The sequence below is a fragment of the Streptomyces sp. NPDC012835 genome (assembly GCF_042900885.1).
In the GTDB taxonomy this organism is placed as follows: domain Bacteria; phylum Actinomycetota; class Actinomycetes; order Streptomycetales; family Streptomycetaceae; genus Streptomyces.
Window position 1 is genome coordinate 928,404 of record NZ_JBIBBW010000002.1, and the last position, 57,671, is coordinate 986,074.

Below are 57,671 nucleotides of genomic sequence, written 5' to 3' on the forward strand. Positions count from 1 at the left end.
CATCGCGGGCCGCGGCCGGCCACGGGGCCGGCTGCCGGTCCCGGTGCAGCGCGCGGACGATCCGGCCCGGGTGCTGTTCCCGATCGGGCACGGGCTGACGTACTGAGACCCGGCCCCGAGCCGCCGTGCTGAAGCGGTGAGCGCGCTGAACGGTGCCGAACGTGCCCACCGCACCGGCCAGGACATGGCGGTGCCCGCCGTCCGCCGGCTCAGGTCGAGCGGCGGACGACGGGCACCCTCACCCACCGGTCACGGCCGCAGCGTGTGCCGCCGGTCCAGCTTCTGCTTGTCCAGATCGGCGTCGAACTTCGCCAGCGGCTCCGCCTTCGCCTCGTCCTTCAGCACAGCGGCGGGAGCGACCCCCGCCCACTCCAGGATGCGGGCCGTCGCCTTCGCCTGCTGCTCGGGGACCAGACCCGCGACATTGGCACCGTGGTTGGCGCCCGGCGCGACATACACATAGCTGTCGCGCGCGCCACGGCCCAGCCGGAAGGGCTCGGCGCCCCACGGGTCGTTCTGGCCGTACACGAACAGCATCTGGTTCGCCCGGTGGCGGACCCAGTTGTCGATGTCCGGCATCACCCACGGGTCGAACTTCATCGGGATCTCGCGCGGTACGTAGTTGCGCGGCGACAGGTAGCCGTACCGGCTCAGCTTGCCCAGGTGCGGCAGCTTGATCGTGGGAGAGCCGAGCTGCGTACCGGCCTGGTAGTAGTACGGGGTGTAGGTGGCCAGGCTCTCGTCCGTCGGCGCGGAGAAGCCGGAGACCGCGTCCACGACGTCGTAGATCTCCTGGTCGGAGGCGGTGGCGGCGACCGGGATGGTGTCGCAGTCGGAGGCCAGGCCGTACTGCCAGAACGCCCAGACGAAGTCCAGCACCACGGCCTCGTACGCCTTGTCGAGCGTGCCGATGGTGCGGAAGGTGGCGCCCTCCGCCTCCGCCCACTCCTGGTACTTCTTCTCCAGCGGCACGCGCCGGACCAGCGCCTCGCGCTGCACGGCGTTGAGCCTGTCGCGGCACTCCTTGGTGCCGACCTGCTCGAAGAAGCGGTCGTACGCCGAGTCCTCGTTGTTCACCACGTCGTTGGGCGCGACGTACGCCACCACGCCGTCCATGTCACGTGGGTAGAAACGCTCGTAGTAGGTGGCCGTCATGCCGCCCTTGGAGCCGCCTGTGGCGAGCCAGTTCTTCGGGTAGATCTTCTTCAACGCCGTGAAGATCCGGTGCTGGTCGCTGGCCGCCTGCCAGATGTCCAGCTTGGACCAGTCGGCGGGCTGGGGACGGGACGGAGTGAAGAAGCGGTACTCCATCGACACCTGGTTGCCGTCGACGATCCTGGTCGGTTCACTGCGGCTGGGGTTGGTGGAGACGTTGTAGCCGCTGGTGAAGAAGACCGTGGGGCGGCTGGTGTCCTTGTGCAGCAGCGTGATGCGCTGCTGGAAGGTGCCCTTGGAGGGGCGCCGGTGATCGACCGGCTGCGTGTAGTTGAGAACGAAGTAGCGGTAGCCGTCGTACGGCTTCTCCTGAATCAGGCTCATCCCCGGGATCGCGAGGATTCGGTCCTTGATATCGACGGTGTCGGTGGCGGTCCGCCGGTCCGCACTCCGATCGGCGGCGGTGGCCGCACCTGCGGTGGCCACCGTGCCTATGATCAGCACGAGCGACAGCACCCATCTCAGCGCCTTGCGCATTCACGCTCCCTGTGTTCATGACAGACGCCGTGAACCTAACCGGGCGACCGTGGGGTCCGCCAGCCCCCAGGGCCGTTGGAGCGCGTATCTCAGCAGAGTATCCAGCCGGTCGAGGCGGACTTCCCCGACACCGAACCGGTCGCCCGCACACACCGGTTCAGGGCGTGCACCGTGACCGGACCGGCCTGCCGCGTGTACTGGCCTCGGTCCGTCACCGGGCTGCCGCCACGCGGCTGGAGGCTGATCGACATGGCGCGCTTCTTGCCCGGTTTCTTGGCGACGGCGATCGCGCAGGCGTAGTCACGGCTCTTGTAGACCCGCACCTCACCGGTGGCGAACGGCACGGTCCGCAGCGGTCGCCCCGAACAGGCGGAGGCCGCACTCGCCGCCGGAGCCCCGGGGTCCGCCACCAGGGCACCCGCGGCGATCAGGATCGCGAGACCGTACGCCGGCACGCCCCTGCCCGCGGCCACCACCCCAGCCAACCCGAACAAAGGTCCCCCTATTGGTGTTCTTTGTGTACATGCGTACGACGCGTGGGACCCGAGGATGGTTGCGGTGTCTCCACGCCCGCCCCGCCCCGCCCGCCACGTGTCCGGCGTCCGCACGCCGCCGCCTCACAGCACCGCGGCCGCCTCACAGCACAGCCGCCGCCTCACAGCACCACGGCAGCCTCTTCTTCCTCACCCTCACCGATGAAGCTGCGCCAGAGCGCCGCATAACGGCCGTTCAGCGCGAGCAGGTCCTCGTGCGCGCCGTCCTCGACGACCCGCCCGTGGTCCATCACGACCACCCGGTCCGCGCGCGCGGCGGTCGTCAGCCGGTGCGCGACGACCAGGGTGGTGCGGCGACCGGCCAGCCGTTCGGTGGCCTGGTTGACCAGCGCCTCGGTGGCCAGGTCGAGCGCCGCAGTCGCCTCGTCCAGCAGCAGTATGTCCGGATCGACCAGCTCGGCGCGGGCGAGGGCGATCAACTGGCGTTGTCCCGCCGAGAGGTTGCGGCCGCGTTCGGCGACCTCGTGCAGATAGCCGCCGTCGAGCGTGGCGATCATGTCGTGCGCGCCGACCGCCCGCGCCGCCGCCTCCACCCGGGCGTCGCTCGCCTCGGGCCGTCCGTACGCTATGGCGTCGCGGACCGTACCGGCGAAGAGGTACGGCTCCTGCGGTACGACACCGAGCCGGTGCCGGTACGCCGTGAGGTCCAGCTCGCGCAGGTCCGTACCGTCCGCCCGCACCCGGCCCCCGGTCGGGTCGTAGTACCGCGCGACCAGTTTGACGAGGGTGGACTTGCCGGCGCCGGTCTCGCCCACGAAGGCGACGGTCTGCCCGGCCTCGATCCGCAGGTCTATCCCGGCGAGCGCCACCTGCTGCGAGCGCTCGGGCTTCTCCGACCGCTCGGTCTTCGCCGACCGCTCGGGTTTCTCCGACCGCTCGGCACCCGTCGGCTTCTCGGCACTCTTCGGCTTCTCCGGCCTCCGCGACCGGTCCGGACGCTCGCCCTGTCCCGCGGCCGCGCCCTCTCGGCCCCCGTCGCCCCCGTCGCTGCCCGCGCCCTCGTCGCTTCCGTACGCGAAGTGCACGTCCTCGAAGACGATCTCGCCGCGCAGCGAGCGCACGTCCAGCGGCTCCTTCGCCGCACGGGTCGAGGTCGGCTCGCGCAGCAGCTCCTGGACGCGGCCGAGCGAGACGGTCGCCTGCTGGTAGCCGTCGAAGACCTGGGAGAGCTGCTGCACGGGCGCGAAGAACAGGTCGATGTAGAGGAGGTAAGCGACCAGCGCGCCGGTTGTCAGCGTGCCGGCCTCCACCCGTCCCGCGCCGACGATCAGCACGGCTGCGGCGGCCACCGACGACAGCAGCTGGACGAAGGGGAAGTACACCGAGATCAGCCACTGCCCGCGCACCCGGGCCGTGCGGTAGTGGTTGCTGCGTGCCACGAACCGCTCGTAGCCGTCCCGCTCACGGCGGAACGCCTGGACGATCCGCAGCCCGGAGACGGACTCCTGGAGATCGGCGTTGACCGCGCCGACGCGCTCACGGGCCAGCTCGTACGCCTGGACGCTCTTGCGGCGGAAGAAGACCGTGCCGACGATCAGCACGGGCAGGGTCGCGAAGACGACCAGGGCCAGTTGTACGTCGATGACGACCAGCACGACCAGGATGCCCGCGAAGGTCACGACGGAGACGAAAGCGGTGACGAGACCGGTCTGGAGGAAGGTCGACAGCGCGTCGATGTCGGTCGTCATCCGCGTCATGATGCGGCCGGTCAGCTCGCGCTCGTAGTAGTCGAGTCCGAGCCGCTGGAGCTGCGCGAATATCTTGAGCCGCAGCGCGTAGAGGACGCGCTCACCGGTACGGCCGGTCTTGCGCGTCTCACCGATCTGCGCGGCCCACTGGACGAGCACGACGAGCAGCCCCAGCGCCGAAGCGGCCCACACCGCGCCGAGCGCGAGACGCTCCACACCCTCGTCGATCCCGTGCCGGATGAGGACCGGCAGCAGCAGGCCCATGCCCGCGTCGACGGCGACGAGCGACAGGCTGAGCAGCAGCGGCGGCCCGAACCCGCGCAGCAGCCTGCGCAGGCCGTACGACTCCTCGGCGGCGACCGCGCGGCGCTCGTCGACATCGGGGGTATCGGTGGCCGGTGGCAGCGCCTCGACCAGGGCGAGCATGTCGGGGGCGGCACCGGAGGCGGCGGCACCGGAAGCGGCGGACCCGGAGGCGGCGGACCCGGAAGCAGCGGACCCGGAAGCAGCGGCCCCGGAAGCAGCGGCCCCGGAAGCGGCGCCGCGCACGGCGGAGTCGTCGCGACATCGCTCGCCGCGTACCCACAGGGCCGGGGTCACCCCGCGCTCCGCGTCGAACTCGGCGTCGATCTCCTGCTGGAGCGCGCGGGCCTGCGCCACCGACTCGTCCGAGTCGTCGGCCAGTGACCCGGCGGCGACCGGGGGGTGGCCGGGCGAGACGCCGCGCAGCTCGTCCGGTTCGGTCAGCAGCCGCCGGTAGAGGGCGGACCGCTCCTGGAGCTCGTCGTGCGTCCCGATGTCGGCGAGCCGCCCGTCGTCCAGTACGGCGATACGGTCGGCCAGGCCCAGGGTGGAGCGGCGATGGGCGATGAGCAGGGTCGTCCGCCCGGCCATCACCGCGCGCAGCGCGCCGTGGATCTCGTGCTCCACCCGGGAGTCGACGGCCGAGGTCGCGTCGTCCAGCACGAGCAGCCGGGGGTCGGTGAGGATCGCCCGCGCCAGGGCGATGCGCTGGCGCTGCCCGCCGGAGAGGGTGAGGCCGTGCTCACCGACCGGCGTGTCGTAGCCCTCGGGCAGGTCGGTGATGAAGTCGTGCGCCCGGGCCGCGCGGGTGGCGCCGAGGATCTCCTCCTCGGTCGCGTCGGGCTTTCCGTAGGCGATGTTGGCGCGGATGGTGTCGGAGAAGAGGAAGCTGTCCTCGGGTACGAGCCCGATGGCGGAGCGCAGCGAGTGGAGGGTCAGCTCCCGCACGTCATGGCCGCCGACGAGGACCGCGCCGCGCGCGACGTCGTAGAAGCGGGGCAACAGGAGGGAGACGGTCGATTTGCCGCTGCCCGAGGCGCCGACGACGGCGACGGTCTCACCGGGGCTCATCCGCAGCGAGAAGCCGTCGAGCACGGGCCGGCCGTCCTCGTACGCGAACGACACGTCGTCGAACTCGACCGACGCCTCGGCGTCCGCCGGCAGCTCCTTCGTACCGTCCTGGAGGGTGGGCTCGGTGTCGATCAGCTCCAGCACCCGTTCCACGCCGGCGCGCGCCTGCTGGCCGACGGTCAGGACCATGGCGAGCATCCGGACCGGGCCGACGAGCTGCGCCAGATAGGTGGAGAAGGCGACGAAGGTACCGAGCGTGATCTGGCCCCGGGTCGCCAGCCAGCCGCCGAGCGCCAGCATCGCGACCTGCCCGAGCGCCGGTACGGCCTGGAGGGCGGGGGTGTAGCGGGAGTTGAGCCTGATGGTGCGCAGCCGGGCGGCGAAGAGTTCCCGGCCGGTCGCACGGAGTTTGCCGGTCTCCTGCTCCTCCTGGCCGAAGCCCTTGACGACGCGGACTCCGGAGACGGCTCCGTCCACGACCCCGGCGACGGTGGCGGCCTGCGCCTGCGCGTACCAGGTGGCGGGGTGCAGCTTGGCGCGGCTGCGGCGGGCTATGAACCAGACGGCGGGGGCGACGGCCAGGGCGATCAGGGTCAGCGGCGGTGAGAGCCACGCCATGATCCCCAGGGAGATCAGGAACAGCAGGACGTTGCCGATGGTCATCGGCAACATAAAAAGCAGGCTCTGGATGAGCTGGAGATCGCTGGTGGCGCGGCCGATGACCTGGCCGGTGGACAGCGTGTCCTGGCGGCGGCCGTCGAGGCGGCCGATCGTCTCGTACATCTCCGTGCGGAGGTCGTGCTGTACGTCGAGGGCGAGCCGGCCGCCGTAGTAGCGGCGGACGTAGGTCGCCGCGTAGACGGCGAGCGCGGCGACGACCAGCAGGCCGGTCCAGACGAGGAGGGAGCGGCTGCCGTCCCCGATCACGTCGTCGATGACGACCTTGGTGATCAGCGGTACGAGGGCCATCACCGCCATGCCCACGAGCGAGGAGCCGAGGGCGAGCACCGCATTGCGCCGGTATCGCCACGCGTATCCGGTCAGCCGCCGTGCCCAGCCCTGTTCGCCCGCCGCCACTGGTGCCTCCTGATCGTCCGGACCGATCGCCCTGATCTGCCGGAGGCACCAACGCGGGTCGCGGCGGATTTCATCCCTCCGCAACAAATGCCGTCCTGCGGTCCTGGGACCGCAGGACCCGAGGGCCGGGCGCCGGGGGGCTTACCGAGCGGGCCGCTCCGGGGTGGCCGGCATGGACTCGTACGTGGCCGACGGCGCGACGGGGACCGTGGCGGTGGTCTTGGCGGCGGTCGGGTTGAGGTCCTTGTGGATCGCCTTGGCGACGGCCTGGATGGTGTTGACGCCGTCGTTCATCGTCTTGTTGTCATGGGTGAGCACGGAGAGCGTGTAGTCGTGGCCCTTGCCGGTGAACGCGCCGATGCTGTGCACGCGCCAGCCGTGGGTGGAGCGCTGGAGCCAGCCGTTCTTGAGGTGGACCTTGGCGCTCGTGGGGGCGCCGGCCGGGACGCCCCAGCGCTGGGCGGCGACGACCTTGTTCATCCGGTCCAGCATGTACGCGCGCGACGCGTCGGTCAGGACGGCGTTCTTGGCGGTCACCAGGTCGAGCAGCCGCTTCTCGTCGTCGGCGGTGATCTGGGTCAGCCCCCAGTAGCCGTCGGCACCGGGGACGGTCCGGGTCATCTTCGCGGCCTTGAGGAAGCCCTTGACCTTGGTGAGACCCAGCTGCTTCCAGAGCGCCGTGGTCGAGTCGTTGTCCGACTTGGTGATCATCGCCGTGACCAGCCTCTTCTCACGTGCCGTGAGAGCGCGCTTCGTCTTCTGCGCGTCCCAGAGCAGCGTCCCGAGGACGGTGACCTTGACCACACTCGCCGAGTCGTAGCGCTGGGTGGCGCGCAGCGTGCAGCGCGTGCCGGTCGTGCGGTCGTGGAGGGAGAGCGCGGTGGTGCTCTTCCGGCCCTTGAGCGCGGCGGTGACGTCCTTGGACAGCTTGGCGGCCAGTCCCGCCTTGTCCGAGGTGCAGACCACGGCCGGGGCCGCCGCCGAGGCCGGTGCCGCCGCCGCGAACAGCGGTACGAGGACGGCGCCGGTGAGGGCAGCCGAGAGGACGCCCCGGGCACGCCGGGGTATTCGGTGGTGAGTCATGAAGAAGTCCCGCCCCTGCTACGTCTGCCGCTACGGGCACGGCTGTGCGCTCCTGGCGGCGCACTCGCCAGACATGATGCATGGGGAGGGGTGAAAGGTTGTATGGCGCCGGACACAGAGCCGGACAGGTAAAAAAACCCGGCACCCGCACGCCGCCCGGCACCGCTCGGGCCGGCGCCGGGCAGGGGCGGCCCCGGTCAGGTGTATCGGAGCAGACGTGTCGGCCGTTTCGGAGCAGACGTATCCGCCGTGCCGGAGCAGACGTGTCGGCCGTTTCGGAGCAGACGTGTCAGCCGTGCCGGAGCAGATGTGTCGGAGCGAACATCTTGAGCAGGGCCGGCAGCACCACGACCGAGGGTCCTGGCTCCGCCAGCGCCCTGGCGAGGTCCTCGCGCAGGCCCTCCGGTGTCGTACGGACCGCCGGGACGCCGAAGGACTCGGCGAGGGCCACGAAGTCCGGACGGGCCAGCTCGGTGGCCTCGGCGGCGGAGGACTCGCCGAAGGCGTCGGTCATGTACTCGCGCAGGATGCCGTAACCGCCGTCGTCCACGATCAGCCAGGTGACCGGCAGGGCGTACTGACGGGCGGTGGCCAGCTCCGCGATCGAGTACATCGCCCCGCCGTCGCCCGAGACGGCGAGTACGGGCCTGGTCCGGTCGGCGGCGGCGGCGCCGAGCGCCGCCGGGAAGGCGTAGCCGAGGCCACCGGCGCCCTGGCCGGAGTGCATCGGACCCGGCCAGGCCGACCAGGCCCAGTAGGCGAGGATCGTCATGTCCCAGAAGCTGGGGGACGCGGCGGGCAGCGCCTCGCGGACCGAGGCGAGCACCCGCTGCTCCAGCGCGAGGTCCTGGGCCGCGATCCGCTCCCGTACCTTCGCCAGCACCGTACGGACGGCCGCCGCGGCGGCCGGGTCGTGCCGCTCCTCGACCGCCTCCAGCAGCGCGGACAGCGCGTTCCTGGCGTCGGCGTGGATACCGAGCGCGGGATGGTTGGACTCCAGCTTGCCGAGGTCCGCCTCGATCTGGATCACCCGGCCGCGCGGGCGGAAGGTGTGGTAGTTCGAGGAGAGTTCACCCAGACCGGAGCCGACCACCAGCAGGACGTCGGCGTCCTCCAGGAAGTCGGTGGTGTGCCGGTCCTCCAGCCAGGACCGGAGCGACAGCGGGTGGTCCCAGGGGAAGGCGCCCTTGCCACCGAAGGTGGTGACGACCGGCGCGTCCAGCTTCTCGGCGAGCGCGCGGAGCTTGCCGGCCGCGTCGGACCGTACGACCCCGCCGCCCGCGATGATCACCGGACGCCCGGCGTGCGACAGGGCGTGCGCGGCGACGGCGGTCAGCTCGGGCCGGGGCCGCAGGTCACGCGGGGTGGCGTCCATCGCGGTGACGGGCGGCAGCGAGGTCTCGGCGAGCAGCACGTCCTGCGGGATCTCCACCCAGACCGGGCCGTGCGGGGCGGTGAGCGCGGACTCCCAGGCGGCGGCGATCGCGGACGGGATCTGCGAGGCGGTACGGACCGGGTGGACGGACTTGACGATGTCGCGGAAGGACGCCTGCTGGTCGCGGAGTTCGTGCAGGTAGCCGTGGCGTCCGCCGCCGAGCCCGGCCGACGGCACCTGGCTGGAGACGGCGAGGACGGGGGCCGAGGCCGCCGCCGACTCCTGGAGCGCGGCGAGCGCGGTGAGCGCGCCGGGGCCGGTGGAGAGCAGCAGCGGGGCGACCTCGCCGGTGACCCGGCCGTACGCGTCGGCGGCGAAGCCCGCGTTGTTCTCGACGCGCAGACCGACGTAGTCGAGGGACGAGCGGCGCAGCGCGTCGAACATGCCGAGCGCGTGCTGTCCCGGCAGCCCGAAGACGGTGGTGGCGCCGAGGCCGTAGAGCGTCTCGACGACGAGGTCCCCGCCGGTCCGGCCGGGCGGAGGGTTGAGGGCGGCCGCGGTCTGTTCGGGGGTGAAGGGCGGAGTCTCGTGGTCGTGCATTACGCCCCTGTCCTTCCGGCGCCGCCCTCGCGGCCGGCCGCGATCTGACGGGACATGATCGTCGTCAGCTCGTACGCCGTGTGGGAGGCGGCGACCGAGGTGATCTCCGCGTGGTCGTAGGCGGGCGCGACCTCCACGAGGTCGGCCGAGACGAGGTGGCAGGAGGCCAGCCCCCGAAGGATCTCCAGCAGCTCGCGCGAGGTCAGCCCGCCGGCCTCGGGGGTGCCGGTGCCGGGCGCGTGCGCCGGGTCCAGCACGTCGATGTCGATGGAGATGTACAGCGGACGGTCCCCGATGCGCTGCCGCAGCTGGTCGGCCACCTCGTCCACTCCCCGGCGCATGACGTCCGCCGAGGTGACGATGCCGAAGCCCATCTTCGCGTCGTCGTCCAGGTCCCGCTTCCCGTAGAGCGGGCCGCGTGTGCCCACGTGGGACAGGGCCTCCGTGTCGAGGATGCCCTCCTCGACGGCTCGGCGGAACGGGGTGCCATGGGTGTACTCGGCGCCGAAGTAGGTGTCCCAGGTGTCCAGATGGGCGTCGAAGTGGAGCAGCGCGACCGGTCCGTGCCGTTTCGCGACCGAACGCAGCAGCGGAAGCGCGATGGTGTGGTCGCCGCCGAGGGTCATCAGCCGGGCGCCGGTCCCGAGCAGCTCGTCGGCCGCCGCCTCGATGGTGTCGACGGCCTCGTCGATGTGGAACGGGTTCGCCGCTATGTCGCCCGCGTCCGCGACCTGCGCGAGCGCGAAGGGCGAGGCGTCCTGAGCCGGGTTGTACGGGCGCAGCAGCCGCGACGCCTCACGGATCGCGTTCCCGCCGAAGCGGGCGCCGGGGCGGTAGGAGACCCCGGAGTCGAAGGGGACGCCGACGACGGCGACATCGGCGCGGCCCACCTCGTCGAGCCGGGGCAGCCGGGCGAACGTGGCGGGCCCCGCGTACCTGGGGACACGGGAGGAGTCGACGGGGCCGCGCGGGCGGCTGTCCGTGGTGTCGTGTCCGTTGCTGCTCATCGTCGGGCCTCTCCGGGTATCGCCTGTGCGGCTCCGCACCGCGCTGTGGTCCTGCACTGTTTTGTGGATGTCCACGCCGTTCCGCATGGATTGGGGTCGCTCTGTCAAGAATGGACCAGCCCACTGACAACGGGCGGGCCACCCTCCCCCTTGCCGCCCTTCCCTTCGTCGCCCTCCCCCTTGTCGCCCGCGTCCTCGTCGCCCGCGTCCTCGTCGTGCCCCTCCCCGGCCAGCCGACGGCGCCACTCGGCGAGCACGGCCTCGTCCGTGGGCTTCGTCGCCAGGCTCACGATCAGATAGGCGGCCAGGGAGGACAGCAGCCCGTAGTAGATGGGCTGGTTGGCGAGAATCCCGTAACCGGCCATCAGCGCGACGACCGTCACCCCGCCGACGACCACCGCGCAGAGCGCGCCGTACACCGTGCCGCGCCTCCAGAGCAGCCCGCCGAGGATCGGTACGAGCAGCCCGCCGACCAGGAGGTTGTACGCGACGGTCAGCGCCTCGACGACGTTGTTCAGCGCGATGGCGATGACGACGACCCCGATGCCCATGACGAGGATGAAGACGCGGTTGCCCCGAACCTCGTCACGGGCGTCGTCACGGGCGTCGTCCTCTCCTGTCGCGCCTTCGCCCGCTGTCCCCGTCCCGCCTCCGCCCGCTGTCCCCGTCCCGCCTCCGCCCGCTGTCCCCGTCGCGCCTCCGCCCGCTGTCCCCGTCGCGCCTCCGCCTCCCCTCTTCCGCCCCGCTCCCCGCAGCCGCGACCAGATGTCGTTGTTGGCGACGGTCGCGCAGGCGATCAGCGCGCCGGACGAGGTCGACATCACCGCCGCCAGGGCGGCGGCCAGCACCAGCCCCCGGACGCCCATGGGCAGTTCGTCCTTGACGATGGTCGCGAACGCGTCGTCCTGGCTGGCCAGATTCGGGTAGAGCACCTTCGCGGCCGTCCCGATCACCGCTCCGGCCAGCGCGTACACCAGACAGTACGTACCGGCGACGGTGCCGCCCCAGCGCGCGACCTTGTCCCCGCGCGCGGTGAACACCCGCTGCCAGATGTCCTGTCCGATCAGCATCCCGAAGGTGTAGATGAGCACATAGGTAAAGATGGTCTCGCCGCCGATGCCGAACGGCGCGAAGTACTCCGTCGGGAGCTTGGCCCGCATCTCACCAAAGCCGCCCGCCTTGACCACCGCGATAGGCAGCAGGAGCAGCAGTACGCCGATGGTCTTGACGACGAACTGGACCATGTCCGTGAGCGTGATCGACCACATGCCGCCGAGCGTCGAGTAGGCGACGACGATCGCGCCGCCCAGGACGATCGCGACGGTCCGGTTCAGGTCGAACAGCACGTCGAAGATCGTGGCGTACGCGATGGTCGAGGTCACCGCGAGCATCAGCGTGTACGCCCACATGACCACGCCCGAGATGACGCCTGCCCGGCCGCCGTAGCGCAGGTCGAGCATCTCGGAGACGGTGTACACCTTCAGCCGGGCGATCCGCGCGGAGAAGAAGACCGAGAGGGCGAGCAGTCCGAGGCCGATGGTGAAGACCATCCAGGCGCCGGAGAGGCCGTACTTGTAGCCGAGCCCCACCCCGCCGATGGTGGAGGCGCCGCCCAGGACGATCGCCGCCATGGTGCCGGAGTACATTCCGGGCCCGAGGCGGCGGCCCGCGACGAGGAACTCGCTCTTGGACTTGGCCCGGCGCATGCCCCACCAGCCCATGGCCAGCATGCCCGCCAGGTAGACGACGATCACCGCGTAATCGACAGCCATGGGCTTCCTCCGTCTCCGCTCGCCCCCACTGATGTGTGGGACATGACGGTAGGTGGCCGGAAAGCGGCGCTGAAGTGTACGTTTCCTCCAAACTTCCCGCCGTCGATGGATGGAATATCCATGCCGGAGCCTCTCGCCTCCCCGCCCACCCCGCCGGTCCCGCTGGCCGCCCTCCTCGCCGACCGCGAGCTGGGACTGCGCCGGATCGCCGGTCCGGACGACGCCGGATCGCGGGCCGTGCACTGGGTGCACACCTCGGAGATGACCGACCCGTATCCGTATCTGCTCGGCGGCGAGCTGCTGCTCACGGCCGGTGTGCAGCTCACCGACGGCTACGCGGACGCGTACACGGCGCGGGTGGTCGAGGCGGGCGCCGCCGCGCTGGGCTTCGGGGTGACGCCGGTGTACGACACGGTGCCGGCGGCGCTGATCGAGGCGTGCGACCGGCACGGCCTGCCGCTGCTGGAGGTGCCGCCCCGCACGCGGTTCACGGCGGTCGCGCGCGGGGTGTGGCGGCTGATGGCGGAGGCGCGCCACCGTGAGCTGCGCCGGGTGACGGACGCCCAGCAGGGCCTGGCGTCGGCCGCCGCCCGCCCCGATCCCGTACCGGCTGTTCTGCGGCAGCTGGCGGTACGGCTGAACGGCAGGGCGGTCTTGTTCGCCCCGGACGGCGCGGAGCTGCACGCGACGGGCCGCGTCCCGTCGCCCGGCGCCCGCACGGCGCTCGCCCGGCTGGCCCGGGTGGTGCGCACGAGCCCCGGCCGCGCCGCCCACACCGGCTCGCCGCCGGCCGCCGGGCCCGTCCCGGAGGTGGGGCTCGCCTCCGGGACGGGCCCCACCTCCGCGAGCGGCCCCACTTCCGCGACCGACACCGCCGACCGCGCGCACCTGACCGCCTACGCGCTCGGGGGCGGCCAGGGGCTGGTCCTCGGGGTGGCCGCCGAGGCCCGGCAGGCCGGCGACCACACCATCACCGGCGTCGCCGTCGTCCTGCTGTCCCTGCTCACCGCACCCCACCAGAGCGCGGCGGAGGCCGGCCGCTCGGCGGCGCTCGTACGGCTGCTGCTGGGCGACTCGCCCGCCGAGGCCGCGCCCCTGCTCGGCCCCGGCCCCTGGACGGTCGTCCACGCGCGCGGCGGTGACACCCCCTTCGCGGCGGGGGCGCTGGCGGCGTCGCTGGGGAGCGCGCTGGTCGACAACGACGGCGATACGGTCCGGATTCTCACCGACCGCGAGGTCACCGCCAGGACGGGCTGGACCCTCGGCGTCAGCGATCCGGTCGACGCGGCCGACCCGGCCGGCCTCGCCACCGCCGACACCCGCGCGCGGCGTGCGCTCGGCCGCGCCGAGGCGACCCGTACCCCGCTCGTACGCCATCAAGAGGCGGGCTTCGCGGGCCTGTTCGCCCCCGACGAGGCCGCCGCGCACGCCCGCGCGCGCCTGGCCCCGCTCACCGGCCCCGGCGGCTCCCCCGCGCTGGTCGAGACCCTGCGGACGTGGCTCTCCCTGCACGGCGGCTGGGACCGTACGGCCGTGGCCCTGTCCGTCCACCGCAACACGGTCCGCCAGCGCGTCGCCCGCTGCGCCGCCCTGCTGGACGCGGATCTGGACGACGCGGACGTACGGATGGAGCTGTGGTTCGCGCTGCGGCAGTCGTGACGGTCGGTGCGAGCGACTCGGTGACAGCCCCTCCTCCGCCCTGCGGGCACCACCAGTAGCCTGATCCCTCGTTGTTCAGCGACGGGGGGCCTCATGTCCGACGACTCGATGCGTGCCGGATCAACGCGGGACGGATCAACGCCTGACGGATCGATGCGGGGCGGATCAATACATGATGGATCAACGTCCGGCGGGTCGGCGTCTGCCGGAACGGCGCTTGCCGCGCGGATAGCCGAGCGCCGGGCCGGCTGGGGTGATCCGCGTGCGCTGGTGGGTGAGTTGCGGCGGGCGCTGGTGCTGGTGCCGCTCGACGGCGGCGGGCTGCGGACGGGCGAGTCGGGCGGGGTCCGGTGGGTCTTCGGGTTCACGGACGAGGCCGCGCTCGCCAGGTTCGCGAGGGCACGGGACACCGGGGACGGGCGCGACACCGGCAGAGCCTGGGAGTTCGCGGAGCTGCGCGGGGCACGGCTGCTGGACGAGATCGTGCCGGCGATGGGGGTGCCGGGCGGGGTGGCGATCAATGTCGCGGACGCGGACGGATCGATGTTGTTCCCGCCCGTGGTGGGGATCGTGCCCGACGCGGTCGCCGTGGACGCGGTGGACGTAGCGACTGCCCGTACGGTCGTACCGCGACAGGAGCGTGCCTGATGACCGGCGGTGGCGCGGAGGACCTGAACGTCGGCGCGGAGAGCGTCCAGCTGATCACCAGCGGACTGCGGGCGATCGTGGCCGAGCTGGGCGAGGTCGGCACCGGGACCGGTTCGGTGCTGGGCAAGGGGTTCTCGGGCCTGTCGATCACGGGGATGGAGGCCGGACACCACGGTCTGTCCGTCGACTTCGAGGACTACTGCGAGCGCTGGGAGTGGGGCGTACGGGCCCTGGTGCAGGACGCCAACACCATCGCGGAGAAGCTGGGGCTGGCCGCCGGGATCATCTGGGAGGAGGACCGGTACGTCCAGGGCACGATGAAGGTCGCGGTGAACGCGGCCGTCGGCAACCCGTACGCCTCCGAGGACGAGGTCACGGAGCAGAGCTGGGGCGACGTCTTCACCCCTGACTACCTGAACCCCGACTACAGCGAGGAATCGTTCGAGCGGACGGCGGACGAGGCGGGACAAACCTGGAAGGACACCGGGCGGGCGCTCGCGACCGAGGGCACCGTCGGTCAGCCTGCCAGTGTGATCAGCAGCCTGATCGGTGTGGACGAGGCGGACTACGACCGGGCCGTGGACAGCACGTTCGGTCCGTCACCGGAGGAACGCTCCCGGCAGCAGGAACAGCAGCCGGGCGACGGCAGCGGGGGGAACTGAATCCATGGGCATCGGCGACTTCCTGCACGACATCACCCCCGATGTCGTCGAGGACGCGGTGGAGGGCGCGACCGAGTGGGCCGGCGACCGGGTCGAGGGCGTCGGGAACTGGACCGCCGACCGGATGAAGGACGTCGGCTGGGACTCCGGCTCCGACTGGATGCGGGAGCGGTCCCGTTCCGTCGCCAACCGGATGGGCGCCGAGGTCGAGGAGATGGACCTCGGCCAGACGGAGGACAGGACCAAACTCGTCTACGGAAGCGCCGCCACGCTCCGCGCGACCGCGACCCGGCTGAAGGACTTCCAGAAAGCCCTCGACGATGTCGGCCGCGGTCTGAAGGGGCTGGACTCGTCCGCCGTCAAGGGGCAGGCGGCGGACGCGTTCCGCGAGACGGTGTCGATCGAGCCGCCGAAGTGGTTCAAGGGCGCGGACGCCTGCGAGAAGGCCGCCGGCGCGCTGGAGGAGTTCGCCGGGACCGTCGAGTGGGCCCAGGGCCAGGCGCAGACCGCGATCGACACGTACAAGGCAGGGGTGAAGGCGTCCGAGGAGGCGCGGACCACCTACAACCAGAAGGCGGACACGTACCGGAAGGCGGCCGAACGCTACAACGCGCTCCCCGCCGATCAGCAGGACCCGGCCACCCTGCCGCCCTACCCGGGCGAGTTCAAGGACCCCGGCAAGGCCCAGGTGGAGGAGGCGCGGGACATCCTCAAGGAGGCCCGGCGCCAGCGCGACACCGCCGCCGAGACGGCCCGCGGCGCGGTACGGGCCGCCCGGGACGCGGCGCCGCCGAAGCCCTCGTACGCGGAGCAGGCGTCGGACGGTATGACCGAGTACGAGGTGATGAAGACCCACTTCGGCGGCGGCATCGTCAAGGGCACCGCCGGGCTGCTCACCTTCGCCCGCGGCGTCAACCCCATGGACCCGTACAACCTCACCCACCCCGCGGAGTTCGCCCTCAACCTGAACAACACCGCCGCCGGGCTGCTCCAGGTCGCCAACGACCCGTACGGCGCGGGCAAGCAGATGGTCACCGACTTCATGAAGGACCCCGCCGAGGGGTTCGGCCGTATGGTCCCCGACCTCGTCATGACCGCCGCCACCGGAGGCGCGGGCGCGGGCGTCAAGGGCGCCCGGGTCGCGAAGGAGGCCGCGGAGCTGGCCACCGACGCGAGAAGGGCCCGCAAACTGGCCGACGAGTCACCGAAGGGCACCCACGAGCGCCCGGACCCGAAGCGCACCAGCCAGGGCACCGACCCGGTGGACCTGGCCTCAGGACGGATGTACCTGCCGCAGACCGATGTGGCGCTGCCCGGCGTGCTGCCGCTGGTCTTCACCCGGCGTACGGAATCCGGCTGCGCCGTGGGCCGGTTCTTCGGACCGTCGTGGACCTCCACCGTCGACGAGCGGCTGGAGATCGACCCGGTCGGGATCGTCCACGTCACCGACGACGGCCTGCTGCTCACGTATCCGCACCCCGTCCCCGGCGCACCGACCCGCGCGCTCGGCGGCACCTCGCGGAACCTGCTGGCCCGCGAGGAGAACGGCGACTACAGCGTCACCGACCCCGACACGGGCCTGATACGCCACTTCGCCGCCCCGCCCGGCACCGAACCCGGCGACGACGGGGACGCCTGGCTCGTCCAGACCGGCGACCGCAACGGCCACATCATCACCGTCGACCGCTCCGACGACGGCACGCCCCGGGCCCTCGTCCACTCGGCCGGTCACCACCTGCGCGTATCCACGGCCGAGGGGCGCGTCACGGAACTCGCGCTCACGGGGAGGGCGGCCGACGACCCGCCCACGCCGCTCATGACGTACGGCTACACGGACGGCGACCTGACGGCCGTCACCAAACCCTCCGGCGCCACCCTCACCTTCGCTTACGACGAGCGCCGCCGCGTCACCGGCTGGACCGACTCCAACAACAGCCGCTACGACTACGCGTACGACGACCGGGACCGGGTCGTCGCCGAAGGCGGCGAGGCGGGCCACTTCCAGCTCACCCTGGCCTACAGCGAGCCCGAGCCCACCACCGGCCATCGCGTCACCACCCTCACCACCGCGGCCGGCCACGTCACCCACCACCTGATCGACGACAGGTGCCAGGTCCTGGCCACCACCGACCCGCTCGGCCACACCACCCGCTTCACCTACGACGCGCACGGCAATCAGCTGAGCCGCACCGACCCGCTCGGCCGCACCACCGCCCTCACGTACGACGGGGACGGCAGGCTCGCCGGCGTCACCCACCCCGACGGCAGCGAACTGCGCGCCGTACGCGACCCATGGGGCCGGGTGACCCGGCTCACCGGACCGGACGGAACCCACCACCAGGAGTACGACGAGCGCGGCAACCGGACCGCGCACACCGACCAGGCCGGTCATACCACCCGGTACGCGTACGACTCGGGCGGCCGGATCACCTCGGTCACCGACGCGCTGGGGAACGTGACGAGGGTGCGCTGCGACCCGGCCGGGCTCCCGCTGGACATCACCGATCCCCTCGGCGGCACCACCCGCTACGAGCGCGACGCCGCGGGCCGTCCCGTACGCGTGACGGACCCGCTGGGGGCCGTCACCACCCTGGAGTGGAGCGCCGACGGTGAACTCGCCCGGCGCACCGGCCCCGACGGCGCGGCCGAGTCCTGGACCTACGACGGCGAGGGCAACCGCCTCACCCACACCGATCCCATCGGCGGCACCACCCGTTTCGCATACACCCACTTCGATCTGCTCACGTCCCGCACCGGCCCGGACGGCGCCCGCTACGAGTTCACGCACGACGCGGAACTGCGCCTGAAGCGGGTCACCGCCCCGGGGGGCCTGACCTGGTCGTACACCTACGACGCGGCCGGCCGGCTGATCTCCGAGACCGACTTCGACCGGCGGACGGTCGGCTACACCGTCGACCCGGCCGGGCAGCTCACGGCCCAGGTCACCCCGCTCGGGGAGACCGTCGCCTACGCGCACGACCCGCGCGGCCGGGTGATCCGCAAGGACGCGGCGGGCCGGGTGACCACGTACTCCTACGACCGGGCCGGGCGGATGGTCCAGGCCACCGGCCCGGACGGCGAGCTGACCTACCAGTACGACCGGCGCGGCCACGTCAAAACGGAACTCGCCGACGGACGCGCCACCACCTACGCGTACGACGCGCTGGGCCGCCGCACCCGCCGCACCACCCCCACCGGCCGGCACACCGCCTACGTCTACGACGCGGCCGGCCGGCCCACCCACCTGACCAGCGGCGACCATCGCGTCGCCTTCACCCACGACGCCGCCGGCCGCGAACTGGAACGCGCTTTCGGCGACACCCTGACCCTCACGTCGGCGTGGGACGAGGCGGGCCGGCTGTCGACGCAGCGCGCGGTCACCGGTGGCGAGGTGATCAGCGCCCGTTCCTACGCCTATCGCGCCGACGGCCATCTCACCGCCCTGGACGACACCCTGCGCGGCGCGCACCGCTTCGGCCTGGACGAGGCAGGCCGGGTCACCACCGTCACCGCGGCCGACTGGACGGAGACGTACGCGTACGACGCGGCCGGAAACCAGACCTCGGCGTCCTGGCCCTCCTCCCACCCGGGCCACGAGGCGACCGGCCCCCGCGCCTACACCGGCACCACCATCACCCGCGCCGGCGCGGTCCGTTACGAACACGACGCCGCCGGCCGCATCACCCTGCGCCAGAAGACCCGGCTCTCCCGCAAACCCGACACCTGGCGCTACGAATGGGACGCCGAGGACCGCCTCACCGCCGTCACCACCCCCGACGGCACGCGATGGCAGTACCGCTACGACCCCCTCGGCCGCCGCACCGCCAAACAACGCCTGGCCGACGACGGCCGGACCGTCGTGGAGGAAACCCGCTTCACCTGGGACGGCACCACCCTCTGCGAACAGACCACCACCTCTGCCGCCCTCCCCCACCCCATCGCCCTCACCTGGGACCACCAGGGACTACGCCCCCTCACCCAGACGGAACGCATCCTCGCCCCGGACGCCTCACAGGACGCGATCGACGAACGCTTCTTCGCCATCGCCACCGACCTCATCGGCACCCCCACCGAACTCATCGACGAAGCCGGCACCCTCGCCTGGCACACCCGCGCCACTCTCTGGGGCACCACCACCTGGGCCAGAACGAGCAGCGCGTACACCCCGCTCCGCTTCCCCGGCCAGTACTACGATCCCGAGACCGGCCTCCACTACAACCACCACCGCCACTACGACCCCGAAACGGCCCGCTACCTCACCCCGGACCCCCTGGGCCTCGCCCCGGCCCCGAACCCGGCCGCGTACGTCCACAACCCGCTGACGTGGTGCGACCCGCTGGGCCTCTCTCCCTACCGTGGCTTGGGCCTCAGCGACGAAGCACTGAATGCGATCAACAAGCTGGAGAACATCAAGGCGGATCCGATCGGGCGCATCAACTCCGACCCGAACCACAATCACTACTCCGCTGCCAGACGAGAGTCGGCGGGCGAGGTAGTGGCGCGCAGGGCCGACGGGACGCCCTACGACCACGTCGCGGACCTGACCCAGGCGAAGCAAGGGCTCGAAAAGACGCGTCGAATATTGTGGAAGGAAATGGAACGTCTTCCAGACGGAATATCAGAACGAGGTCTTGAAGTTCTCTTGAAGAAACACGATGAGACCGTCTATCACCTGGACCGCGTCAAGGGATTCCTTCATCAGATCGGCCAACGTTGAGAAAGCCCAAGCGAACCTCTAGTCAGGCAGAAATGGACCCGTACACGCGATGACTACCTCGCCGGAAGAACACGACCACGCCACGGAACTGCGCAATCGGTGGAACCGGCCGGAGAATGCATCCGTTCTCGCGGCAATCCGTGAAGCCCTGGAAGACGGTGGAAACTGGCGCGGCATATTGCGGGAATGGTCAGCCCCCTGGGGCACCGAGAACGATCTGGGGGGAATCTCGCTGCCTGGGGCCGATCTCAGAGGGGTGCAGCTGAAAGGCGCATACCTGAGCTACGCGGATCTGAGTGGATGCCTCTTGAGCGAGTCCGACCTGTCCGACGCCTCGCTGACGGGCGCGGACCTGAGTGGGGCGAAACTCGTGGGTGCGTTTCTGACGCGGGCGAGCGCGGGCCTGGCCGTCTTCACGGCGAGCGATCTCAGCGGTGCCCAGGCCGACGACTGCGTACTGTCACGCGCACGCCTTGACCGGGCGATCCTCCGCGGCGCTTCGCTCCGCCGCGCCCGGCTGATCGCTGCCGATCTCACAGACGCCGATCTGTCGAACTCAGATCTGCGCTCTGCCGTGCTGATTTCAGCGAAGACCGAAGGGACCGTGATGACCGGCACCCGCCTGGACGGGGCACGCGGAGGCTCTCTTCCGAGCCATGACTGAGCCGAGACGGCTGTTGCCGGAGTTTCTGTGGTAGCGGACGAATATTTCCCAAATAACAAGGAAGCCAAAGAAACCGGTCGCCGAATCAAATCCACTCGGCGACATCCGAAACCCATTTCCACTACATGAGGACGAGTCCGAGTTACCTGGACTCGCATCTCCTCTCCTGTTACTCCTGAAGGAATTCTAAAAACATGCGAAGATTCATGATTACAACGGCCCCAATGGGGCCGCACGCCCGGAGTTCGAAATCCCCTTGGAGAAGCTTAGCCGATTCAACGAGCTAACCAAAAATCGCAGCTGGATTTCCATATTCGGAGGACCTTAATGCCGTTCCAAAATCATCAGGAAGTCGACGTTATCGTGGTCGCGGTCGCCCCGGTGGGGGCACGGGTGGAAGCCGACGGCGAGACCGGATTCATCGACCAGGTGAAGCATCCCTCCTGGTGGGACGAGAGCATCTCGCCACCTCTGGTCGGAGACCGGTTGCACGCAGTCGTGCTCGACGCAAGCCGGGAGCCACCTCGGCTCAGCGGACTACAGAAGGACGTTGATATGGCACGAAAGCTTCGGGGATCCGAGGCATGAGATGAGAGATGAAATGCGAGCGCGATTCACGCGCCCGAGAACTTCTGACCCAAAGATCGTGCAGGGCGCGAGTGATCCTGACCTCGCGCGGAAATCCCGAATCCTTCCCTGGCTCAGAACAGTAGATCGAGATGGATAGATTTTGAGTGGTTCCCGCTGGACCTCCGGCGGGTTCGCAATCGGAGATCAACGGGCAGAATCGCGGGGATCGACCCACCGCTCCCGCAGGCTCACTGTAGCTCTTGGCAGACGTGGAGCCGAAATGGAACACCCAGCTTGAGATGAAGGTTGCTTAATCGATCCAGAATTCAAAGAGCCAGGCGACCTTTCAAGGGCGAGCGGAGGAAAGAATCATCAGCAGAATGCCGTTCGCCGGTGGCCGGTTCGCCACGACGGCAGACAGTCCGCCGCACATCACCCCCCGCGTCGACGGTAACTGCGATACTCCCCGACCCCGACCCGCCGGCCCTTGCCACGCGCCGGCCGCTCACCGAGAGCCCGGACCTGACCGCCCGACCGGTGATCTACGAGGTGGAGGACGGGGAGCCCGGCGCCCTGGCCCGTCTGCGCGGGCACTCGACGCAGCCCTGCGCGACCAGCGCCGGGACCGGCACCGGGCCGACGTGCCGCTCCCGCTCATCTCCCACCTGGTCGAGGACCACGGGAACCGGTGACGTTGGGTCCGGCCGCACGGCATGCTGGTCGGCGCGCGCTGTGACGCGTACGACCGCCCAGCGCCCTGCGGACCCTGGACACTCGGCCGAACCCCTGGGTAACTTTGACTGAGCAAGCGCTTAGATCCGCAACCTCAGCCATCAACTGAGCAACCCCGACGGCGAGCAACCACCTACGCGAGAGCGGCGGCGGGTTAGCCGCAAAGGAGGCCCTTCCAGTGCGCCGTACCGTGTACAACGAGGATCATGAGGCGTTCCGCGAGACCATCCGCGCCTTCATCGAGGCGAAGGTCGTCCCCGTCTACGACGAGTGGTACGCGGCGGGCCAGGCGCCCCGTGACTTCTATCTGACCCTTGGTGAGCTGGGCGTCTTCGGTATCGAGGTGCCCGAGGAGTACGGCGGCGCCGGCGAGGAGTCCTTCAAGTTCCAGGCGATCATCTCCGAGGAGACCGCACGCGCGGGCGTCTCCTTCGGTGGCTCGGGCGTCCATGTCGCGCTCTGCCTGCCCTATCTGAAGGCGTACGCCACCGAGGCGCAGAAGAAGCGCTGGCTGCCGGACTTCGTCAGTGGCCGCACGATGTACGCGATCGCCATGACCGAGCCGGGCACCGGGTCGGATCTGGCCGGGATGAAGACCACCGCCAAGCTCTCCGAGGACGGTACGCACTACGTGCTGAACGGCGCGAAGACGTTCATCACCGGCGGTGTCCACGCGGACCGCGTGATCGTCTGTGCCCGTACCGCAGCGCCGACCCCCGAGGACCGCCGCTTCGGCATATCCCTGCTGGTCGTGGACACGAAGGCGGAGGGGTACGCGGTCGGGCGCAAGCTCGACAAGCTGGGGCTGCGGACCTCCGACACCGCCGAGCTGTCCTTCACCGATGTCAAGGTCCCGGTCGGGGACCTGCTCGGTGAGGAGAACAAGGGCTTCTCGTACCTGGGCCAGAACCTGCCGCAGGAACGCCTCGGCATCGCCATGGGCGCGTACGCGCAGGCCGCGGCGGCGGTCAGGTTCGCGCAGGCGTATGTGACGGAGCGGACCGTCTTCGGGCAGAGCGTCGCGTCCTTCCAGAACACCAAGTTCGAACTGGCCGCCTGCAAGGCCGAGGTGGACGCGGCGGAGGCCGTCGTGGACCGCGCGCTGGAGGCGCACGACCTGGGCGAGCTGACGGCCGCCGAGGCCGCCTCCACGAAGCTGTTCACCACCGAGGTCGCGCACCGCGTCATCGACAAGTGCCTCCAGCTGCACGGCGGCTACGGCTACATGAACGAGTACCCGATCGCCCGGCTGTACGCGGACAACCGGGTCAACCGGATCTACGGCGGCACCAGCGAGGTCATGAAGATGATCATCGCCAAGTCGATGGGACTGTAAGCACCGGTCATGTCCCCCGACGACAGACCGGACGCCCTTGAGGACCTCCTCGATCTGCTCGACCTGGAGCGGATCGAGGAGGACATCTTCCGCGGCCTGAGCCGCCTCGCGGTCATACCGCGCGTCTTCGGCGGCCAGGTCGCCGCCCAGGCGCTGGTGGCGGCGGGCCGTACGGTCCCGGCCGACCGTACGGCGCACTCCCTGCACGCGTACTTCCTCAGAACGGGCGACGTCGGCGCGCCGATCGTCTACACGGTGGACCGGATCAGGGACGGCCGTTCCTTCAGCTCGCGCCGGGTCGTCGCGATCCAGCACGGGCAGCCCATTTTCCATCTCTCGGCGTCGTTCCACACGTACGAGGAGGGTCTGGAGCACCAGTCGCCGATGCCGCCGGCGCCGGACCCGGAGACGCTGCCGACGGCCGCGGAGACGCTGCTGCCGTCCCATGCCGCCGGGTTCATGGACCAGGAGGCCGCGGACCGGCTGCTGGAGGCGCGGGCGGCGGTCGATCTGCGGTACGTGGACAGCCCGCCGTACGGAAGCGTGGGAACGCCGCGCGAGCCGCGTTCGCAGGTGTGGTTCCGCACGGCCGGGAAGCTGACCGACGATCCCCTGCTGCACGTCTGCCTGGCGACCTATGTCTCCGACATGACGCTGCTCGATCCGGTGCTGCTGGCGCACGGCAGGGGCGGCTGGGTGACCGGGGACGTGGTGGGCGCGAGTCTGGACCACGCGATGTGGTTCCACCGGCCGTTCCGGGCGGACGAGTGGCTGCTGTACGACCAGACGTCACCGTCGTCCCACGGCGGTCGGGGGCTGGGCCAGGCGCGGATCTACACGCGGGACGGCAGCCTGGCGATCTCCGTCATCCAGGAGGGCGTGATCCGGGTACCGCGTGACTGAACCGATCGACGCGGACGGGAGGGCTCGCGGTGACGGAAACGGACCTCGCGACGACGGGAGGGCTCGCGGTGACGGAAACGGACCGTGACGCGCGCGGGGGTGCGCGCCCCCGCGCGAAGCGGCGTGACTCAGACGCGAAGCGGTGTGGCTCAGATCAGACCGGCCTCGTTCAGCAGGTACGCGGTCATCGGGTCGTAGAAGCGCGGGTCCGTCACGTGGTCGTCCAGCGGGACCGTCACCTGGAGCGTGCCCTCGGCCTCCGCCAGGAACAGGGCGGGGTCGTTGCAGTCCGCGTAACCGATGGAGTCGACCCCGCGCTGGCCCGCGCACCCCGCCCAGCCGTGGTCGGCGACCACCAGATCGGGGCGCGGTCTGCCGTCGCGCTCCAGACCGTCCAGGATGGCGCGCATCGGCTCGGGCGAGTGGGTGTGCCAGAGCGTCGCGCCCCGCTCCAGCATCGCCACATCGGCGAACTGGAAGACCATGCCCTCGTCCGCGACGAGCCCGCCGGGGATGCGGACGATCTCGCACCCGGCCGCGCGCAGGGCGTCCGCCGTCTGCCGGTGGACATCGAGCAGACCGCCCGGGTGGCCGGTCGCGAACAGCACGCGCTCCCGGCCCGAGGCCGCCTTCCGCAGCCTGCCGGCCATCCGCTCCAGCGCGTTCACGGTCAGCTCGGGATCGATGGTGTCCTGCCCGGACCGGTGCTCCGGGTCGTCGTTCACGCCGCACCGTTCGGCCATCACGGCGAGCACGTCCTGCTCGTCGGTCCAGCGGTCCCCCAGCTCAAGGCCGAGCCAGTAATGGCGGTCGCCGTTGGCGAGCTTGCGGTAGTGGGAGAGGTTGTTGTCGCGCGGTGTGGCGACGTTCCCCGCGATTCGGGTACGGACGAGGTGGTCGACGAGGGCGGCGCGGCTGGGTATGGACATGGTCCCCATTGTGCCGTCAGGCGGGCGCGGAGTGGGGGCGGGCAGCCGGCGGCGCGGCCGGACGGGTGCCTGCCGTATGTCCGCGTCCGGCCCCGTCCCGCGTACCCGCCGGGGAGCGGCGCGCCGGCTCCCCGTACGTTGCCTGTACGTTCCTCGCGTTCCGCCCTTATGTTCCTCGCAGCTTGGGAGTGACCTGTGGCAGCTTCACCCGACCTCGGCCGGCCGGTGGCGGACTTCACCCTGCCGGGCGGTGTCCTCGACGGCGACAGCTTCGTACGGCGGGATTACCGCCTGTCGGAACGGCGGGGGCACCCCCTCGTCCTCGCGTTCTACCCCGGCGACGACACCAGCGTCTGCACCAAGCAGCTGTGCTCGTACTCCAGCGGTCTGGAGACCTTCACCGACCTCGGGGCGGAGGTGTGGGGCATCAGTCCGCAGGATGTCGACAGCCATGAGGCGTTCGCCCGTAAGTACGATCTGCGGATTCCGCTGCTCGCCGACACCGACCGGTCCGTCGCGCAGGCGTTCGGGATCGCCGCGCGGGGGATCGGGGTGCGCCGGTCGGTGTTCCTGATCGGCCCTGACGGCGCCCTCCACTGGAAGCACGTGGCGCTGCTCGGTGTGACCTTCCAGCCGGTGGAGACCCTGGCGCGGGAGCTGGCGGGGCTCAGCGCCTCCTGACGCGGATGCCTTCTTCCGGGTCCGGGGCCGGGGTCTCCGGGTCCGGGTCCGGGGTCTCCGGGTCCGGGTCCGGGGTTTCCAGGTCCGGGTCCGGGCCCGTCACCCGGGCCCGGGTGACGGGCGCCTGACGCCGACGGGACCGGCGTCAGGCGCCTTCGCCGTCCGCAGGGTCCGTGTCGTCGCCCAGCGCCGCGAACGCGCCGTGCGCGAGGCGGCGCAGCAGGGACTCCGTCGCCGCGCGCCGGGGCTGGCCGCCGCCGGGCGGGCCGAGGCGCGGGGTGGAGTTCAGCAGGCCGAAGACGGCGTGGACCGCGCCGCGTGCCCGCGTTTCCGGGACGTGCGGGTACAGCTCCCGTACGACCGTGACCCACAGCTCGACGTACTGCCGCTGGAACTGGCGCACCAGCCTGCGGTCGCTGTCCCTCAGCCGGTCCAGCTCCCGGTCGTGGAGGGTGATCAGCGGGCGGTCGTCGAGGGCGAAGTCGATGTGGCCGTCGATCAGCGCGGCGAGCAGGGCCGCCGGGTCGCCGTCGGGGCCCGCTTCGCGCACGCGCAGCTTGCCGCCGTCCAGCAGCCGGCTGCTGATGCCGACCAGCAGTTCGGCGAGCATCGCCTCCTTGCCCGCGAAGTGCCGGTACAGGCCGGGGCCGCTGATACCGACGGCCGCCCCTATCTCGTCGACTCCGACCCCGTGGAAACCGCGCTCGGCGAAGAGGCGTGCCGCCTGTCTGAGGATCTGTTCACGGCGGGTCGGAGCCGCGGTCCTGGTGCTCATGGGAAATCATTCTAGACGGCGCGGTTAGCGAGCGTTAACCTGGAGCAGAATGAGGTTAACGGTGATTAACACGGTGCGCCCCGGACGGGGCGGGCCGGAGTGATGAGCCGGAGCGACCTGAGCGACCGGAGTGACCGGAAGAGGGGCGGGGAGAGCGATGCGGCAGGCACCGGTGCTGACGAGCACCGCCGATCCGACGGCGAGTTCCTGGCGGGCCAACGAGGCGGCGCACGAGGAGCTGGCCGACGGTCTGCGCGCCCGGCTGGCGGCGGCGCGGCTGGGCGGCGGCGAGCAGGCCCGGGCGCGGCACACGGCGCGCGGGAAGCTGCTCCCGCGCGACCGGGTGGACACGCTGCTGGACCCCGGTTCGCCCTTCCTGGAGCTGGCGCCGCTCGCGGCGGAGGGGATGTACGGAGGGGCGGCCCCGGCCGCCGGGGTGATCGCGGGGATCGGCCGGGTCAGCGGCCGGGAGTGCGTGGTGGTCGCCAATGACGCCACGGTCAAGGGGGGCACGTATTACCCGCTGACGGTCAAGAAGCACCTCCGCGCCCAGGAGGTCGCCCTGGAGAACCGGCTGCCGTGCCTGTATCTGGTGGACTCCGGGGGCGCCTTCCTGCCGATGCAGGACGAGGTCTTCCCCGACCGTGACCACTTCGGGCGGATCTTCTACAACCAGGCCAGGATGTCGGGCGCGGGCATCCCGCAGATCGCGGCGGTGCTCGGTTCGTGCACGGCGGGCGGCGCGTACGTCCCGGCGATGAGCGACGAGGCCGTGATCGTGCGCGGCCAGGGGACGATCTTCCTCGGCGGGCCGCCGCTGGTGAAGGCGGCGACGGGCGAGGTCGTCACGGCGGAGGAGCTGGGCGGCGGCGAGGTCCACTCCCGTACGTCGGGGGTCACCGACCATCTCGCGGAGGACGACGCGCACGCGCTGCGGATCGTGCGCACCATCGTGTCCACGCTCCCCGCGCGCGGCGCGCCGCCCTGGTCCGTCGAGCCGGTCGAGGAGCCCAAGGCCGACCCGGCGGGGCTGTACGGCGTGGTGCCGGTCGACTCCCGTACGCCCTACGACGTCCGCGAGGTCATCGCCCGTGTGGTGGACGGCTCCCGGTTCGCCGAGTTCAAGGCCGAGTTCGGTACGACCCTGGTCACCGGCTTCGCGCGGATCCACGGCCATCCGGTCGGGATCGTCGCGAACAACGGCATCCTGTTCTCCGAATCGGCCCAGAAGGGCGCGCACTTCATCGAGTTGTGCGACCAGCGCGGCATCCCGCTGCTCTTCCTCCAGAACATCTCCGGCTTCATGGTCGGCCGGGACTACGAGGCGGGCGGCATCGCCAAGCACGGCGCGAAGATGGTCACGGCGGTGGCCTGCGCGCGCGTGCCGAAGCTGACGGTCGTGGTCGGCGGCTCGTACGGGGCGGGCAATTACTCGATGTGCGGCCGGGCCTACTCCCCCCGCTTCCTGTGGATGTGGCCGAACGCCAAGATCTCGGTGATGGGCGGCGAGCAGGCCGCCTCCGTCCTCGCGACCGTCAAGCGCGACCAGATCGAGGGGCGCGGCGAGGAGTGGCCGGCGGCGGACGAGGAGTCCTTCAAGGACCCGATCCGCGCGCAGTACGAGTCCCAGGGCAACGCCTACTACGCGACCGCGCGGCTCTGGGACGACGGGGTGATCGACCCGCTGGAGACCCGGCAGGTGGTGGGGCTGGCCCTGACCGCGTGTGCCAACGCCCCGCTGGGCGAGCCCGGCTTCGGCGTCTTCCGGATGTGAGAGCCGCGGTGGGAGCGGGAGAGGGCCATGGGAGCGGGAGAGTGAGGGCGGGAATGTTCGACACGGTTCTGGTCGCCAACCGCGGTGAGATCGCGGTCCGCGTCATCCGCACCCTGCGCGAGCTGGGCGTGCGCTCGGTGGCGGTCTTCAGCGACGCGGACGAGGACGCCCGGCATGTGCGGGAGGCCGACACGGCTGTCCGGATCGGACCGGCCGCCGCGTCGGCGAGCTATCTCTCGATCGACCGGCTGCTGGCGGCGGCGGCCCGCACAGGGGCGCGGGCGGTCCATCCCGGTTACGGCTTCCTCGCGGAGAACGCGGCCTTCGCCAGAGCGTGCGCGGACGCCGGGCTGGTGTTCATCGGGCCGCCCGCCTCCGCCATCGAGCTGATGGGCGACAAGATCCGCGCCAAGGAGTCGGTGCGGGCGGCGGGGGTTCCGGTGGTGCCCGGCTCCTCGGGCAGCGGCCTGAGCGACGCCGAGCTGGCGGACGCGGCGGGCGCGATCGGGATGCCGGTGCTGCTGAAGCCGTCGGCGGGCGGCGGCGGCAAGGGCATGCGGCTGGTGCGCTCCGAGTCGGTCCTCGCCGAGGAGATCGCGGCGGCCCGCCGCGAGGCGCGTTCCTCCTTCGGGGACGACACGCTGCTGGTGGAGCGGTGGGTGGACCGCCCGCGCCATATCGAGATCCAGGTCCTGGCGGACTCCTTCGGAAATGTGGTGCATCTGGGCGAGCGCGAGTGCTCGCTCCAGCGCAGGCACCAGAAGATCGTCGAAGAGGCGCCGTCCGTCCTGCTGGACGCGGCGACCCGCGCGGCGATGGGCGAGGCCGCGGTGCGGGCGGCGCGCTCCTGCGGATACGCGGGCGCGGGGACGGTCGAGTTCATCGTGCCGGGCCGGGACCCCGCGTCGTACTTCTTCATGGAGATGAACACCCGCCTCCAGGTCGAGCACCCCGTCACCGAGCTGATCACCGGTCTGGACCTGGTGGAGTGGCAGCTGCGGGTCGCCGCCGGGGAGAAGCTCCCGTTCGCGCAGGAGGACATCACCTTCACCGGCCACGCGGTGGAGGCACGGCTGTGCGCCGAGGATCCGGCACGGGACTTCCTGCCCTCGGGCGGTACGGTGCTGGCCCTGCGCGAGCCGGAGGGCGCGGGCGTGCGGACGGACTCGGGCCTCGCCGAGGGCACCGAGGTCGGCTCCCGGTACGACCCGATGCTCGCCAAGGTCGTCGCCCACGGCCCCGACCGGCCCACGGCCCTGCGCCGGCTGCGCGCGGCCCTCGCGGAGACGGTCACCCTCGGCGTCCCGACCAACGCCGGGTTCCTGCGCCGGCTGCTGGCCCACCCGGCGGTGGTCGCGGGCGACCTGGACACGGGGCTGGTCGAGCGCGAGGTGGCGGGGCTGGTGGCGGACGCGGTCCCGCCGGAGGTGTACGCGGCGGCGGCGCTGCTGCACCGCGAGGCGCTGTTCCCGGCCGGCGGAGCGAGCCCCGGCTGGACGGACCCGTTCTCCGTGCCCAGCGGCTGGCGGCTGGGCGGCGAGCCCGCCTGGACCGCGCACCACGCACGCGTGGCGGGCCGGGAGCCGGTGGCCGTACGGGTCCGCGCGGGCGCGCCGGACCCCACGGATCCCACGCGCCCGGCGGATGCCACGGGCTCAGCGGATGACACGGGCCCGGCGGTGGACCGGGCGGGCCCGGCCGCTCGGGGGAGCCGATCGGCTTCGCCCGTTCCGAACGGGGCGGGTGACGCCACGACGCTCGTCGTGGACGGGGGCGGCCCCGTCCGTGCCCGGCTGCTCGGCGTCGGGGCGGACCGCGTCCGTGTGGAGTACGACGGCGTCACCCACGCCTTCGCCCACGCGCCGGGAGTGCGTGGCCGCTGGCTCGGCAGGGACGGCGACAGCTGGTACGTCCAGGACCACGACCCCGTGGAGGCGGCGCTGCGCGGGGCGGCCGGGGCGGCCGGGGCCGGGTCGCTGACGGCTCCCATGCCCGGGACGGTCACCGTCGTGAAGGTGGCCGTCGGGGACGAGGTGACGGCCGGTCAGAGCCTGCTGGTCGTGGAGGCGATGAAGATGGAGCACGTCATCTCGGCGCCCGGCGCCGGCATCGTCAGTGAGCTGGACGTCACCGCCGGTTCGACGGTCGCCATGGACCAGGTGCTGGCCGTGGTCACCCCCGCCCCGGCCCCGGCGAGCGAGGCCGGGGGCGCCGCCACCACCGACGTACCCACCACCGACGTACCCATCGCCACCACCGCCGACGGAGACGCCGCCACCGCGACCTCCGTCTCCACATCCGCGCCGAAGGAGGAGAAGTCATGACGGACGGGCTGCCCATGACCTTCCCCATGCCCGGACTGCCTCCCCGGGTCCGTATCCACGAGGTCGGGGCGCGGGACGGCTTGCAGAACGAGAAGGCGACCGTACCGACCGAGGCCAAGGCCGAGTTCATCCACCGGCTCGCCGACGCCGGGCTCACCACCATCGAGGCGACCAGCTTCGTACACCCCGATTGGGTGCCCCAACTGGCCGACGCCGAGAGCCTCTTCCCGCTGCTCGGCGACCTCGGGGACGTGGAGCTGCCGGTCCTCGTACCGAACGCGCGCGGGCTGGACCGCGCCCTCGCGCTCGGCGCCCGCCGTATCGCGGTGTTCGGCAGTGCCACCGAGTCGTTCGCGCGGGCCAATCTCAACCGGTCCGTGGACGAGTCGCTCGCCATGTTCGCGCCGGTGGTCGCCAGGGCACGCGAGGAGGGCGTCCATGTCCGGGGCTATCTCTCCATGTGCTTCGGCGACCCCTGGGAAGGCCCGGTCCCCGTCCCGCAGGTGGTGCGGACCGCGAAGGCCCTGCTGGATCTGGGCTGCGACGAGCTGAGCCTCGGCGACACCATCGGCGTCGCCACCCCCGGCCATGTGGCGGCCCTGCTCACGGCGCTGGGCGAGCGGGGCGTGGCGGCCGGGGCGGTCGGGGTGCACTTCCACGACACCTACGGCCAGGCCCTCGCCAACACCCTGGTCGCCCTCCAGCACGGCGTGACCACCGTGGACGCCTCCGCCGGCGGCCTCGGCGGCTGCCCTTACGCGCGGAGCGCCACCGGGAATCTCGCCACCGAGGACCTGGTGTGGATGCTCGACGGCCTCGGTGTCCGAACCGGGGTCGACCTCGGCAGGCTCACCGCCACCAGCGTCTGGCTGGCCGGCCGGCTGGGCCGCCCCAGCCCGTCCCGTACCGTCCGCGCGCTGGCACCGGCTCAGGCGCAGTCCCCCGAGGAGTGACCCAGCCATGTCCCTGGACCACCGGCTCTCCGCCGAACACGAAGAACTGCGCCGCACCGTCGAGGCGTTCGCGCACGACGTGGTCGCCCCCAAGATCGGTGACTTCTACGAGCGCCACGAGTTCCCGTACGAGATCGTGCGGGAGATGGGACGGATGGGGCTGTTCGGGCTGCCGTTCCCCGAGGAGTACGGCGGCATGGGCGGCGACTACCTCGCCCTCGGTATCGCCCTGGAGGAGCTGGCCCGGGTCGACTCCTCGGTGGCGATCACCCTGGAGGCCGGCGTCTCGCTCGGCGCCATGCCGATCCACCGCTTCGGTACGGAGGAGCAGAAGCGGGCGTGGCTGCCGGGCCTGTGCGCGGGCGAGCGGCTCGGCGCCTTCGGGCTGACCGAATCCGACGCCGGTTCCGACGCGGGCGGCACCCGCACCACGGCCGTGCGGGACGGCGACGAGTGGGTGATCAACGGCAGCAAGTGCTTCATCACCAACTCCGGTACGGACATCACCGGCCTCGTCACGGTCACGGCCGTCACCGGCCGCAAGGAGGACGGCCGTCCGGAGATCTCCGCGATCATCGTGCCGTCCGGCACCCCGGGCTTCACGGTCGCCGCCCCCTACTCCAAGGTCGGGTGGAACGCGTCGGACACCCGTGAGCTGTCCTTCGCGGACGTCCGTGTCCCGCTGGCGAACCTGCTCGGCGGGGAGGGGCGCGGATACGCGCAGTTCCTGCGCATCCTGGACGAGGGCCGGATCGCGATCGCCGCGCTGGCGACGGGCCTCGCCCAGGGCTGTGTGGACGAGTCCGTGGCGTACGCGAAGGAGCGGCGCGCGTTCGGCCGGCCGATCGGCGCCAACCAGGCCATCCAGTTCAAGATCGCCGACATGGAGACGCGTGCGCACATGGCCCGGGTCGGCTGGCGGGACGCGGCCTCCCGGCTCAGCCGGGGCGAGCCGTTCAAGAAGGAGGCGGCCATCGCGAAGCTCTACTCCTCGACGGTCGCCGTGGACAACGCCCGTGAGGCCACGCAGATCCACGGGGGCTACGGCTTCATGAACGAATATCCCGTGGCCAGGATGTGGCGGGACTCGAAGATCCTGGAGATCGGCGAGGGGACGAGCGAGGTCCAGCGGATGCTGATCGCTCGGGATCTGGGCCTGACCGGGTGAGTTGACGGGCGGGCCGCCGAGGCCCGTCCGGCGAGCGGACCAGGACCCGCGATCCGCGGGTCCTCCTCAACGCGGGCCCGTCCGGCCGGCGGCGAGCGGACCGGTCCGAGGCACCCTGGGCCATTCGGTGAGGTTAGGCTAACCTGCCTTCGGACTGCCCATCGCCCGGATACCCGTACGCCCGGAGAGCTGATCCCCATGCGCACGCCCGCCTCCCCCGCGACCCGCCGACCTCATACGGCTACGGCCGCGGCCGCGGCAGCCGGTTCGGCGACGGCGCCACGAGCGGCCGGGGCCGCGCGCGGGGCACAGCTACCGGCCCCGTACGGCGCGTCCGGCGCCGGGGAGTCGACGGCGCCCGTATCCGGGCCGCCGGTCACCGCGACGCGTCGGAAGGACACGCTCCGGTACGCCCCGGACGCGTCCGCCGCCCCGCGGGTGGCCGGTACCACCACGCCCCAGGCCACCGACTCCACGAAGAAGGTCGAGCGACCCCATGAAGACGGCTGAGATCGCCCCGTTCCGCTTCTTCTCCCTCCAGGTCATCAGGACACGGCGGCTCGGTCCGTCGATGGTCCGGATCACCTTCGGGGGCGCGGACCTCGCCGGTTTCGCCGCCGGCGGCCGCGACCAGAGCCTCTCGCTCTTCCTGCCGCATCCGGGCCAGTCCGCGCCCGTCGTCCCGGTCGAGCGGGGCGACGGCTGGTGGGCCGCGTGGCGGGCGCTGCCCGAGAGCGTGCGGGCCGTGATGCGCTCGTACACCCTGCGCGAGCAGCGCCGGAATCCCGACGAGGCGGACATCGACTTCGCGCTGCACGCCGACGGCGGGCCCGCCTGCCGCTGGGCGGCGCGGGCTTCGGCCGGGGACCGGGTGCTGGTGCTGGGCCCGGCCGTCGCGGACAACACCGCCGTGCGCTTCCGGCCGCCGGCCGACGCCGACTCCGTACTGATCTGGGCGGACGAGACGGCGCTGCCCGCCGCGTCCGCGATCCTGGAGTGGCTGCCCGCCCACCTCACGGCGGATGTCTGGCTGGAGGTGGAGCACAGCGCCGACCGGCGACCGCTGCACACCGCCGCCGACACCCGGATCACCTGGCTGGTACGGGAGGAGGGCGCGCCCAGCGCGCTGGAGGCCGTACGGGCGGCCCGGCCGCGCGGCAGCGCGCCGTACGCGTGGATCGCCGGGGAGTCGGGCACGGTCAAGGAGTTGCGCCGCCATCTGGTGCGCGAGCGTCAACTCGACCGCCGTCGCATCACGTTCGTCGGCTACTGGCGGCGCGGGCTGAGCGAGGAGCAGCTGCGGGAGACGGCCGCGGTGAGCGCTGCGGCCGCGTGACAGCCGTGTGAAACGGACGTGTCGAGTGAGCGATATGAGTCACACTTCCGGCGCGTTGAGTAATGAAGTTAGGTTAGGCTAACCTAACTTTCACGTCGCGCTCTCGTCCCTCTTCCCTGTCCTGAGAGCGCGACGACACCCCCACATCCGGGAGGACCTTGATGCGTGCGCACCTGCTCAATGACACGACGGCGGAGCGCTACCGGCGCTCCGTCACCGAAGGAGTCGAGCGGGTGGCGGCCCAACTCGCCGCTACACAAAAGCCGTTCAGTGGCGTGACGCCCGACGCGCTGGCCCCCGTGGTCGCCGCCGTCGATCTGGACCGGCCGCTGGGCGACGCCTCGGCCGCGCTGGACGAACTGGAGCGCGTCTATCTGCGCGACGCGGTCTACTTCCACCACCCGCGCTATCTCGCCCACCTCAACTGCCCCGTCGTCATACCCGCCGTCCTCGGCGAAGCGGTCCTCTCGGCCGTCAACTCCTCGCTCGACACCTGGGACCAGAGCGCCGGCGGCACCCTCATCGAGCGCAAACTGATCGACTGGACCACCGCCAGGATCGGTCTCGGCGCCAACGCTGACGGCGTCTTCACCAGCGGCGGCACCCAGTCCAACCTCCAGGCCCTGCTGCTCGCCCGCGAGGAGGCCAAAGCGGAGGAGCTGACGAAACTGCGCGTCTTCGCCTCCGAGTGCAGCCACTTCAGCGTCCAGAAGTCGGCCACCCTGCTCGGGCTCGGCCCCGACGCCGTGGTCTCCGTGCCCTGCGACCGCGAGAAGCGCATGCAGGCCGTCGCCCTCGCCGCCGAGCTGGAGCGCTGCCGCGCCGACGGGCTGATCCCGATGGCCGTCGTCGCCACCTCCGGCACCACCGACTTCGGCTCCATCGACCCGCTGCCGGAGATCGCCGCGCTCTGCGAGCAGTACGACACCTGGATGCACGTCGACGCGGCGTACGGCTGCGGGCTGCTCACCTCCCCCACCCGGCGCGCCCTGCTGAACGGCATCGAACACGCCGACTCCGTCACCGTCGACTACCACAAGTCCTTCTTCCAGCCGGTGAGTTCCTCGGCCGTGCTGGTACGGGACGGAGCCACCCTGCGCCACGCCACGTACCACGCGGACTACCTCAACCCGCGCCGGACGATCGAGGAGCGCATCCCCAACCAGGTCGACAAGTCGCTCCAGACCACCCGGCGCTTCGACGCCCTCAAACTGTGGATGACCCTGCGCGTGATGGGCGCCGACGGCATCGGCGAACTCTTCGACGAGGTCTGCGACCTGGCCGCCGAGGGGTGGCAGCTGCTCGCCGCCGACCCGCGCTACGACGTCGTCGTGGAGCCCAGCCTCTCCACCCTCGTCTTCCGCTACATCCCCGAGCGCATCACCAGCCCCACCGAGATCGACCGGGCCAATCTGCACGCCCGCAAGGCCCTCTTCGCCTCCGGCGAGGCGGTGGTCGCCGGGACCTCCGTCGGCGGCCGTCAGTACCTGAAGTTCACCCTGCTCAACCCCGAGACCACCGTGCGGGACATCGCCGCCGTCCTCGATCTGATCGCCGGCCACGCCGAGCAGTACCTGGGAGAGAACCTTGTCCACGCGTCCTGACCACCGCGAGCCGAGCGCGCCCTACGACTTCGTCGGCATCGGACTCGGCCCGTTCAATCTCGGTCTCGCCTGCCTGACCGAGCCCATAGACGAACTCGACGGCGTCTTCCTGGAGTCCAAACCGGACTTCGAATGGCACTCGGGGATGTTCCTCGAAGGCGCCCATCTCCAGACCCCGTTCCTCTCCGACCTGGTCACCCTGGCCGACCCGACCTCGCCGTACTCCTTCCTGAACTACCTCAAGGAGTCCGGGCGGCTGTACTCGTTCTACATCCGCGAGAACTTCTATCCGCTGCGCGTCGAGTACAACGACTACTGCCGCTGGGCCGCCGCGAAACTCTCCAATGTGCGCTTCAACCGGACGGTGACCGCCGTCTCGTACGACGCGAGCAGCGAGCTGTACGAGATCGCCGCCGGGGACGAGACGTACCGCGCCCGGCGTCTCGTGCTGGGCACCGGCACCCCGCCGTACGTCCCGGACTCCTGCCGGGACCTCGGCGGCGACTTCCTGCACAACTCCCGCTATGTCCAGGGGAAGGCGGAGCTGCTGAAGAAGGACTCCATCACCCTCGTCGGCAGCGGGCAGAGCGCGGCGGAGATCTACTACGACCTGCTCTCCGAGATCGACGTGCACGGCTACCGGCTGAACTGGATCACCCGCTCCGCGCGGTTCTTCCCGCTCGAATACACCAAGCTCACCCTGGAGATGACCTCCCCGGAGTACATCGACTACTTCCACGCGCTGCCGGAGGCCACCCGCTACCGGCTGGAGGCGGGCCAGAAGGGCCTGTTCAAGGGCATCGACTCGGAGCTGATCAACGAGATCTTCGACCTGCTCTACCAGAAGAACCTCAAGGGCCCGGTGCCCACCCGGCTGATCGCCAACACCGCGCTGCACTCGGCCGCGTACTCGGCCGAGGACGGCACCTACACCCTGGGGCTGCGCCAGGAGGAGCAGGAGCGGGACTTCTCGCTCACCAGCCAGGGGCTGGTCCTCGCCACCGGGTACAAGTACGTCACCCCGGAGTTCCTGGCCCCCGTCGCCGACCGGCTGCGCCTCGACGGGCAGGGCCGCTTCGACGTCGCCCGCAACTACAGCATCGACACCACCGGGCGGGGCGTCTTCCTCCAGAACGCCGGCGTGCACACGCACAGCATCACCTCGCCCGACCTGGGCATGGGCCCGTACCGCAACGCGTACATCATCGGCGAGCTGCTGGGCCGCGAGTACTACCCGGTGGAGAAGGCCATCGCGTTCCAGGAGTTCTCCGCCCCGGAGGGCGATGTCATATGAGCGAGCGCAGGCACCTGAGCGAGCCCCGCACGGACGAGATCCTCTTCGCGCGCACCGACGAGCGGCTGGGCCGCTTCGCGGTCCGCGCCGTCGACCCGTTCCGCGACGCGCCCCTGCTGCACGGCTGGGTCACCCACCCCAAGGCCGCCTACTGGCTGATGCAGGACGCCTCGCTGCCCGACGTCGAGCGCGAGTACATGTCGATCGCCGCCGCCGGGAACCACGACGCCTACATCGGCCTCCACGAGGGCGAACCCGCCTTCCTCATCGAGCGCTACAACCCGGCGGAAGTGGAGCTGAAGGGGCTGTACGACGCACTTCCGGGCGACATCGGGATGCACTTCCTCGTCGCGCCGGCCGACACCGAACGGCACCTGCACGGCTTCACCCGCGCCGTGATCACCACGGTGATGGAGCTGCTCTTCGACGACCCCACCGTGGAACGCGTGGTCGTCGAGCCCGATGTACGCAACACCGCGGTGCACGCCCTCAACGAGGCCGTCGGCTTCCAGGTCGTGGAAAAGCTCGCGAAGCCGGAGAAGGAAGCCCTGCTGAGCGTGTGCACGCGTGAGATGTTCCTGGCCGCACGAGGAGTCACCCGATGAGCCGACCGATCCACCCCACCGATGTGACCGGCAGCGTCGCGCATCTGACCCCCGCGCTCTGGGAGCAGGCGGGACGGCTGCTGATCCGCAAAGCCCTCGCCGAGTTCTCCCACGAGCGCATCCTGACCCCCGAGACGCTCGGCGCGGACCGCTACCGGGTACGGAGCGACGACGGCGCGACCGAGTACCGCTTCGCCGCGCGCCGGTTCGCCCTCGACCACTGGCAGATCGCCGCCGACTCGATCGAGCGCCACCGCGCGGACGCGGAACTCCCGCTGGATGCCCTGGACTTCTTCATCGAGCTGCGCGAGTCGCTCGGGCTGTCCGCCGCGATCCTGCCGGTCTACCTGGAGGAGATCTCCTCCACCCTCGCCGGTACGGCGTACAAACTCACCAAGAAGCCGGTGACCTCGGCGGAGCTGGCCACCGCCGGGTTCCAGGAGATCGAGACGGGGATGACCGAGGGCCACCCCTGCTTCGTCGCCAACAACGGACGGCTCGGCTTCGGGGTCGACGAGTACCGCGCGTACGCCCCCGAGACCGCGAGCCCGCTCCGGCTGGTCTGGCTCGCCGCCCGCCGGGACCGCGCCACCTTCACGGCGGGCGCCGGGCTCGACTACGCCTCGCTGATCCGCGAGGAGCTGTCCGCGGCGACCCGGGAGCGGTTCGACACGGTCCTGCGCGGACAGGGACTCGACCCGGACGACTTCTTCCTGATCCCGGTCCACCCGTGGCAGTGGTGGAACAAACTGTCCGTGACCTTCGCCGCCGAGCTGGGCCGTCAGCACCTGGTCTGCCTCGGCGAGGGCGACGACAGCTATCTGGCCCAGCAGTCGATCCGTACGTTCTTCAACACGAGCGACCCGGCCAAGCACTACGTCAAAACCGCGCTGTCCGTCCTCAACATGGGCTTCATGCGCGGACTCTCCGCCGCCTACATGGAGGCAACGCCCGCCATCAACGACTGGCTCGCGGGCCTGATCGAGCGCGACGACATCCTGCGGGCGGCCCGCTTCTCGATCATCCGGGAGCGGGCGGCGATCGGCTACCACCACCGCCAGTACGAGGCGGCCACCGCCAAGGGCTCCCCGTACCTGAAAATGCTGGCCGCGCTCTGGCGCGAGAGCCCGGTACCGACGCTCAAGGGCCATGAGCGGCTCGCCACGATGGCCTCGCTGCTCCATGTCGACCGGGAGGGCGGCTCCTTCGCCGGCGCGCTGATCGCCGAGTCGGGGCTCGCGCCGCAGGAGTGGCTGCGCCGCTACCTCGACGCGTACCTCGTACCGGTGCTGCACTCCTTCTACGCCTACGACCTGGTGTTCATGCCGCACGGCGAGAACGTCATCCTGGTCATCGAGGACGGGGCCGTCCAGCGGGCGATCTTCAAGGACATCGCCGAGGAGATCGCGGTGATGGACCCGGACGCGGTGGTGCCGCCGACGGTCGAGCGCATCCGCGCGGAGGTCCCCGAGGACATGAAGATCCTCTCGGTCTTCACCGATGTCTTCGACTGCTTCTTCCGCTTCCTGAGCGCGGAGCTGGTCTCGGACGGGGCGCTCCCCGACGAGGAGACGTTCTGGCGGGCGGTCGCCGACTGCGTACGGCGCTACCAGGCGTCCGTCCCGCAGCTGGCGGACAAGTTCCGGCAGTACGACCTGTTCGCGGGCGAGTTCGCGCTGTCCTGCCTCAACCGGCTCCAGCTGCGCAACAACGAGCAGATGGTGGACATCACGGACCCGGCGGGCGCGCTCCAGCTCGTCGGCACCCTGGACAACCCGATCGCGCGGTTCGCCGACGCGTCGTAGGAGCCGCACGAGCGGTACGGGCCGGGTGGGCGTCGGAGGTTTGGCAGAGCTTCCGGCGCCCGCCCTTGTCCGCCGCCGTCGCGCCGTCACCGTAGGGGCCGCGCCGAAGAGGCCCAACGGATGAATCCTGCCCGATTCCGGGCAGGATTCTTGCAAACCCCCGCCTCCCCCCAGCAATATCAACGGGTGCCCGAACGCCGTCCGTCCTACGACGACCTCATCGACCACCTGGTCCGCTCCACCGCGCTCCAGCGCGGCGAGGCCGCCCGGGTGGTCCTCGACGTACTGGCGTACTTCGACGAGACGACCGAGGAATTCGTACGCCGCCGCCACCGCGAGATGCAGTCGGGCGGCGGCACGAACGCCGAGATCTTCGAACGCATCGCCGCCGAGCTGCCGCACCGCGCCGTGGCGCCCCCGGAGCTGTCGCTCCGGCAGCTGCGCCGCATCGTCTACGGCTGACGGCCGCGGGCAGCCGGGCGCCCACCGCCGGGCACACACCATTCACCAGGAGGGGCTGAGACCGTATGTGCGGGATTGTCGGATACATCGGTAAGCGTGATGTGGCACCGCTGCTGCTGGAGGGACTCCAGCGACTGGAGTACCGCGGGTACGACTCCGCGGGCATCGTCATCACCGGCAAGCCGGCCGCGGGCAAAGCCGCCACGCTGAAGATGGTCAAGGCCAAGGGCCGGGTCCGCGAGCTGGAGGCCCGGGTCCCCAAGCGCTTCACCGGCACCACCGGTATCGCGCACACCCGCTGGGCCACGCACGGCGCCCCGAGCGACGAGAACGCCCACCCGCACATGGACGCCGAGGGCAAGGTCGCCCTCGTGCACAACGGCATCATCGACAACGCCTCCGAGCTGCGGGTGAAGCTGGCGGCGGACGGGGTGGTGTTCCTCTCCGAGACCGACACCGAGGTGGTGACCCACCTCGTCGCCCGCTCCCAGGCCCCGACGCTGGAGGAGAAGGTCCGTCAGGCGCTCCAGCTGATCGAGGGCACGTACGGCATCGCCGTCATGCACGCCGACTTCCCGGACCGTATCGTCGTCGCCCGCAACGGCTCGCCGGTCGTGCTCGGCATCGGCGAGAAGGAGATGTTCGTCGCCTCCGACGTGGCGGCGCTGGTCTCCCACACCCGCCAGGTCGTGACGCTGGACGACGGCGAGATGGCCACACTCAAGGCCGACGACTTCCGGACGTACACGACCGAGGGCTCCACCACCTCGGCCACGCCGACCACCGTGGAGTGGGAGGCCGAGTCGTACGACATGGGGGGCCACGACACCTACATGCACAAGGAGATCTCCGAGCAGGCCGACGCCGTGGACCGCGTGCTGCGCGGCCGGATCGACGACCGGTTCTCCACCGTGCACCTGGGCGGGCTCAACCTGGACGCGCGTGAGGCGCGCGGGGTGCGCCGGATCAAGATCCTCGGCTGCGGCACCTCGTACCACGCGGGTCTGATCGGCGCCCAGTTGATCGAGGAGCTGGCCCGTATCCCCGCCGACGCCGAGCCGGCCTCCGAGTTCCGCTACCGCAACCCGGTCGTGGACCCCGACACGCTCTATGTCGCGGTGTCCCAGTCCGGCGAGACCTACGACGTGCTGGCGGCGGTGCAGGAGCTGAAGCGCAAGGGCGCGCGGGTGCTGGGCGTGGTGAACGTCGTCGGCTCGGCGATCGCCCGGGAGACCGACGGCGGGGTGTACGTGCACGCGGGCCCCGAGGTCTGTGTCGTCTCCACCAAGTGCTTCACCAACACGGTCGTCTCGTTCGCGCTGCTGGCGCTGCATCTGGGCCGGATCCGGGACCTGTCGGTCGCGGACGGCAAGCGGATCATCGCGGGGCTGCGCAGGCTGCCCGCCCAGATCGCCGAGATCCTGGAGACGGAGGGGGACATCGAGAAGCTGGCGGGGCAGTACGCGCAGGCCAGTTCGATGATGTTCATCGGCCGGGTGCGCGGATATCCGGTGGCGCTGGAGGCGTCGCTGAAGCTCAAGGAGATCTCGTACATCCACGCCGAGGCGTATCCGGCCTCGGAGCTGAAGCACGGCCCGCTCGCGCTGATCGAGCCCGCGCTGCCGACGGTCGCGATCGTCCCCGACGACGACCTCCTGGAGAAGAACCGGGCCGCGCTGGAGGAGATCAAGGCGCGCAGCGGTCCGATCCTGGCCGTGGCGCACCAGCACCAGGAGAAGGCCGACCACACGATCGTCGTACCGAAGAACGAGACGGAGCTGGACCCGATCCTGATGGGCATCCCGCTCCAACTCCTGGCGTACCACACGGCGCTGGCGCTGGGCCGGGACATCGACAAGCCGCGCAACCTCGCGAAGTCCGTGACGGTCGAGTAGCCGGACGGCCGGCGCCTCTTCCTGCCCCGCCGCCGGGGTGAGAGCGCCCCCAGCGCGTGCCACCCGTCACACCGGGGGCGCTCTCCGGAAGGGGCCGGTGCTTGCCCGGGCACCGGCCCGCGGCCTCCTGGCACCGTTGCCGCACCTCTCAGCGGCCGTTACGTACCCGACGCCGCCGCGCGGCGCACTCCTACGCGTGAGTAATTTCACTGGCGAGGACGGAAGTTGACGCGAAATCGGCGGACCCGGTGGATTCAGGGGCGCGCGACGGCGTACGGAGCGCACCCACCGTGCGCGGTCGGCTCCCCCGACCCACGGGCCGACCGGACGCCGACCGGACCACGGGCCGGCGGTGCCCACCGGCTCGCGGGGCGGGCGGGCCCGGAGGATGCCGGGCGTTCGGGGCGGGCCTACGGGATGACGACGACCGGCCGCCGCGCACGGCGCGCGAGGCGGCCCGCCACCGAGCCGAAGATCCGCCCGACGAGGCCGTGCGTGGACCCGACGACGATCGCGTCTGCCGAGTACTCCTGTCCGACTTCCTCCAGCTCGTGGCAGATGTCGCCGCCGCGCTCGACCAGGATCCACGGCACCTCGGTGAGGTAGTCCGCGCAGGCCAGCTCCAGGCCGAGCACCTCGGTGCGGTGGTCCGGGACGTCCACGAACACGGGGGGCTCGCAGCCCGCCCAGACCGTGGTCGGGAGCCGATTGGCGACATGGACGATGATCAGCCCGGAGGCGAGCCGTCTGGCCATGCCGATGGCGTAGGCGAGAGCCCGCTCGCTGGACATCGAGCCGTCGAAGCCGACGACCACTCCGTGCATGAAGGCGGGATCGCAGGATGCGTGGGTCTGGTCCGCCGGCTGTAGATCCGACAGGGGGTCGGCTACCTGCTTGCGGTCCGCGGGTTCTGGAATTTCGTGACCGGCCATGGGTATCTCGGCGAAGAGGTCCTCGTGGGAAGGATCAACAGAGGGCGTGGCGGGAGCGGCTGTGTCCGGGAATCATCTTCCCAACCCCATACCCCGAAGGGTACGGCGGCACTCCTCTCCTGCCCAGAGCCCGGCGCCTCACACGCTGGCGTTCCAGGGAGCATGCACGAGCCCACGCGGGAGCGCAATGCCGGATGCCGCCTCCAGCGACCCGGTTGGCGCGAGGGCGCCGTTCCGCTTCCCGTCACCTCCCGGCCGCCCCGCGGCCCCCAAGGAGCCCGCGCGTCCGCACCACCGTCCACCCCGGCCCCGGCCGGCCCACCCCGGACACCCGGTCCGGCGGGGCGCTCCGAGGGCCCGGCGGGGCGCTCCCGGGGGCCCTGGAGGCGCCGCGGGGCGAGCGGCGGCCCCGGAGAGGGCCGCGGTCGGCCGGGGGCCGCGTACGGCCGTACGCCGGGTCGGCACGCACCCGGCGCGACCCCGCACGCCGGAGGCGCCGCCGTACGCAACGCACCACGCCGGGCTTGTAGCGTCCAGAAGTCGCCAATCCGAAGTGGCTCGGAGCGCGGATCACCGGGCGAACCGGAGCGGCTCCCACCGGATCACGGTCCGCGAGGGGCCGGGGCGCGCCGGGGCTCGCGCGTACGTGAGGGGGGTGCGCCGGGAGATTCAGGGCGCCACTGAGACAGGCCCATCACTTTTCAGCCAACTTCGCACTTGCGCATAACCTTTGGTGGAATGGCCTGCCAACCCCCTTGTCACCAGGGAAGAAAGGACCGCTACCGTCGTCCGCACCCTACGGGGACGGGCCATGCGCGTGAGGCCCACTTCCACTCTCGGCTTCCGAGTGGAACGCTTCGTGATCGAATGCTTCGCGCCAAGTTGCCTTGTCGACATAGCGCCGGTTGGGGAACTTGTCACGCCGGCACCACGGGACACAGTAGATTCGATCATGAGTATCGACGGCTGGGGACCCGTGCAGAACCGAGGGGAATCGTGCAGGAGCGAAAGGCCCGACAAGAACGGGGAGACGCGAACACCGAGGGGGGCTTAGCACCATGAGCCAGGACTCCACTGCCGCACCGGAGTCAGTACGGAAGCTTTCCGGGCGTCGACGCCGGGAAGTCGTCGCCGTGCTGCTCTTCAGCGGCGGCCCCATCTTCGAGAGCTCCATCCCGCTCTCCGTGTTCGGAATCGACCGCCAGGACGCCGGGGTTCCCCGCTACCGTCTGCTCGTCTGCGGCGGGGAGGACGGACCGCTGCGCACCACGGGCGGGCTCGAACTCACCGCGCCGTACGGCCTGGAGGCGATCAGCAGGGCCGGCACCGTGGTCGTACCGGCGTGGCGGTCGATCACGTCGCCGCCACCGCCGGAGGCACTGGACGCGCTGCGTCGCGCCCATGAGGAAGGCGCGAGGATCGTCGGTCTGTGCACCGGGGCGTTCGTGCTCGCCGCGGCCGGTCTGCTGGACGGCCGCCCGGCCACCACGCACTGGATGTACGCGCCGACGCTGGCCAAGCGCTATCCGTCCGTACACGTGGATCCGAGAGAGCTGTTCGTCGATGACGGCGATGTACTCACGTCCGCCGGAACGGCGGCCGGAATCGATCTGTGCCTGCATATAGTCCGGACGGATCACGGCGCGGAGGCCGCGGGCGCGCTCGCGCGCAGACTCGTCGTACCGCCCCGGCGCAGCGGCGGTCAGGAACGCTATCTGGACAGGTCTTTACCAGAAGAAATCGGCTCAGACCCGCTCGCCGAGGTCGTCGCCTGGGCACTGGAGCATCTGCACGAGCAGTTCGACGTGGAGACGCTGGCGGCCCGCGCCTACATGAGCCGGCGGACCTTCGACCGGCGGTTCAGGTCGCTCACCGGAAGCGCGCCGTTGCAGTGGCTGATCACCCAGCGGGTGCTTCAGGCACAGCGGCTGCTGGAGACCTCCGACTACTCGGTCGACGAGGTCGCCGGCCGCTGCGGCTTCCGCTCACCGGTGGCGCTGCGCGGCCACTTCCGGCGCCAGCTCGGCTCCTCGCCCGCGGCCTACCGGTCCGCCTACCGGGCCAGGCGCCCGCAGGGCGATCCGGTGTCGACGGGGGTCATGGAGCCGGTCGTACCGGCGCAGTCGTCCCCGCACACCCGGCGGGCGGCTCCATCGGGCGCGCCGGGCCACGGGCAGGGGCACGGATCGGGCCACGGGCCGGGCCACGCGTCCGGTCCCGGTGCGGCTCCGGACCACACGAAACCCGGTTCCGACATGTACGCAACAGGTCCGGGCCGTCCGAGTCTGCCCGGCCAGCGGAGCGCACCGTAGGGTAAGGCGCATGAACGATCGAATGGTGTGGATCGACTGCGAGATGACCGGGCTCTCGTTGGCGGATGACGCACTCGTCGAGGTGGCCGCGCTGGTCACCGACTCGGAGCTGAACGTGCTCGGCGATGGGGTGGACATCGTGATCCGCCCGCCGGACGCGGCGCTGGAGACCATGCCCGAGGTGGTGCGGCAGATGCACACCGCCTCGGGTCTCCTCGACGAGCTGGCGGGCGGCACCACGCTCGCCGCCGCCGAGGAGGAGGTCCTGGCGTACGTGCGCGAGCACGTGAAGGAGCCGGGCAAGGCGCCGCTGTGCGGAAACACGGTCGGCACCGACCGCGGTTTCCTGCTGCGCGACATGGCGACGCTGGAGGGATACCTCCACTACCGGATCGTGGACGTCTCCTCGATCAAGGAGCTGGCCCGCCGCTGGTACCCGCGCGCCTACTTCAACAGCCCCGAGAAGAGCGGCAACCACCGCGCTCTGGCCGACATCCGCGAATCCATCGCGGAGCTGCGCTACTACCGGGAAGCGGTCTTCGTGCCGCAGCCCGGCCCGGACTCCGACACGGCGAAGCAGATCGCGGCGAAGCACGTGCTGCGCGCACAGTGACTCGGCGCCCGGGGCCGCTCCCACCCGGCAGGGCCCGCCCGTAACGCGGCGGGAGCCGGGTGGGAGCGCGCTCTCAAGCCTGGTGCGAGCACCCTCGCGGACCCTGTACACTTTTTCTCGGCCGGTCAGGGAAAAACGACCGGGCGTGGTGGGTATAGCTCAGCTGGTAGAGCACCTGGTTGTGGTCCAGGATGTCGCGGGTTCAAGTCCCGTTACTCACCCTTACAAGATCGCCCTCGGGCCCTGGAACACAGGGTACGGGGGCGATCTTCTTGCCTACTCCACCCCGGCGCATGCCCCACTCCCGTCGCATGCCCCACCCCGGCGCGCGACCCCCGTCCGGGCACGCGACCCGCCCCTCGCGCGGGCGCACCCCGCGATGCCGTCCGCACAGCCCCGTTCAGACCGCCTGTGGTCCAACAAACGGATAAACAGTCAGCTCCCGCCGCCCGGTCCCTTGACACCCCCACGGGGACGGGCGACTCTTCAACACATCACACATGGGAGCGCTCCCACCGTACCTGACCCATATATGCCCCGCACGTGGCCCGACCGCGCCGGAACCCCCCTCCCAGCCGCGGACGGCACCAGCAGTTGGCCGGAGGCCGGCGCGCGTCGGTGCACTAGGAGGACGTCCATGCGTACACGTATCCGTTCGTCCCGCCGAATGGCGGCCCTGGTGGCCGCCGCGGTCCTCGGCGCGGGAGCCCTGGCCGGGTGCGCCGGGGACAGTGACGAACCCTCCGGCGGCGCCACGGCCGGCGAGGGCGGCGGCGGCAAGGGCAAGACCACGCTCACGGTGGGGGTTTTCGGCGCCTTCGGCCTGAAGGAGGCCGGGCTCTACGACCAGTACACGAAGCTCCACCCGGACATCGTCATCAAGCAGACGTCCATCGAGCGCAACGAGAACTATTACCCGCAGCTCCTCACCCATCTGGGCTCCGGCAGCGGACTCGCGGACATCCAGGCCGTCGAGGTCGCCAACATCGCCGAGGTCACCGCCACCCAGGCAGACAAGCTGGTCGATCTCGGGCGGACGGAGGGCGTCCGGAAGGACAGCTTCCTGTCGTGGAAATGGGCGCAGGCGACCAACGGGGCGGGGAAGACGATCGGGCTCGGCACCGACGTCGGACCCGAGGGTATTTGCTATCGCAAGGATCTTTTCAAGGCAGCGGGGCTCCCCACCGACCGGCAGAAGGTCGGCGCGCTGTGGGCGGGCGACTGGGGGAAGTACCTGGAGACCGGGAAGAAGTTCAAGGCCGCCGCGCCCAAGGGCACGGCCTTCGTGGACTCGGCGAGCGGCGTGATGGCCGCGATCAGCGGCAGCGAGGCCAAGCGCTACTACGACGAGAACGGCAAGGTCATCTACAAGACCAACCCGGCCGTCAAGCAGGCGTGGGACAGCGCCGCCGCCTTCGCCGGGGGCGGGCTGACGGCCAAGCTCCAGCAGTTCACCCCGTCCTGGGACCAGGGCTTCTCCAACAGCGCCTTCGCCACGATCTCCTGCCCGGCCTGGATGCTCGGCTACATCCAGGACAAGGCCGGTGAGGGCGGCAAGGACAAGTGGGACGTGGCCGCGGCGCCCAGGCCCGGCAACTGGGGCGGCTCCTTCCTCACCGTCCCCGAGGCCGGCAGGAACAAGAAGGCCGCCGCCGAGCTGGCCGCCTGGCTGACCGCGCCGGAACAGCAGGCCGTCCTCTTCGAGAAGCGCGGCAGCTTCCCCAGCGCCGAGGCCGCGTACGCGCTGCCCGCGGTCTCGCAGGCCAAGCACCCGTACTTCGACAACGCGCCCATCGGTGAGATCTTCTCGCAGGCGGCCAAGGGGGTACCCGTCCAGGTCCTCGGCCCGAAGGACGGCATCATCGCGCAGAACCTGGCCGATGTCGGCATGCTCCAGGTCGACCAGAAGGGCACCTCGCCCAAGGACGGCTGGAACAAGGCCGTGAAGGCGATCGACAACGCACTGGACCAGTGACGATGGCCAGTGACGCACCCGCCGCCGCGCCCTCCGGACAGGAGGGCGCGGTCCCGGCCCCGGACACGGGCGCCGGCGAAGACCGTGCGGCGGAGCGGCGCCGGGAGCGGCGCAGCCGCTGGTACCGCCGCGATGTGCGGTGGAGCCCGTACGCCCTGGTCGCCCCGTTCTTCGTCTTCTTCCTGGCCTTCGGCCTCTTCCCGCTCCTCTACACGGGCTGGGCGTCCCTCCACCGGGTGGAGCTGACCGCGCCCACCGACATGGAGTGGGTGGGGCTGCGGAACTTCTCCCGGCTGCTGAGCGACGAGTTCTTCTGGAACGCGCTGCGCAACACCCTGACCATCGGGGTGATCTCCACCGTGCCGCAGCTCCTGATGGCGCTGGGCATCGCCCATCTGCTCAACTACCGGCTGCGCGGCTCGATGTTCTTCCGGGTCGCCGTCCTCACCCCGTACGCCACCTCGGTGGCCGCGGCGACCCTCGTCTTCGTCCTCCTCTTCGGCCGCGACTACGGGATGATCAACTGGGCGCTGGGGATGGCCGGCATCGACGGGGTCGACTGGCAGAACGGCGCGTGGACCTCGCAGCTCGCCGTCTCCACGATCGTCGTCTGGCGCTGGACCGGCTACAACGCGCTGATCTATCTGGCGGCGATGCAGTCGATCCCCGACGACCTGTACGAGTCGGCGGCGCTGGACGGGGCCTCGCGCTGGCAGCAGTTCATCCATGTCACCGTGCCGTCGCTGCGGCCCACCATCCTGTTCACGGTGGTGGTCTCGACCATAGGGGCGACCCAACTCTTCGGTGAGCCGCTGCTGTTCAACGGGGCGGCGGGCGCGACCGGCGGCGCCGACCACCAGTTCCAGACGCTCGGGCTCTATCTCTACGAGCAGGGCTGGGTGAATCTGCACCTCGGCCGGGCCTCGGCCATCGCCTGGACGATGTTCCTGATCCTGCTGGTCATCGGCGCGGTGAACTGGGCCGTCGCCCGTCGTCTGCGCAAGAGTTCGTAGGGGAGAGACATGTCGACGACTTCGCGGACTCTCGACGAGGGCGAACTCGGGAAGGCCCCGCCCGCGACGCGCGGGCCGCGGACGGGGCCGGCCGGGGACGGACGCCCCGGCGGGGGCGGGCGGCAGGGGCGGCAGGGCGCGGGCCGGCAGCTGCACGGCGGGCGCGTCACCTACGCCGTCCTGACCCTGTTCACCGTGGGCTCGCTCTTCCCGCTGGTGTGGACGGCCGTCGCCGCGTCCCGCAACAACACCCGGCTCGCCCAGACACCGCCGCCGTTCTGGTTCGGCGGCAATCTCTTCAAGAACCTGGAGATCGCCTGGACCGACGCCAACATGGGGACGGCCCTGCTCAACACGACGGTGGTCGCCGGGTCCGTCGCCGCCGGTACGGTGCTCTTCTCCACACTCGCCGGGTTCGCCTTCGCCAAACTGCGCTTCCGGTTCCAGAACCTGCTTCTGCTGCTGGTGATCGGCACCATGATGGTGCCGCCGCAGCTCAGCGTCGTACCGCTCTACATGCTGGTCGCCGAGTTGTCCTGGACCGACCAGCTCCAGTCGGTCATCCTGCCCACCCTGGTCAGCGCCTTCGGGGTGTTCTTCATGCGGCAGTACCTGGTCGGCGCGCTGCCCACCGAGCTGATCGAGGCGGCGCGCGTGGACGGCGCGAGCAGCTGGCGCGTCGTGTGGCACGTCGTCTTCCCCGCCGCGCGGCCCGCGATGGCCGTGCTGGGGATGCTCACCTTCGTGATGGCCTGGAACGACTTCTTCTGGCCCATCATCGCGCTGACCCAGAACGGCAGCCCCACCGTGCAGGTGGCGCTGACCGGACTCGGCCGCGGCTACATCCCCGACCAGTCCGTGATCATGGCCGGCGCGCTGCTGGGCACACTGCCGCTGCTGATCGCGTTCGTGCTGTTCGGCAAGCACATCGTCGGCGGGATCATGCAGGGCGCCGTCAAGGGCTAGTGCCGCTCGTTCGGGCCGGGCCGGCCGGAGGGCGCGGCGCCCCGGACCCCGCGTACGAGCGCCCGCGCCCCTCACCCCCCATCCCTACGGTCATTGGGAGCTGCAACATGTCCGAAACCTTTCCGCCCGGCTTCCTGTGGGGCACCGCCACAGCCGCCTACCAGATCGAGGGCGCGCCCCGGGAGGACGGCCGTACGCCCTCCATCTGGGACACCTTCAGCCATACCCCCGGCAGGACCGACCGGGGCGACACCGGTGACGTCGCCGTGGACCACTACCACCGGCGCGCCGAGGACGTACGGCTGATGGCCGGCCTCGGCGTCAACGCGTACCGCTTCTCGGTCTCCTGGCCGCGCGTCCAGCCCACCGGCCGAGGGCCCGCCGTCCAGCGCGGTCTGGACTTCTACCGCGGCCTCGTCGACGATCTGCTCGGCCACGGCATCGAGCCCGTCCTCACCCTCTACCACTGGGACCTCCCGCAGGAGCTGGAGGCGGCGGGCGGCTGGCCCGAGCGCGAGACGGCGTACCGCTTCGCGGAGTACGCGCACTGCGTCGGCGAGGCGCTGGGCGACCGGGTGACCCGCTGGACGACGCTCAACGAGCCCTGGTGCAGCGCCTTTCTGGGGTACGCGTCCGGGGTGCACGCCCCGGGCCGTACGGACCCGGTGGCCGCCCTGCGCGCCGCCCACCACCTCAACCTCGGCCACGGTCTCGCGGCGCGGGCGCTGCGCGCGGTGCTCCCGGCGACCGGGCAGATATCGGTGAGCCTCAACCCGGCCGCCGTACGGGCCCGTACGCAGTCCGAGGGGGACCTGGACGCGCGCCGCCGGATCGACGCGCTCGCCAACCGGATCTTCACCGGGCCGATGCTGGGCGGCGCGTACCCCGAGGACCTGTTCGCGGACACCGCGCGCCTGACCGACTGGTCCTTCGTGCACGGCGGCGACGAGGCGCTGTGCCGGCAGCCGCTGGACTCGCTGGGCGTCAACTACTACCAGCCCACCGTCGTCTCGGCGGCGACCGACCCCGCCGCCGAACGCCACGACGGCCACGGATCGAGCGACCACTCCCCCTGGCCGGGCGTCGAATCGGTCGCTTTCCACCAGCCGCCGGGCGAACTGACCGCGATGGGCTGGTCGGTGGACCCGAGCGGTCTCTACGACCTGCTCATGCGCTACTCCCGCGAGGCGCCGGGGCTGCCGCTGATGATCACCGAGAACGGCGCCGCGTACGACGACAAGCCGGACGCCGACGGCGCGGTCGACGACCCGGACCGGATCCGCTATCTGCACGGCCACCTGTCGGCGGCGCGGCGGGCGATCGCGGACGGAGCCGATGTGCGCGGCTACTTCCTCTGGTCGCTGATGGACAACTTCGAGTGGGCGTACGGGTACGGCAAGCGCTTCGGCGCGGTCCACGTCGACTACGAGACGCAGCGCCGCACCCCGAAGTCCAGCGCGCGCTGGTACGCGCGGGTGGCGGCCACGGGCGCGTTGCCGGAGGTGCCGATCGGCTGACCAGGGCGAGGTGCGCGCCCCGGCCGAGTGGGGGGGTGTTTTCCGGCCGGGACGCGCGGCACTGGGTCGCCTCGTCCTCGCTCCGCACGTTAGCGCCTTCCTGGCCGGGGGACGGGCTGTTCGGGGCGGGGACGGTGGTTCTTAGGGCGCGCTTAAGGCGCGCATGAGGGCGGGTTAGGGGTCTGCGCCCAGGACGGGTCAGGGCGCGGGCGTCGGGGGAAGGGCGGGGTCAGGGCGCGGAGGGCAGGGCGGGGTCAGGGCGCGGGCGCCGGGGGCCGGGTCCGCGCCTCCGGGTCCGCGCTGTCCCGCGCCCCGCGCCGGCGGCGGCGCGGCCGGCGGCCCCGGCGCGGTTCGGCCGGGGCGCGCCGGCCGTCGAGGCTGATCCAGACGCGTACCTCGGTGCCCCCGAGTACGGACCGGCCGATCCGTACGTCGCCGCCGGTCGACTCGGCGACCCGGCGGACGATGTCCAGGCCGAGGCCGGTGGAGCCGTCGCGTCCGCCGCTGTTCCCACGGGCGAGGGCGGCCTTCGGGTCGGCGATGCCGGGGCCCGCGTCGGAGACGAGCACGATCACGGCGTCCTCCCCGTTGTGCACGTCGACCGAGAAGTCCGTGCCCTCCGGGGTGTGCCGGAAGACATTGCCCAGCAACGCGTCCAGCGCGGCGGCGAGTTCGGCCCGGGCGACCGGGATGCGGACCGGCCTGCCGACGCCCGCGAGGCGTACCGTACGGCCCTCGTCCTCGGCCAGCGCCGACCAGAAGTCCATCCGCTCCCGGACGACTTCGGAGGCGTCGCAGCCCCCGGCGGGACCGGCCGCGACCGTCTGCCGCGTGGACTCGCGGGCGGTACGGATGATCGTGTCGACCTCGCGCTCCAGTTGGGCCACGGCCGCCCTGGTCTGGTCGGCGGCCGGTCCCTCGCCCAGCGAGGCGGCGTTGAGGCGGAGCACGGTGAGCGGGGTACGGAGCCGGTGCGAGAGGTCGGCGGCGCGTTCCCGCTCGTGGGCGAGGAGGCCGACGACCTGGTCGGCCATGGAGTTGAACGCGAGCGCGGCGGACCGCAGTTCGGCCGGGCCCTCCTCGGGGACGCGCGCGCCGAGCTTCCCCTCGCCGAGGGCGTGCGCGGCGCCCGCCAGCCGCCGCGCCGGCTGGACCACCCGTACACCGAGCCGGTCGGCGACCGCGACCGAGCCGACGACCAGCGCGACGCCGACGCCCGCGAGGACCAGCCAGGCGGTGGTGACACCGTTGGTGACCTCGTCCCGGGGCACGTAGATCTCGACGACCGCGATCCGGCCCGAGCCCAGGGCGGTCGGCTGGAGGAGTACGGAGCCGCCGGGGGCGCCGGCCATGGCGGCGCGGGGCGTGCGCCGCACGGTGCGCAGATCCTTCTCGGCGGCCCGGCTGGTCCCGATCTCCAGCGCCCCGGTGGCCGCGTGGGCGCCGTCGCGGCCGGATACGTCCACGCGGTCCGCCGCCGTCGCGGGGACGTGCACCGCCATCCTGCCGTCCGCGCCGGCCTGCGTGGAGGCCATGGCGCGCTCCAGCGCGTTGCGGTCGGTGGTGATGGAGAGGGTCGGCCCGATGGCGGCTGCCTGGCGTTCGGCGTGGGAGAAGGCCCGGTCCCTGGCCATCTCCTCGATGACGAGACCCAGGGGAACGGCGAAGGCCACCACGACCATCACGGTCACCGCGATGACCACCTTGACCAGGGCCCATCTCATACGGGCGGCTCCAGCTTCACCCCGACCCCCCGCAGGGTGTGCAGATAGCGCGGCCGGGCCGCCGTCTCGCCCAGCTTCCGGCGCAGCCAGGACAGATGGACGTCGATGGTCTGGTCGTCGCCGTACGCCTGCTGCCACACCTCGGCGAGCAGTTCCCGGCGCGCCACGACCACGCCGGGCCGGCTGGCGAGGAAGGTCAGCAGGTCGAACTCCCGCCGGGTCAGGTCGAGTCGGACGCCGTCCAGCTCGGCCTGACGGCGCAGCGGATCGATGGCGAGCCCGCCGACCCGTACGACGCGCGGTGGCGCGGCCTCCTCCGTGGTGGCGCGGGCCCGGCGCAGCACGGCGGCGATCCTGGCCGAGAGGTGTTCCACCGAGAACGGCTTGGTGAGGTAGTCGTCGGCGCCGTCGTTGAGCAGCCGTACGATCTCCGACTCGTCGTCCCGCGCGGTGGCGATGATCACCGGTACGTCGGTGATGCCCCGGAGCATCTTCAGCGCCTCCGCCCCGTCGAGATCGGGCAGACCGAGATCGAGGATGACCACGTCGAAGCGGAAATGGGCCACTTCGCGCAGGGCCTCCAGGGCGGTTCCGACGCTCCGTACGGTGTGGGCGGCCTCGGTGAGGTGCCGGATGAGGGCGGAGCGTACGAACTGGTCGTCCTCGACGACGAGCACACTGGGCATGGGCGGCACCGTACGCCATCGGGCGGACGGCGGGAGCCGGCTCCCCTCGTCGGGGCCGGGCCGGGCTTCCCCCGGGACTCGTGGGACAGCCGCGTCACGCGTGGTGCACTATGGCCCCGATGCGCACAGGACTCGTACACGCGACGGCATGGCTGCTCGCCACGGGCGCCGCGGCGACCCTGTCCTGGTGGGGGGTCCACACGGTCATGGCGGGCACGGCGTACGATCCGCCGCGCGCGCTGCCGCTGCCCGTCGACGACTCGGCGGAGCGCGCGGCCGTGCCCGTCGCCTCCTCGACCTCGCGGCCCGGGAGCCCGACGGCGAAGCCGGCACCGTCCGGGCCGTCGTCACCGTCCGCCCCGGCCACCGCGTCCGCGCCGCCGGACGACGGGGGCACCCCGTCCGGCCCGCCGGGGCAGACCCCGGACGGGGGCGCCGGGGCGGACTCCCCGGCCGCGTCCGGCCGGGTGGAGAGCTACGGGGTCGACGGCGGCCGGGTCGTCCTGGACCTCGGTGAGTCCTCGGCCGAGCTGGTCTCGGCGACTCCGGAGGCGGGCTGGCGGATGCAGGTGTGGACGGAGCAGTTCTGGATCAGGGTGACGTTCACGCTGGACGGGCGCGAGGTGTCGGTCTTCTGCACCTGGCACGACCATCCGCCGACCGTGGAGTTCGACGACCGCTGAGGCGGGGCCGACCGGGGCGGGGTCCGGGGAGCTGCCGCCGTCAGGTGGTGAACACTCCGGGCGGCGGCGCCGGCGACGCCTTGGCGCTCGCGTCGGTGACGGCGGTGGCGCCGCCGGTGAAGTCGGTGAGGGCCCTGCCGTGTTCGACCCGGCCGGGGTGCGGGTCGCCCGCGATCCTTCGGGTCAGTTCGGCGACGGGTAGCTCGCCGTCCGAGGCGACCAGCACGGCGTTGCCGAACCGCCGCCCGCGCAGCACGGCCGGATCGGCGGCGAGCGCCAGCCGCTCGAAGACCCCGGCGGCGGTGGCGATCTGGCCGCGCAGATGGGCGAGGGGCGGCCCGTCGGCGAGGTTGGCCGCGTACCAGCCGTCCGGGCGCAGCGCCCTGCGCACCTCCAGCAGGAACTCGGTGGAGGTCAGATGCGCGGGCGTCCGGGCGCCGCCGAACACGTCCGCCACCACCAGGTCCGCCCATCCGTCGGGCACCTTGCCGAGCCCGGCGCGGGCGTCGGCGGAGCGGACCCGGATCCGCGCGTTCGGGTCGAGCGGCAGGTGTTCGCGGACGAAGCGGACGAGGGCCGCGTCGAGTTCCACGATCTGCTGGGTGGAGCGGGGGCGGGTGGCGGCGACGTAACGGGCGAGGGTGAAGGCGCCGCCGCCGAGGTGCACGACGCGCAGCGGCCGGCCCGCCGGGGCGACCAGGTCGGCGACATGACCGAACCTGCGCTGGTATTCGAAGGAGAGCCGCGCGGGGTCGTCCAGGTCGACGTGCGACTGCGGTGCGCCGTCGATCAGCAGCGTCCAGGCGCGCGGGTGCTCCCGGTCGGGTATCAGCTCGGCGACACCGCCGTCGACGGTCTCGACGGCGGTCTCGGTCCCGCCGCGTCCACGGCGCCTGTTCTTTGCCACCTGCCCATTATCGGTGCGGCGGGGCAGGCCGCCGTCCGGAGCCGCGGCGGAACCGCGCCGCCGAGACCGGCCGGGTCCCGGGCCCGCCGGGCGGGCGGGCGAGATCACTTCGGGCTTGCCCGGCCGGGAACACCGGCCGGCTAGGAACACCGGTCGGCCGCCTCGATCAGCCTCGCCGCCTCCCCCAGGGCCTCCCGCAGCACCGCCGGATCCGTGACCGGGCCCACCGCTTCGGGCGGCAGGAGCCAGTCCGAGCCGGTGACCGGCGGTTCCGTGGGAATCCGCAGACCACGCCCGTCGGTACGGGTACAGGCGCTGCCCGGCATGTCCCACCCCTCGGCCGTACCGGGCGGCACCAGAAAGCCGAGCGTGTCGCAGGACCCGTTGTGCAGGACGGGCCCCACCGCCGGGGTGGCGCCACGACGCAGGATGTCGACCGCCTCCAGCCCCTGCCGGGCGGGCACCGTCACCAGGTCACAGGGCTCCCCGGTGTCCCCGGAACGTGCGTTGAACTCCATACCGACCTCCAACTTCAACAAGGGAACACCCTTCCTCGTCGAGTGCGGACGCACTGGGCGACTCCGGATGGTTCAACGCGTTACGGCGTCAACAGCTACGGCGGCTCGCCGCCGCAAAGGATGGCAGTTCATGGCGGATCAGGGGCGAGAAATCCGATTTGTAGCGGAACTCTGTGTATCAACCCTGTCACAGACGGTACGTTCTTGATCCGCCGGAACAACCGGAGTTGGGCGGCGCGGAACCATGTCCTGCCAGGCACCGGGCCCGTGACTCCCACGGCTGCACCAGGAGAGGGCTCGGCCATGGCGTCGTCTCGGGCAGTTCCCAACCACGCGTTCCGCCGGCTGCGCTCGCAGCGCTCGCCGGGGGAGTTCGCGGCGGCTGTGCGCAGGGCCGCCCGCGAGATCGGTGAACACGTCGCGTGCGACGCGCGCTACATCGGACGAGTGGAGGCCGGCGAGATCCGCTGCCCCAACTACGCGTACGAACGGGTCTTCCTGCACATGTTCCCGGGGCTGACCCTGAAGGACCTGGGCTTCTCACCACGTGCGGAGGTACGTGGCAGAGCGGCGCGGGTCACCACCCCCGCCCCTCCCCGTTCCGCCGGCCCGGACAGCCACGGCGACACCGGCGAACACGGCGGAACGAGCGACACCAGCAAGGAGAGCGACGTGCTGCGTCGCGCATTCATGACGAGCGGCTCCGTCACGGTGATGGCCGCTTCCCTCGGTCTCGGTGGCACGCCCGCCGAGGGCGCGGCCCCGCCGGGACCGCTGACCATTCCCGCGCCGCGACGGGTCGGCGAGGCCGAGGTGGCCGCCGTCGAGGACGCCGTGCGCAGAATCAGGCTGCTCGACGACCGGCACGGCGCCGACGGGCTCTACAGACGCGCGGCACAGCCGCTGCGCGCCGCGTACGCGCTGCTCGACGCGGGGGCGACCACGCGGCAGGCCACCGCCGACCGGCTGCATGCGAGCGCGGGCGAACTGTCGATCTCGGTGGGCTGGCTGGCCCACGACTCCGGCCGCCTCGACGACGCGCGTTCGTACTACGCGGAGGCGCTGGCGACCGCGCGGGTGGCGGGCGACGCGGCGCTGGAGGCGCACGCCTTCTGCAACACCTCGTTCCTGGCGCGGGATTCGGGCCGGTGCCGGGAGGCCGTACGCACCGCGCAGGCGGGCAGGCGGGCTGCGGCGCAGCTGGGCTCGTACCGGCTGCTGTCGCTGCTCGCGCTGCGGGAGGCGGCCGGCTGGGCGGGGCTCGGTGACCGTACGGGGTGCGATCAGGCCCTCGCCCAGGCGCACAGCCTCTTCGACCAGGGCCCCGGCGACGCCGACCCCGAGTGGATGTCCTTCTTCGGCGAACCGGAACTGGAGTCCCAGGAGGCGCTCTGCCACGAGGCGTTGGGCGACTGGTCACGGGCGTCCCGCCACGCGTACCGGGCCACCGTCGTCCAGGAGCCCCACTTCACCAGGAACCTCGCCCTCTACCGCGCGGAGCTGGCCACCTATCTGGCCCGCGCGGGGAAGCCGGACGAGGCCGCCGCGGCGGGCCACCAGGTGCTCGACCTGCTGGACGAGGTCCAGTCGTCCCGTATCCAGTCCAAGCTCGCCTCGGCCGCCCGCTTCCTGCTGCCCCAGCGGCGGCTGCCGGAGGTGGGGGCCTTCCTGGAGCGGCACACGTCGACGAACGTACGGGTGTGAAGCGCGCCCGGCGGGTCAGGGCGTCAGGTGCGCGGTGTCGTTCCAGACCTGGATCGCGGGCAGGCCGTAGGCCCAGTCGAGCACCGACAGCGAGGTCGGGTCGAGCCGGATACGGGCCGCGAACGAGATGTCCTCGCCCAGCCAGCGCGCGCCGATCGCGCGCAGGATGTGGCCGTGCGCGAAGACCAGGACATCGCGGTCGGCCGAGCGCGCCCACTCCACGACCTCGTCCGCCCGCGCGGAGACCTGCGCCAGTGTCTCCCCGTCCGGGACGCCGTCGCGCCAGATGAACCAGTCGGGGCGGTCCGCCTTGATCTGCGCGGGCGTCATGCCCTCGTACGCGCCGTAGTCGAACTCCATCAGCGCGTCCCACGGCTCGGCCCGCTCGCCGAACCCGGCGAGC

General features: G+C 71.5%; 43 protein-coding genes and 1 tRNA gene (2 of these 44 cut by a window edge). 29 read left to right on the forward strand and 15 right to left on the reverse strand.

All coding sequences use genetic code 11. The features are described from left to right. Window positions 1-106, forward strand: partial view of a glycoside hydrolase family 3 protein gene (locus tag ACFY6S_RS11525; protein WP_388825470.1) — the final stretch only. It extends 1,751 nt beyond the left edge of the window; 106 of the gene's 1,857 nt are visible here — the last part of the coding sequence; the start codon falls outside the window, past its left edge; the stop codon is at window positions 104-106. Window positions 107-249: 143 nt separating this feature from the next. On the opposite strand, the gene ACFY6S_RS11530 is transcribed toward ACFY6S_RS11525, so the two are convergent. The 7 genes from ACFY6S_RS11530 to ACFY6S_RS11560 form a co-directional block, all read right to left on the reverse strand. Further along, window positions 250-1,692 (reverse strand): S28 family serine protease, encoded by a 1,443-nt coding sequence (locus tag ACFY6S_RS11530; RefSeq protein ID WP_388825467.1) that lies wholly within the window; start codon window positions 1,690-1,692, stop codon window positions 250-252. An 89-nt stretch (window positions 1,693-1,781) separates the two neighbouring features. Beyond that, window positions 1,782-2,165 (reverse strand): hypothetical protein, encoded by a 384-nt coding sequence (locus tag ACFY6S_RS11535; RefSeq protein WP_388825464.1) that lies wholly within the window; start codon window positions 2,163-2,165, stop codon window positions 1,782-1,784. Window positions 2,166-2,347: 182 nt separating this feature from the next. Further along, window positions 2,348-6,385 carry an ABC transporter ATP-binding protein gene (locus ACFY6S_RS11540; RefSeq protein ID WP_388825461.1) on the reverse strand — a complete coding sequence of 1,346 codons (4,038 nt, stop codon included), beginning with the start codon at window positions 6,383-6,385 and terminating at the stop codon, window positions 2,348-2,350. 141 nt (window positions 6,386-6,526) lie between these two features. Beyond that, window positions 6,527-7,468 (reverse strand): serine hydrolase, encoded by a 942-nt coding sequence (locus ACFY6S_RS11545; protein WP_388825458.1) that lies wholly within the window; start codon window positions 7,466-7,468, stop codon window positions 6,527-6,529. A gap of 289 nt (window positions 7,469-7,757) precedes the next feature. After that, complete coding sequence (locus ACFY6S_RS11550; protein ID WP_388825455.1) at window positions 7,758-9,443, reverse strand: thiamine pyrophosphate-binding protein; 1,686 nt, start codon at window positions 9,441-9,443, stop codon at window positions 7,758-7,760. After that, the gene (gene speB / locus ACFY6S_RS11555; protein ID WP_388825452.1) at window positions 9,443-10,450 is read right to left on the reverse strand and encodes an agmatinase; all 1,008 of its coding nucleotides are present in this window, start codon (window positions 10,448-10,450) and stop codon (window positions 9,443-9,445) included. Before speB ends, ACFY6S_RS11550 begins: the two co-directional genes overlap by 1 nt. Window positions 10,451-10,554: 104 nt before the next feature. Next, window positions 10,555-12,222, reverse strand: a complete 1,668-nt coding sequence (locus ACFY6S_RS11560; RefSeq protein ID WP_388825449.1) for a sodium:solute symporter — start codon at window positions 12,220-12,222, stop codon at window positions 10,555-10,557. A gap of 120 nt (window positions 12,223-12,342) precedes the next feature. Between ACFY6S_RS11560 and ACFY6S_RS11565 the strand changes: the two genes are divergently transcribed. From ACFY6S_RS11565 to ACFY6S_RS11595, 7 genes are all read left to right on the forward strand, one after another. Beyond that, complete coding sequence (locus ACFY6S_RS11565; RefSeq protein ID WP_388825446.1) at window positions 12,343-13,881, forward strand: PucR family transcriptional regulator ligand-binding domain-containing protein; 1,539 nt, start codon at window positions 12,343-12,345, stop codon at window positions 13,879-13,881. A 153-nt stretch (window positions 13,882-14,034) separates the two neighbouring features. Beyond that, window positions 14,035-14,529, forward strand: coding sequence for a hypothetical protein (locus ACFY6S_RS11570; RefSeq protein ID WP_388825443.1), 495 nt, complete (start codon window positions 14,035-14,037; stop codon window positions 14,527-14,529). Further along, window positions 14,529-15,191: a hypothetical protein gene (locus ACFY6S_RS11575; RefSeq protein ID WP_388825439.1), complete on the forward strand. Its 663-nt coding sequence runs from the start codon at window positions 14,529-14,531 to the stop codon at window positions 15,189-15,191. The genes ACFY6S_RS11570 and ACFY6S_RS11575 overlap by 1 nt, the downstream gene beginning before the upstream one ends. Before the next feature lie 4 nt (window positions 15,192-15,195). Next, the gene (locus ACFY6S_RS11580) at window positions 15,196-19,908 is read left to right on the forward strand and encodes a putative T7SS-secreted protein (RefSeq protein WP_388825436.1); all 4,713 of its coding nucleotides are present in this window, start codon (window positions 15,196-15,198) and stop codon (window positions 19,906-19,908) included. A 49-nt stretch (window positions 19,909-19,957) separates the two neighbouring features. Beyond that, the gene (locus tag ACFY6S_RS11585) at window positions 19,958-20,572 is read left to right on the forward strand and encodes a pentapeptide repeat-containing protein (RefSeq protein WP_388825434.1); all 615 of its coding nucleotides are present in this window, start codon (window positions 19,958-19,960) and stop codon (window positions 20,570-20,572) included. 1,480 nt (window positions 20,573-22,052) lie between these two features. Beyond that, window positions 22,053-23,210, forward strand: a complete 1,158-nt coding sequence (locus ACFY6S_RS11590) for an acyl-CoA dehydrogenase family protein (RefSeq protein WP_388825431.1) — start codon at window positions 22,053-22,055, stop codon at window positions 23,208-23,210. 9 nt (window positions 23,211-23,219) lie between these two features. Further along, window positions 23,220-24,113, forward strand: a complete 894-nt coding sequence (locus tag ACFY6S_RS11595) for an acyl-CoA thioesterase (RefSeq protein ID WP_388825428.1) — start codon at window positions 23,220-23,222, stop codon at window positions 24,111-24,113. A gap of 149 nt (window positions 24,114-24,262) precedes the next feature. Here the strand turns inward: ACFY6S_RS11595 and ACFY6S_RS11600 are convergent, their stop codons facing one another. Further along, window positions 24,263-25,042 carry a phosphatase gene (locus ACFY6S_RS11600; protein WP_388825425.1) on the reverse strand — a complete coding sequence of 260 codons (780 nt, stop codon included), beginning with the start codon at window positions 25,040-25,042 and terminating at the stop codon, window positions 24,263-24,265. Between the two features lie 195 nt (window positions 25,043-25,237). On the opposite strand from ACFY6S_RS11600, the gene ACFY6S_RS11605 reads away from it, so the two are divergent. Next, window positions 25,238-25,723: a peroxiredoxin gene (locus ACFY6S_RS11605; protein ID WP_388825422.1), complete on the forward strand. Its 486-nt coding sequence runs from the start codon at window positions 25,238-25,240 to the stop codon at window positions 25,721-25,723. 145 nt (window positions 25,724-25,868) lie between these two features. Here ACFY6S_RS11605 and ACFY6S_RS11610 read toward each other — a convergent pair whose 3' ends face one another. After that, window positions 25,869-26,498, reverse strand: a complete 630-nt coding sequence (locus tag ACFY6S_RS11610) for a TetR/AcrR family transcriptional regulator (protein WP_388825419.1) — start codon at window positions 26,496-26,498, stop codon at window positions 25,869-25,871. A 157-nt stretch (window positions 26,499-26,655) separates the two neighbouring features. On the opposite strand from ACFY6S_RS11610, the gene ACFY6S_RS11615 reads away from it, so the two are divergent. From ACFY6S_RS11615 to glmS, 11 genes are all read left to right on the forward strand, one after another. After that, on the forward strand, window positions 26,656-28,272 hold the full coding sequence (locus ACFY6S_RS11615; protein WP_388825416.1) for a carboxyl transferase domain-containing protein: 1,617 nt from the start codon (window positions 26,656-26,658) through the stop codon (window positions 28,270-28,272). A gap of 53 nt (window positions 28,273-28,325) precedes the next feature. Next, window positions 28,326-30,596, forward strand: a complete 2,271-nt coding sequence (locus tag ACFY6S_RS11620) for an acetyl/propionyl/methylcrotonyl-CoA carboxylase subunit alpha (RefSeq protein ID WP_388825414.1) — start codon at window positions 28,326-28,328, stop codon at window positions 30,594-30,596. Further along, window positions 30,593-31,549, forward strand: coding sequence for a hydroxymethylglutaryl-CoA lyase (locus tag ACFY6S_RS11625; protein WP_388825412.1), 957 nt, complete (start codon window positions 30,593-30,595; stop codon window positions 31,547-31,549). The genes ACFY6S_RS11620 and ACFY6S_RS11625 overlap by 4 nt, the downstream gene beginning before the upstream one ends. 7 nt (window positions 31,550-31,556) lie before the next feature. After that, the gene (locus ACFY6S_RS11630; RefSeq protein WP_388825410.1) at window positions 31,557-32,717 is read left to right on the forward strand and encodes an acyl-CoA dehydrogenase family protein; all 1,161 of its coding nucleotides are present in this window, start codon (window positions 31,557-31,559) and stop codon (window positions 32,715-32,717) included. 496 nt (window positions 32,718-33,213) lie between these two features. Continuing rightward, window positions 33,214-34,053: a siderophore-interacting protein gene (locus tag ACFY6S_RS11635; protein WP_388825407.1), complete on the forward strand. Its 840-nt coding sequence runs from the start codon at window positions 33,214-33,216 to the stop codon at window positions 34,051-34,053. Between the two features lie 161 nt (window positions 34,054-34,214). Beyond that, window positions 34,215-35,657 carry a pyridoxal phosphate-dependent decarboxylase family protein gene (locus tag ACFY6S_RS11640; RefSeq protein ID WP_388825404.1) on the forward strand — a complete coding sequence of 481 codons (1,443 nt, stop codon included), beginning with the start codon at window positions 34,215-34,217 and terminating at the stop codon, window positions 35,655-35,657. Further along, a complete protein-coding gene (locus ACFY6S_RS11645; protein ID WP_388825401.1) occupies window positions 35,641-36,951 on the forward strand; it encodes a lysine N(6)-hydroxylase/L-ornithine N(5)-oxygenase family protein in 1,311 nt (436 codons plus the stop codon). Before ACFY6S_RS11640 ends, ACFY6S_RS11645 begins: the two co-directional genes overlap by 17 nt. Beyond that, on the forward strand, window positions 36,948-37,556 hold the full coding sequence (locus ACFY6S_RS11650) for a GNAT family N-acetyltransferase (protein ID WP_388825398.1): 609 nt from the start codon (window positions 36,948-36,950) through the stop codon (window positions 37,554-37,556). Before ACFY6S_RS11645 ends, ACFY6S_RS11650 begins: the two co-directional genes overlap by 4 nt. Beyond that, window positions 37,553-39,361 (forward strand): IucA/IucC family protein, encoded by a 1,809-nt coding sequence (locus ACFY6S_RS11655; protein ID WP_388825394.1) that lies wholly within the window; start codon window positions 37,553-37,555, stop codon window positions 39,359-39,361. The genes ACFY6S_RS11650 and ACFY6S_RS11655 overlap by 4 nt, the downstream gene beginning before the upstream one ends. A gap of 186 nt (window positions 39,362-39,547) precedes the next feature. Continuing rightward, the gene (locus ACFY6S_RS11660; protein WP_388825391.1) at window positions 39,548-39,823 is read left to right on the forward strand and encodes a hypothetical protein; all 276 of its coding nucleotides are present in this window, start codon (window positions 39,548-39,550) and stop codon (window positions 39,821-39,823) included. 65 nt (window positions 39,824-39,888) lie between these two features. Further along, complete coding sequence (gene glmS, locus ACFY6S_RS11665) at window positions 39,889-41,718, forward strand: glutamine--fructose-6-phosphate transaminase (isomerizing) (protein ID WP_388825388.1); 1,830 nt, start codon at window positions 39,889-39,891, stop codon at window positions 41,716-41,718. A gap of 410 nt (window positions 41,719-42,128) precedes the next feature. Here the strand turns inward: glmS and ACFY6S_RS11670 are convergent, their stop codons facing one another. Beyond that, a complete protein-coding gene (locus ACFY6S_RS11670) occupies window positions 42,129-42,650 on the reverse strand; it encodes a universal stress protein (RefSeq protein ID WP_388825385.1) in 522 nt (173 codons plus the stop codon). A gap of 1,058 nt (window positions 42,651-43,708) precedes the next feature. On the opposite strand from ACFY6S_RS11670, the gene ACFY6S_RS11675 reads away from it, so the two are divergent. The 7 genes from ACFY6S_RS11675 to ACFY6S_RS11705 all read left to right on the forward strand — a co-directional run bounded on the left by ACFY6S_RS11675 (window position 43,709) and on the right by ACFY6S_RS11705 (window position 51,046). Beyond that, window positions 43,709-44,962 (forward strand): GlxA family transcriptional regulator, encoded by a 1,254-nt coding sequence (locus ACFY6S_RS11675; protein ID WP_388825382.1) that lies wholly within the window; start codon window positions 43,709-43,711, stop codon window positions 44,960-44,962. Window positions 44,963-44,972: 10 nt separating this feature from the next. Beyond that, complete coding sequence (gene orn / locus ACFY6S_RS11680) at window positions 44,973-45,575, forward strand: oligoribonuclease (RefSeq protein ID WP_388825379.1); 603 nt, start codon at window positions 44,973-44,975, stop codon at window positions 45,573-45,575. A 148-nt stretch (window positions 45,576-45,723) separates the two neighbouring features. Continuing rightward, a tRNA-His gene (locus ACFY6S_RS11685) sits at window positions 45,724-45,796 on the forward strand. A gap of 416 nt (window positions 45,797-46,212) precedes the next feature. Further along, window positions 46,213-47,550 (forward strand): ABC transporter substrate-binding protein, encoded by a 1,338-nt coding sequence (locus ACFY6S_RS11690; RefSeq protein WP_388825376.1) that lies wholly within the window; start codon window positions 46,213-46,215, stop codon window positions 47,548-47,550. 2 nt (window positions 47,551-47,552) lie between these two features. Beyond that, window positions 47,553-48,563 (forward strand): carbohydrate ABC transporter permease, encoded by a 1,011-nt coding sequence (locus ACFY6S_RS11695; RefSeq protein ID WP_388825373.1) that lies wholly within the window; start codon window positions 47,553-47,555, stop codon window positions 48,561-48,563. 9 nt (window positions 48,564-48,572) lie between these two features. Continuing rightward, the gene (locus ACFY6S_RS11700; protein ID WP_388825370.1) at window positions 48,573-49,529 is read left to right on the forward strand and encodes a carbohydrate ABC transporter permease; all 957 of its coding nucleotides are present in this window, start codon (window positions 48,573-48,575) and stop codon (window positions 49,527-49,529) included. Window positions 49,530-49,636: 107 nt separating this feature from the next. Then, window positions 49,637-51,046, forward strand: a complete 1,410-nt coding sequence (locus ACFY6S_RS11705) for a GH1 family beta-glucosidase (RefSeq protein WP_388825367.1) — start codon at window positions 49,637-49,639, stop codon at window positions 51,044-51,046. Between the two features lie 254 nt (window positions 51,047-51,300). On the opposite strand, the gene ACFY6S_RS11710 is transcribed toward ACFY6S_RS11705, so the two are convergent. Both ACFY6S_RS11710 and ACFY6S_RS11715 read right to left on the reverse strand, forming a co-directional pair. After that, window positions 51,301-52,770 (reverse strand): ATP-binding protein, encoded by a 1,470-nt coding sequence (locus ACFY6S_RS11710; protein WP_388825364.1) that lies wholly within the window; start codon window positions 52,768-52,770, stop codon window positions 51,301-51,303. Then, entirely contained in the window at window positions 52,767-53,456 is a 690-nt protein-coding gene (locus ACFY6S_RS11715) for a response regulator transcription factor (protein ID WP_388825361.1), read from the reverse strand. The genes ACFY6S_RS11710 and ACFY6S_RS11715 overlap by 4 nt, the downstream gene beginning before the upstream one ends. Window positions 53,457-53,566: 110 nt before the next feature. Between ACFY6S_RS11715 and ACFY6S_RS11720 the strand changes: the two genes are divergently transcribed. Next, window positions 53,567-54,139, forward strand: a complete 573-nt coding sequence (locus tag ACFY6S_RS11720; protein WP_388825358.1) for a hypothetical protein — start codon at window positions 53,567-53,569, stop codon at window positions 54,137-54,139. Between the two features lie 40 nt (window positions 54,140-54,179). On the opposite strand, the gene ACFY6S_RS11725 is transcribed toward ACFY6S_RS11720, so the two are convergent. Both ACFY6S_RS11725 and ACFY6S_RS11730 read right to left on the reverse strand, forming a co-directional pair. Next, complete coding sequence (locus tag ACFY6S_RS11725; RefSeq protein WP_388825355.1) at window positions 54,180-55,046, reverse strand: spermidine synthase; 867 nt, start codon at window positions 55,044-55,046, stop codon at window positions 54,180-54,182. 140 nt (window positions 55,047-55,186) lie between these two features. Then, window positions 55,187-55,564, reverse strand: a complete 378-nt coding sequence (locus ACFY6S_RS11730; protein WP_388825352.1) for a hypothetical protein — start codon at window positions 55,562-55,564, stop codon at window positions 55,187-55,189. 303 nt (window positions 55,565-55,867) lie between these two features. Here ACFY6S_RS11730 and ACFY6S_RS11735 point away from each other — a divergent pair, with 303 nt between their 5' ends. Continuing rightward, a complete protein-coding gene (locus ACFY6S_RS11735) occupies window positions 55,868-57,268 on the forward strand; it encodes a tetratricopeptide repeat protein (protein ID WP_388825349.1) in 1,401 nt (466 codons plus the stop codon). Window positions 57,269-57,283: 15 nt separating this feature from the next. On the opposite strand, the gene ACFY6S_RS11740 is transcribed toward ACFY6S_RS11735, so the two are convergent. Then, a protein-coding gene (locus ACFY6S_RS11740; RefSeq protein ID WP_388825346.1) for a histidine phosphatase family protein crosses the window boundary here: on the reverse strand, window positions 57,284-57,671 show its 3' portion. The gene runs 209 nt beyond the window's last position; only the last 388 of its 597 coding nucleotides appear in the window; its start codon lies beyond the right edge, outside the window; it ends in the stop codon at window positions 57,284-57,286.

Bases quoted from the DNA above. Each gene is read 5' to 3' on its own strand.
- ACFY6S_RS11565 (WP_388825446.1), top strand. From the start codon at position 12,343: ATGCCGGAGCCTCTCGCCTCCCCGCCCACCCCGCCGGTCCCGCTGGCC.
- ACFY6S_RS11705 (WP_388825367.1), top strand. From the start codon at position 49,637: ATGTCCGAAACCTTTCCGCCCGGCTTCCTGTGGGGCACCGCCACAGCC.
- ACFY6S_RS11675 (WP_388825382.1), top strand. From the start codon at position 43,709: ATGAGCCAGGACTCCACTGCCGCACCGGAGTCAGTACGGAAGCTTTCC.
- ACFY6S_RS11560 (WP_388825449.1), bottom strand. From the start codon at position 12,222: ATGGCTGTCGATTACGCGGTGATCGTCGTCTACCTGGCGGGCATGCTG.
- ACFY6S_RS11650 (WP_388825398.1), top strand. From the start codon at position 36,948: ATGAGCGAGCGCAGGCACCTGAGCGAGCCCCGCACGGACGAGATCCTC.
- ACFY6S_RS11630 (WP_388825410.1), top strand. From the start codon at position 31,557: ATGTCCCTGGACCACCGGCTCTCCGCCGAACACGAAGAACTGCGCCGC.
- ACFY6S_RS11610 (WP_388825419.1), bottom strand. From the start codon at position 26,498: ATGAGCACCAGGACCGCGGCTCCGACCCGCCGTGAACAGATCCTCAGA.
- orn (WP_388825379.1), top strand. From the start codon at position 44,973: ATGAACGATCGAATGGTGTGGATCGACTGCGAGATGACCGGGCTCTCG.
- ACFY6S_RS11575 (WP_388825439.1), top strand. From the start codon at position 14,529: ATGACCGGCGGTGGCGCGGAGGACCTGAACGTCGGCGCGGAGAGCGTC.
- speB (WP_388825452.1), bottom strand. From the start codon at position 10,450: ATGAGCAGCAACGGACACGACACCACGGACAGCCGCCCGCGCGGCCCC.
- ACFY6S_RS11690 (WP_388825376.1), top strand. From the start codon at position 46,213: ATGCGTACACGTATCCGTTCGTCCCGCCGAATGGCGGCCCTGGTGGCC.
- ACFY6S_RS11545 (WP_388825458.1), bottom strand. From the start codon at position 7,468: ATGACTCACCACCGAATACCCCGGCGTGCCCGGGGCGTCCTCTCGGCT.
- ACFY6S_RS11735 (WP_388825349.1), top strand. From the start codon at position 55,868: ATGGCGTCGTCTCGGGCAGTTCCCAACCACGCGTTCCGCCGGCTGCGC.
- ACFY6S_RS11580 (WP_388825436.1), top strand. From the start codon at position 15,196: ATGGGCATCGGCGACTTCCTGCACGACATCACCCCCGATGTCGTCGAG.
- ACFY6S_RS11715 (WP_388825361.1), bottom strand. From the start codon at position 53,456: ATGCCCAGTGTGCTCGTCGTCGAGGACGACCAGTTCGTACGCTCCGCC.
- ACFY6S_RS11720 (WP_388825358.1), top strand. From the start codon at position 53,567: ATGGCCCCGATGCGCACAGGACTCGTACACGCGACGGCATGGCTGCTC.
- ACFY6S_RS11640 (WP_388825404.1), top strand. From the start codon at position 34,215: ATGCGTGCGCACCTGCTCAATGACACGACGGCGGAGCGCTACCGGCGC.
- ACFY6S_RS11585 (WP_388825434.1), top strand. From the start codon at position 19,958: ATGACTACCTCGCCGGAAGAACACGACCACGCCACGGAACTGCGCAAT.
- ACFY6S_RS11710 (WP_388825364.1), bottom strand. From the start codon at position 52,770: ATGAGATGGGCCCTGGTCAAGGTGGTCATCGCGGTGACCGTGATGGTC.
- ACFY6S_RS11620 (WP_388825414.1), top strand. From the start codon at position 28,326: ATGTTCGACACGGTTCTGGTCGCCAACCGCGGTGAGATCGCGGTCCGC.
- ACFY6S_RS11730 (WP_388825352.1), bottom strand. From the start codon at position 55,564: ATGGAGTTCAACGCACGTTCCGGGGACACCGGGGAGCCCTGTGACCTG.
- glmS (WP_388825388.1), top strand. From the start codon at position 39,889: ATGTGCGGGATTGTCGGATACATCGGTAAGCGTGATGTGGCACCGCTG.
- ACFY6S_RS11615 (WP_388825416.1), top strand. From the start codon at position 26,656: ATGCGGCAGGCACCGGTGCTGACGAGCACCGCCGATCCGACGGCGAGT.
- ACFY6S_RS11635 (WP_388825407.1), top strand. From the start codon at position 33,214: ATGAAGACGGCTGAGATCGCCCCGTTCCGCTTCTTCTCCCTCCAGGTC.
- ACFY6S_RS11695 (WP_388825373.1), top strand. From the start codon at position 47,553: ATGGCCAGTGACGCACCCGCCGCCGCGCCCTCCGGACAGGAGGGCGCG.
- ACFY6S_RS11550 (WP_388825455.1), bottom strand. From the start codon at position 9,443: ATGCACGACCACGAGACTCCGCCCTTCACCCCCGAACAGACCGCGGCC.
- ACFY6S_RS11700 (WP_388825370.1), top strand. From the start codon at position 48,573: ATGTCGACGACTTCGCGGACTCTCGACGAGGGCGAACTCGGGAAGGCC.
- ACFY6S_RS11655 (WP_388825394.1), top strand. From the start codon at position 37,553: ATGAGCCGACCGATCCACCCCACCGATGTGACCGGCAGCGTCGCGCAT.
- ACFY6S_RS11625 (WP_388825412.1), top strand. From the start codon at position 30,593: ATGACGGACGGGCTGCCCATGACCTTCCCCATGCCCGGACTGCCTCCC.
- ACFY6S_RS11595 (WP_388825428.1), top strand. From the start codon at position 23,220: ATGTCCCCCGACGACAGACCGGACGCCCTTGAGGACCTCCTCGATCTG.
- ACFY6S_RS11570 (WP_388825443.1), top strand. From the start codon at position 14,035: ATGCGGGGCGGATCAATACATGATGGATCAACGTCCGGCGGGTCGGCG.
- ACFY6S_RS11600 (WP_388825425.1), bottom strand. From the start codon at position 25,042: ATGTCCATACCCAGCCGCGCCGCCCTCGTCGACCACCTCGTCCGTACC.
- ACFY6S_RS11670 (WP_388825385.1), bottom strand. From the start codon at position 42,650: ATGGCCGGTCACGAAATTCCAGAACCCGCGGACCGCAAGCAGGTAGCC.
- ACFY6S_RS11530 (WP_388825467.1), bottom strand. From the start codon at position 1,692: ATGCGCAAGGCGCTGAGATGGGTGCTGTCGCTCGTGCTGATCATAGGC.